This is a genomic window from Arthrobacter sp. AG1021 (genome assembly GCF_003633665.1).
Taxonomy (GTDB): domain Bacteria; phylum Actinomycetota; class Actinomycetes; order Actinomycetales; family Micrococcaceae; genus Glutamicibacter; species Glutamicibacter soli.
In genome coordinates this window covers 225,438-282,196 of record NZ_RBLB01000006.1, presented here as the reverse complement: position 1 = coordinate 282,196, position 56,759 = coordinate 225,438, and the positions used below count along the sequence as shown (strand labels likewise).

Here is a 56,759-nt window from a genome sequence, read left to right as displayed (position 1 = left end):
ATTTTGACCGGCGGCGCTGCGGCGCAGGGTGTTTCGGGCTGCTTGCCCGGATCGATCTGCCCGGCGGCCTGCGCCGGCAGCGTACTGAACAGCAGTCCCAGGCCCAGTGCCCCTGCTGCGATGGCTCGTGATGTCTTTCCCAACTTCTCACCGTCTTCGTCTTCGATTCGTGGCGGGTTGCGGGGTTACCCGAGCCCGCGCTCCAACTTCTGCACGATTTCATATTGTGGTGAGCACCAAGTGAAGCCCCGGTGAACAGGCCTTTGCCAAATTAAAAGCGCAAGCGCCCGCCGCACACTTGCGTGTGCGGCGGGCGCCCTACGAGCTGGCTAGCTGCCAGCCTCGGTGCTTGCCGGTTTAGCGGAAGTCCGAGCCGTGGTCGTAGTCGTCCATCGAGATGGCGCGGAATTCAGGCGACAGCCCGCCTTCCAGCGCATCGTCGTAGAGACCCGAGGAGAATGCCGAGGTACCGGTGAACAAAGTTGCCTTTGCCTCGTCGGTCGGCTCGACCTCGACCTGGGTGTAGCGATCCAGACCGGTACCGGCCGGGATCAGCTTACCGATGATCACGTTCTCCTTCAGACCGCGCAGCGGATCTTCCTTGCCCTCCATCGCGGCCTGGGTCAGGACGCGGGTGGTTTCCTGGAAGGAAGCCGCCGACAGCCACGAATCGGTGGCCAGCGATGCCTTGGTGATGCCCATCATCTCGTCACGGCCAGCGGCCGGACGCTTGCCCTCGGCGACTGCCTTGCGGTTCGCAGCGGTGAAGCGCGAACGGTCGGCCAGCTCACCCGGGAGCAACTCGGTCTCGCCGGACTCGATGACGGTGACGCGCCGCAGCATCTGGCGGACGATGACTTCCACGTGCTTATCGTGGATGCCCACACCCTGGGACTGGTACACGTCCTGGACCTCGCGGACCAGGAACTTCTGCGCCTCGCGTGGGCCCAGAACTCGCAGCACCTGCTTCGGGTCAAGGGTACCGCTGGTCAGCTGGGTACCGGCGACGATGGACTGGCCATCTTCCACCAGCAGACGGGCACGACGCAGAACCGGATAGGCCTGCTTCTCGTCGCCGTTGTCCGGTGTGACCACAACACGCAGCTGCTTCTCGTCGTCCTCGATCGACACGCGACCGGAGACCTCCGACATCGGAGCCACACCCTTCGGGGTACGGGCTTCGAAGAGCTCCTGGATACGAGGCAGACCCTGGGTGATGTCGTCGGCCGATGCCACACCACCGGTGTGGAAGGTACGCATGGTCAGCTGGGTACCGGGCTCGCCGATGGACTGCGCGGCGATGATGCCCACTGCCTCGCCGATGTCCACGGTCTTGCCGGTGGCCAGCGAACGGCCGTAGCACAGCGCACAGGTTCCAACGGCCGAGTCGCAGGTCAGCACGGAGCGGACGCGGATCTCATCCACGCCTGCAGCGTACAGCTCGTCGATCAGCACGTCGCCCACGTCGGAACCGGCGGTGGCCAGCACGTTGCCCTCAGCGTCCTTGACGTCGGCGGCCAGCGTACGGGTGTAGGCCGAGTTCTCCACGGTCTCGTGCTTGATGCGGATGCCCGAGCTGGAGTCGGCGATCGCGACGGTCAGGCCGCGCTTGGTGCCGCAGTCCTCTTCGCGAACGATGACATCCTGCGAGACGTCCACCAGACGACGGGTCAGGTAACCCGAGTTGGCGGTCTTCAGCGCGGTATCCGCCAGGCCCTTACGGGCGCCGTGGGTCGCGATGAAGTACTCCAGCACCGACAGGCCTTCACGGTAGGAAGACTTGATCGGACGCGGGATGATCTCGCCCTTGGGGTTGGACACCAGACCACGGATACCGGCGATCTGGCGCAGTTGCAGCCAGTTACCACGAGCCTTGGAGGTCACCATTCGGTTAATGGTGTTCAGCTCTTCCATGCCGTTCTTCATGGCCTCGGCAACCTCGTCGGTGGCCTTGGTCCAGATGTCGATCAGGTCCTGGCGGCGTTCGATGTCGGAGATCAGGCCCTTGTCGTACGAACCCTGGACCTTGCGGGCACGTTCCTCGTACGGCTCAAGGATTTCAGCCTTGTTCATGTTCGAGGTGATGTCCGAGATCGCCACGGTGATGCCCGAGCGGGTAGCCCAGTGGAAACCTGCGTCCTTCAGGTTGTCCAGCGTTGCCGCCGCGACGACCTTCGGGTAGCGCTCGGCAAGGTCGTTGACGATGTCCGAGAGCGCATCCTTGCCGGCCACGCGGGAAACCCATGGGTAGTCCGCCGGCAGGGTGTCGTTGAACAGCACCTGGCCCAGCGAGGTCTCCAGCAAGGCTTCGGTGCCCGGCTCCCAGCCCTCTGGGGCCGGCTGCTCGTCCGAAGGAACGAAGTTCTCGACACGCACCTTGATCGGGGCGTTCAGGTGCAGCTCGCCGCGGTCCTTGGCCATGATGGCCTCGGAAACCGAGGAGAACACGCGCCCGGCGCCGATCTCGTCCTCGCGCTTGGTGGTGAGGTGGTGCAGGCCGATGATCATATCCTGCGAAGGCAGAGCCACCGGACGGCCGTCCGAAGGCTTCAGGATGTTGTGCGAGGACAGCATCAGGATGCGTGCTTCAGCCTGAGCTTCCGGGCTCAGCGGCAGGTGGACTGCCATCTGGTCGCCGTCGAAGTCAGCGTTGAACGCGCCGCAAACCAGCGGGTGCAGCTGCAGGGCCTTGCCTTCGACCAGCTGTGGCTCGAAGGCCTGGATGCCCAGGCGGTGCAGGGTAGGCGCACGGTTCAGCAGCACCGGGTGCTCGGTAATGATCTCTTCGAGAACATCCCACACCTGCGGGCGGTAGCGCTCGACCATGCGCTTGGCGCTCTTGATGTTCTGCGCGTGGTTGAGGTCAACCAGGCGCTTCATCACGAACGGCTTGAAGAGCTCCAGGGCCATCTGCTTAGGCAGACCGCACTGGTGCAGCTTCAGCTGCGGGCCGACCACGATGACCGAACGGCCCGAGTAGTCAACGCGCTTGCCGAGCAGGTTCTGGCGGAAGCGGCCCTGCTTGCCCTTGAGCATGTCGGACAGCGACTTCAGCGGACGGTTGCCCGGTCCGGTGACCGGACGGCCGCGGCGGCCGTTGTCGAACAGCGAGTCGACGGCTTCCTGCAGCATGCGCTTTTCGTTGTTCACGATGATCTCTGGCGCACCGAGATCAAGCAGGCGCTTGAGGCGGTTATTGCGGTTGATCACGCGGCGGTACAGGTCGTTCAGGTCCGAGGTGGCGAAACGGCCACCGTCGAGCTGGACCATCGGGCGCAGCTCCGGCGGGATCACTGGAACGGCGTCGAGCACCATGCCCTTTGGCGAGTTGCCATTGGCCAGGAATGCGTTGACGACCTTCAGGCGCTTGAGAGCGCGGGCCTTCTTCTGGCCCTTGCCGTTGTCGATGATCTGCTTGAGATCTTCGGCTTCGGCTTCGAGGTCGAAGTTCTCCAGGCGCTTCTGGATCGCCTCGGCGCCCATGGAGCCTTCGAAGAACAGTCCGTACTTCTCGCGCATGGTGCGGTACAGGCCTTCGTCGCCTTCGAGGTCGGCGACCTTCAGGCCCTTGAAGCGTTCCCAGACCGCACGCAGGCGCTCGGACTCCGCCTTGGCGCGCTTGTCGATCTGCAGCACGGTCTTCTCGGCCAGGGTGCGGGCCTTGTTCAGCTCGGCGTTCTTGGCGCCGTCTGCCTCAAGACGCTCCAGCTCTGCTTCCAGGTCGGCGGCAACAGCCTTCTTGTCGGCCTCGGCATTGTTGGCCAGCTGGCGCAGTTCAAGGTCGTGCTGTGCCTGCAGGTTCGGCATCTCCGCGTGGCGGCGTTCCTCGTTCACCGAAGTGATCATGTAGGCGGCGAAGTAGATGACCTTTTCCAGGTCCTTGGGTGCCAGATCCAGCAGGTAGCCCAAGCGCGAAGGAACGCCCTTGAAGTACCAGATGTGGGTCACGGGAGCAGCAAGCTCGATGTGACCCATGCGTTCGCGGCGCACGTTCGCACGGGTCACCTCGACGCCGCAGCGTTCGCAGATGATGCCCTTGAAGCGCACGCGCTTGTACTTGCCGCAGTAGCATTCCCAGTCGCGGGAAGGACCGAAGATCTTTTCGCAGAAAAGACCGTCCTTCTCCGGCTTCAGGGTGCGGTAGTTGATGGTTTCAGGCTTCTTAACCTCGCCGTAGCTCCAAGCGCGGATCTCGTCCGCGGTGGCAAGGTTGATGCGCATGAGGCCGAATGAGGAATCGTTGGACATAGGGTCCTTTTCTCTCTTCTATGGTGTCTGAAGTCGATACGAATAAGTCGGTGTGCGGCGCGGCCGCCCGGGCTGTGCAGTCCGGGCGGCGCACCGGACTACACTTCCTCTACGGAGTTCGGCTCCGACCGGGACAGGTCGATGCCGAGCTCTTCTGCGGCACGGAATGATTCCTCGTCCGATTCGCGCATTTCGATTGTCTGGCCGTCGGTGCCGAGCACCTCGACGTTCAGGCACAGCGACTGCATTTCCTTGATCAGAACCTTGAACGATTCCGGAACACCGGGCTCCGGCACGTTCTCGCCCTTCACGATGGCTTCGTAGACCTTCACGCGGCCGTGGATATCATCCGACTTGATGGTCAGGATTTCCTGCAGCGTGTAAGCTGCGCCGTAGGCCTCCAGGGCCCACACTTCCATCTCACCGAAGCGCTGGCCACCGAACTGGGCCTTACCGCCCAGCGGCTGCTGGGTGATCATGGAGTACGGACCGGTGGAGCGGGCGTGGATCTTGTCGTCCACCAGGTGGTGCAGCTTCAAGATGTACATGTAGCCGACCGATACCGGATCCGGGAACGGCTCGCCGGAGCGGCCGTCGAACAGACGGGCCTTGCCGGAGTTGCCGATCAGGCGCACGCCGTCGCGGGTCTTGTTGGTCGAATCCAGGATTCCGCGGATTTCCTCTTCCGAGGCGCCGTCGAAGACCGGGGTTGCCACGGTGGTCGGACCCGACTGGCGAGGCAGGTTCGGCAGGTCCTTGACCCACTGAGGCTCGCCCTCGATGTTCCAACCCTGCTTGGCTGCCCAGCCCAGGTGGATTTCCATGACCTGGCCCACGTTCATGCGGCCTGGCACACCCAGCGGGTTCAGCACGACGTCCAGCGGAGTGCCGTCCTCCAGGAACGGCATGTCCTCCAGCGGCAGGATCTTGGAGATGACGCCCTTGTTGCCGTGGCGGCCTGCGAGCTTGTCACCGTTGGTGATCTTGCGCTTCTGGGCCACGTACACGCGCACCAGCTGGTTGACGCCCGGGCTCAGCTCGTCGTCGTTGTCGCGGTCGAAGATGCGAACGCCGATGACGGTGCCCGACTCGCCGTGCGGCACCTTCAGGGAGGTGTCGCGCACTTCGCGGGACTTCTCACCGAAGATGGCGCGCAACAGGCGCTCTTCAGGGGTCAGCTCGGTTTCGCCCTTCGGGGTCACGCGACCCACCAGCACGTCGCCGGCCTCGACCTCTGCACCGATGTACACGATGCCGCGGTCGTCGAGCTGGGAGAGGATGTCTTCCGAGACATTCGGGATGTCGCGGGTGATTTCCTCGGCGCCCAGCTTGGTGTCGCGGGCGTCGACCTCATGCTCCTCGATGTGGATCGAGGTCAGCACGTCGTCGAAGATCATGCGCTGGGAGAGGATGATCGCATCCTCGTAGTTGTAGCCTTCCCAGGACATGAATGCCACGAGCAGGTTCTTGCCCAAGGACAGCTCGCCCATGTCGGTGGACGGGCCGTCGGCGATGATCGACTGGTACTCCAGGCGGTCGCCTTCGGACACGCGCACGCGCTGGTTGTAGGCGTTGCCCTGGTTCGAGCGGGCGAACTTCATGATCGGGTACATCGACTCGGTGCCGTCGTCGTTCATGACAACCACCAGGTCGGCGGAGACCTCGGTCACCACGCCCGGCTTTCCGGCCACCACGGAGTCGCCGGCGTCAACCGCGGCGTACTTCTCCATGCCGGTGCCGACCAGCGGTCGGTCCGACTGCAGCAGCGGCACAGCCTGGCGCTGCATGTTGGCGCCCATCAGTGCGCGGTTGGCGTCGTCGTGCTCCAGGAATGGAATCAGAGCGGTAGCCACAGACACCATCTGGCGCGGGGAAACGTCCATGAAGGTCACTTCATCGGCGTCGACGATGACAGGCTCGCCGCCACCGCCCTTTTCGCGGACCAGCACGGCGTCTTCGATGAACGCGCCGTTCTCATCCAGCGGGGCGTTGGCCTGCGCGATGTAGTGCTGCAGCTCGTCGTCCGCGGTCAGGTACTCGACCTCGTTGGACACGACGCCGTTGGACACCTTGCGGTACGGGGTCTCGATGAAGCCGAAGGCGTTGATGCGGCCGTAGGTCGCCAACGAACCGATCAAGCCGATGTTCGGGCCTTCCGGGGTTTCAATCGGGCACATGCGGCCGTAGTGCGACGGGTGGACGTCTCGAACTTCCATGCCGGCGCGGTCGCGCGACAGGCCGCCCGGGCCCAGGGCCGACAGGCGGCGCTTGTGGGTCAGGCCGGCCAGCGGGTTGTTCTGGTCCATGAACTGCGAGAGCTGCGAGGTTCCGAAGAACTCCTTGATCGCTGCCACCACTGGGCGGATGTTGATCAGGGTCTGCGGGGTGATCGCCTCGACGTCCTGGGTGGTCATGCGCTCGCGCACAACACGCTCCATGCGGGACAGGCCGGTGCGGATCTGGTTCTCGATCAGTTCGCCCACCGCGCGGATGCGGCGGTTGCCGAAGTGGTCGATGTCGTCCACGTTCACCGGAATATCGACAATCTCGCCCTTGCGGGTGCCGGAGATGGTCTTCTCGCCTGCGTGCAACGCAACCAGGTAGCGGATCATGGCGACGAGGTCGTCGATCGAGAGCACCGAAGCGTTCTCAGCGTTGACCGGGGTCTCCACGCCGAGCTTGCGGTTGATCTTGTAGCGGCCGACCTTTGCCAGGTCGTAGCGCTTAGGCTCGAAGTACATGTTTTTCAGCAGAGCCTGGGCTGCCTCGACCGTAGGAGGCTCGCCTGGACGCAGCTTGCGGTAGATGTCCAGAAGCGCTTCGTTCTGGTCCTTGATGTTGTCCTTCTCAAGGGTGGCGCGTACCGAGTCGTACTGGCCGAATTCGGACAGAATCTGCTCTTCGCTCCAGCCCAAGGCCTTAAGCAGGACGGTGACCGACTGCTTGCGCTTGCGGTCCAGGCGCACGCCGATCTGGTCGCGCTTGTCGATTTCCAGTTCGAACCATGCACCGCGTGACGGGATGATGCGTGCTGAGTAGATGGTCTTGTCACTGGTCTTGTCCGGTGCGGACTCGAAGTATGCACCCGGGGAGCGGACCAGCTGGGACACCACGACACGCTCGGTGCCATTGATGATGAAGGTGCCCTTTTCAGTCATCAGCGGGAAATCGCCCATGAACACGGTCTGCTGCTTGATTTCGCCGGTTTCATTGTTCATGAATTCGGCCTTGACGTACAGCGGTGCCGAGTAGGTGGCGTCGCGGTCCTTGCACTCCGCAATGGTGTACTTCGGATCAGCGAACTCCGGCTCCGAGAAGCTCAGGGACATGGTGTCCTGGAAGTCCTCGATCGGGGAGATTTCCTCGAAGATTTCGGCCAGTCCCGAGGTGTTCGGCACGCTGGAGTCGCCAGCAGCTTCGGCCTTGGTCAGGCGCTCTACCCAGCGCTCATTGCCGACGAGGCGGTCAAAGCTCTCGGTCTGCAATGCCAGCAGGTTAGGCACTTCAAGTGGTTCGTGAATCTTTGCAAAAGAAAGTCGGCCAGCGTATGCAGCATCGCGAGCCGAACTAGCGGTTTGGTTGTTAGGGTTGCTCGAGGCGACCAAGATGGATCCTTCCAAAGACCGTCAGGTTTCCGAACGCTTACCGTGCTAAGGTGCCTGTCATAGGACAAGCCCTCTTTTTCGTCCACGAGACCCACCGCTATATGAAGGCCGCGCGCGCAAACAGTAAGGCGCAAATTTCAACCTTACCGGAGGAATTTGCACTTGTCGACACCTCCGGCCGAAATCCGTGCTATAGTTTTTGGTTCTGCTCTCGGAACCCCTCGCTCCAGGGTCCCGGGACCCCGGATTTCCCGCGCTGGCAGCGTCGCCCTGCTTCCCCGGGCAGGGACTTTTCCCAGATGATACCGGCATTTTTTCCCTGCGAATTACACCGCGAGGGCATGAGCTAGTTCACGCCTGATGGCCGAAAAATGCGAGTGCCGTACCTACGTGCGATTAGTCACAGGGGCTTCACGAGGCCGTCGATCTTGCGCTCCGGATTCCAAATGAGCGCAGTTTCTGCGATTGACGGAAATTGCTTCTGCCCGAAGGCGCCCGCTCAGCACCCGCACCGCTGCATTGCCTATCCCCCACCGTGGCCGTATCCCACGGGTACTCCCGCGATCCGGGAATCGGCGCGGCATCAAGTGTCGCGTTGGCAAACACCGCCTGCCAGGATCTTCTGCACTAAGCTCAGCTATAAGCATGCCGCGGTCGCAGCGCTGCCCACCTGCACTGCGACCGGGCCGGTCACGTGATGAGGGGTTTTCAATGTCGGATCTGAAGTCGTCGGAAGCAATGACCCGCGTTCTGCTGGATGCAGCACGCCGCGAAGTGCCGATCGACATCGTTCCCCGGGCAGCGGCGACGTCCCTTGAGGAAGCCGCCGAACTTCTGGGTGTGGTACCTGGGCATCTGCTCAAGACCTTGGTGCTCAAGCGATCGGACGATTCATTCGTCTTCGCCCTGATCCCGGGCGGCCGCAAACTGGATTGGGCGAAGATCCGCGCGGTGCTCCGGGTCAACAAGCTTTCGCTGCCCGATGCCGAGACCGCGTTGGCCGTCACTCATTTCGTGCGCGGCACCATTACGCCCTTCGGCTCCCACACGGCACTGCCGGTGATCATCGATGCGAGCGTCTTCGCCGATCCGGTTCCCGAGCGCGTGGCCATGGGCAGCGGGGATCCGCTGCACGGCCTGCTGGTGGATCCCCAGGATCTGGTCAGCGGCTTTGAGGCCACGATTGCTGATATTTCGACTCCGGAATAGCCACTGGAGGCTTCGCGAATATTTTCTGCGTGGCGGTCTTGGCCTTGGTCAGGCCGGCGATCGTTGCATTGCGCAGGCGCAGGCCCAGCGGCTTCTCGATGAATCGCACAACAGCATAGGACCACAGCATCAGCACCGCAACGGTGCCGGTCAGCAGGAAGTACTTGTTCACTTGGCCATGCAGCTGCTCGATGATCCACCATCCCCACAGTTGGTGGAACAGGTAGAGCGGGAAGGTCAGGGAACCGGCAACGGCAAGCCATTTGGCTCGGATATGTTTCAGCGGCGTTAGCGTGCACAGCGCCAGCAGGCCAACGCAGAGCACGATCAGCGCCTGGAAGTGCCACGCGGGAACGTGCATGTTCGACAGTTGCAGCGCGTCTTCGCTGCCCTTCAAGCCGGTGAAGTAGGCCGCGATCACGGTATTGAATGCCACGACGAACCAGCGCAGCAGGCTGTGGCCATCGCGGTAGATCAGGTAGAGCACCATGCCTGCGGCGAAGAGCGCGGCGTAGGGGCCGGCGATCCAGTCCTGGAGTTTCACGTAGCTGGTGAAGTGCAGATAGAGGCCCAGCGCAGGCCAGAGCACCGAGAGCAGCATGATCGACTTGTTCTTCACCAGGCCGCACAAGAGCATGATGCCAAGCAGGATGTAGAAGCGCAGTTCGACCCAGAGCGTCCAATACACGCCGTCCAGATGCCGCACCTCGAACGCCGTTTGCATCATGGTCAGGTTCGGCAAGATGTCCGCCGGAGTGCGTCCGTCGGCGATCGATGGCCAGAAGACGAAAGACAGCAGCGCTGCCGCGAGCACGGCAACCCAATAAGCGGGATAGAGCCTGCCCACGCGCGAACCGATGAATTGGATGACCGATTTGCCCTGCATCGACATCAGGATCACGAAGCCGGAGATCAGGAAAAACAGCTGTACGCCGATCTGGCCGTACCGGGTGACCGTCGAGAGCACCGGCCAAGTATCGGGGGCATATTGACCCCAGAAATTGTGGCCCCATGCGGTGTAGTGGTAGAGGACTACGACCACGGCTGCGGTGATACGTAGACCGTCCAGTAATCCCAAGCGCGGGGCCGGTTGACGCGGCTGAATGGTATCGCTGTTTGGCACGCCTCCAACTTTAAACACTGAACCTATAAAAACGCTGTTAATAGAAACGTTATAAATCTATTTCTAAGAAATCATTCAGTTAACGGCCAAGGGCCCACAGATCGAAATCTGTGGACCCTTGGTAATAAGTTGCGAGTGACCGCGTAACTTACTTAACGGTAACGGTTGCACCGGCAGCTTCGAGGGCTTCCTTAGCCTTCTCAGCAGCGTCCTTGGCAACACCCTCGAGCAGAGCCTTAGGAGCGCCGTCAACGAGCTCCTTAGCTTCCTTCAGACCCAGGGAGGTGATTGCGCGAACTTCCTTGATGACTGCGATCTTCTTGTCGCCAGCCGACTCCAGGACTACGTCGAATTCGGTCTGCTCTTCAGCAGCGGCTTCGCCACCGGCAGCCGGGCCTGCAACTGCAACAGCAGCAGCGGTAACGTCGAAGGTCTCTTCGAATTCCTTAACGAACTCGGAAAGCTCGATGATGGTCATTTCCTTGAATGCGGAAAGCAGCTCTTCGTTGGTGAGCTTCGCCATGGTCGGCGTCCTTTCGGTTTTGGCCTTGCGGCCTATGAATATGGGTTACGTTGCGAGAGAATCTCGAAAGCTTAGGCTTCTGCCGGGGCTTCCTCGGCGGCAGCGCCACCGTTCTCTTCGAGCTTTGCACGCAGGGCGTCGACGACGCGGGCAGCAGCGGAAGCTGGAGCCTGCAGCACGGCAGCAACACGTGCCAGCTGAGTCTCGCGCGATTCCAGCGCAGCCAAGGCTGCGATGCCGGCCGTATCAAGTGCCTTGCCTTCGAACCAACCGGTCTTGATAACCAGCTTGTCGTTGGCCTTGGCGAACTCCGTGAGGCTCTTTGCGGCAGCAACTGCATCGCCCTTAATGAAGGCGATAGCGGTCGGACCGGAAAGCTGGTCATCGAATGCTTCGATGCCGGCTTCCTTCGCTGCGATAGCGGTCAAGGTATTCTTCACAACGGCGTACTTGGTCTCCTGACCAAGCGAGCGGCGCAGATCCTTGAGCTGTGCAACGGTAAGCCCACGGTATTCGGTCAAGACAGCCGCAGACGAATCTTTGAAGTCAGCAGTGATCTCTTCAATCGCTGCAGTCTTGCTCGGGGTTGCCATAACACTCCTTCCGGGGATTTGTTCGGTACCGTTTCATAACCGGCGAGGCCATAAAAAAGGCCCCGCGCAGGAGCACAGGGCAGTTCAACTCATTCAAGTCAAATCAAATCTATGAAACCTGCGTTGGTCGTCCTTGCGGACCTTTAGGAGCATAAATGCTCAACCGACGGTCTTCGGTATTTCTATTGTAGGCACGCATCACGCCCTCTTCCAAATTCAGCGGTATCGTCGGGGCGTGATACCGCCCACTTGAACCGCTGCTTAAAAAGACAAGGCCTGCATCTAGCACTTGGGGGACGCTAGATACAGGCTACTTGTCGATGAGTAAGCTTTGGGGAAACTTACCCACCCAGCGTCTGCATAGTCTTGGGGGTCCCATGCAGACACCGCTGAATAAATCAGTGCTTCAATGGTAGCATTTCTTGCCCATGACACAGAACCGTAAGCTGGCAAATTCCAATGAATTTCCCATGTTTTCGGGGGTTGACACTCCAAGATCCGCGAAATTACGGGGTTAAACGCATGATGAAAAAAATTGAACGCATTTGCATGTTTATGCGAGCGTGGCCGATTTTAGCGCTTTGAGGAGGGTTTCCAGCGTCCGCGTTCCTCTCGATTCCCCGCGTATCGCACTGCCCGGGAGGCTCATCACGAAAGTCCACTTCTGGATGCACCCACTCGGAGATTCATCCCAGGTCCGTGCCCTGTTGCGGGCGCGTCTGGGTGAGGGTGCACTTGATTTGGCCGCCCATTTCCTGGCCGGCCCGACGCCTGGCTTCTCCCGCTCCCCTGGACCCACGGCGCCGGGGCAGCCCTGTGATCGACCTTGGGAGGTTGCTTGCACAACAGCGGATGCCCTCGGGGAATGCAAAAGCCCGCGGGCACCATCACGATCAGTGATGGAGCCCGCGGGCTTAAATAAGCTCTAAAGCTTAGGCCTCAACGCGGGTTACGTTCGAGTCAACAGGGATGCCTGGACCGAAGGTGGTAGCGATGGTGGCCTTCGAGATGTAGCGGCCCTTCGAAGCCGAAGGCTTCAGACGCAGAACCTCATCCAGTGCAGCTGCGTAGTTCTCGGTCAGCTGCTTGGCATCGAACGAAGCCTTGCCAATGATGAAGTGCAGGTTCGAGTGCTTGTCGACGCGGAAGTCGATCTTGCCGCCCTTGATGTCGGTAACAGCCTTGGCCACATCCATGGTCACGGTGCCGGTCTTAGGGTTTGGCATCAGGTTACGTGGGCCGAGGATCTTACCCAGGCGGCCAACCTTGCCCATCAGGTCCGGGGTAGCAACCGCTGCGTCGAAGTCGGTCCAGCCGCCCTGGATCTTCTCGATCAGGTCGTCCGAGCCAACGAAGTCGGCGCCGGCTTCGCGGGCTGCCTCAGCCTTGTCACCGTTGGCGAAAACAACCACGCGGGCGGTCTTGCCGGTGCCGTGTGGCAGGTTCACGGTACCGCGAACCATCTGGTCGGCCTTGCGTGGGTCGACACCCAGGCGGAATGCAACCTCAACGGTCGAGTGGGTCTTGTCGCCAGCGATCTCCTTGGCCAGGGCGATTGCCTCGGCTGGAGCGTAGAACTTGTCAGCCTCGATCTTAGCCGCGGCGGCTACATATGCTTTGCTGCGCTTTGCCATCTGCGTTATCTCCTTATGCAGTCGTGGTCATGTGGACCGCGCTGGGTCCTGCCACGGGCGAAAAGTCCGGGTGAACTTATCGCCATTTCTTGAATTCTTGAGTGTCCTTCACCCATGGGGCGAATGACCGAAGGCGTTATTAGCCTTCTACGGTCACGCCCATGGAGCGAGCGGTGCCGGCGATGATCTTGGCTGCTGCAGCCAGATCGTTTGCGTTGAGGTCAGCCATCTTGGAGGTGGCGATTTCCTCAACCTGTGCCTGGGTCAGGTTTGCAACCTTGTTGGTGTGCGGAACACCCGAGCCCTTGGCGATGCCGGCAGCCTTCTTGATCAGCTCAGCTGCAGGTGGGGTCTTAGTGATGAAAGTGAACGAACGGTCTTCGTACACGGTGATTTCAACTGGAATCACGTTACCGCGCTGCGACTCGGTGGCAGCGTTGTAAGCCTTGCAGAATTCCATGATGTTGACGCCGTGCTGGCCAAGTGCAGGACCGATTGGAGGAGCTGGGTTAGCAGCACCTGCCTGGATCTGCAGCTTGATGAGTCCGGTGACCTTTTTCTTTGGGGCCATGTCGGGTCCTTCTACTCTTGCAGTTCCCGCAGCACAGGAGCGTGGTGCGGGTTGTGGCTATCGTGGCGCGACAGCCGAACGCGCCCTCGCATCGAAAGCACTCGAAGCGGGGCACGAAGACTTAATACTACTGGATCTTGGTGACCTGGTTGAAGTTCAGAGTCACCGGGGTCTCGCGTTCGAAGATCGAAACGAGCACAACCAGCTGAGCGGCTTCCAGCTTGATCTCGGAGATCGTAGCCGGCATGGTCTCGAACGGACCATCGTTGACGATGACCGATTCGCCGACCTCGAAGTCCACGGTGACCTCGGTAATCGGGGCGCGGCCTGGCTTCGCGGCGTTTGGCTGCTCGGCCGGGTCGACCACGGTGTGCTCCAGCATAGAGAACACTTCATCGAGGTTCAGCGGGTTCGGATCGTGGGCGTTGCCCACGAAGCCGGTGACGCCTGGGGTGTGTCGAACAACACCCCACGAAGCGTCGGTCAGTTCCATGCGCACCAGGACGTAGCCCGGAATGCGCACACGGCGCACGATCTTGCGCTGGGTGTTCTTGACCTCGACGACCTCTTCCATCGGAACCTGGATTTCGTAGATGAAATCTTCCATGTCCTGGGTCTGGATACGGGTTTCGAGGTTGACCTTCACGCGGTTTTCGTAACCTGCGTAGGTGTGGATTACGAACCAGTCGCCCGGAAGACGGCGCAGCTTCGTGCGGAATTCTTCCTTGAGCTTGGCTACCTTGTCGGCAGCGTCCTCTTCTGCTGGAGCTTCTTCCTCGGCGTCTGCGTCATCGGCATCCACGTCCGCAACGAGGGCCTCGAAGGATTCGTCAACCGCTGCGGTTGCCTCTTCGGTTTCGTCGATTGCAGCTTCTTCAGCTGCCTCCACCTGATCGCCGGTGGCTTCAACGAACTCGTTTTCGACCTCGTCATTAATCTGCGGTTCGAGTTCCTTGTCGGACACTGCGGATCCTGCTTTCTTTGACTGGATGACACTAAAATTGCCTCGGAGCGATTATACCGCCGAGGCAATCAAATTACTGTTCTACTTGCCGGGTGAACAGGAGGATCGATCCCTGCCCGAAGACGAAGTCTAACGCTGTGACGATCGCGATGACCACCACGACGAAGCCAAGAACAACGAAGAAGTAGTTCACGAGTTCGCTGCGCGTTGGTGTGACGACTTTTTTCAGTTCGCCGATTACCTGGCGGAAGAACAGCATGATGCGGGCGAAGATGCCCTTTTTCTGCTTGCCTTTGCCCGAGTTCACTACAGCCTCTGTCACGTTGTTCCTCGTTTCAATTTTTTGGCCAGTTGAAACAATCACGGTGTGCCGCAGCCGTTCTGACCACAACACACCGTGACGTGAGATTCTCGCTGAGCGATAGATCGCTACTGCGCAGGGCAGACAGGACTCGAACCTGCAACCTGCGGTTTTGGAGACCGCTGCGCTACCAATTGCGCCACTACCCTTTAGAGCTGAATGCTCCGTTGCATAATCTTGTCGGATTCAGCGTTATGCCTTGTCCGTTGCGATGTCGTTGCAACGAGAAATAACTTTACGCAACGAAATCCAAAATGTCGAACTGGACAGATGCAGTGTGGCGCATAACGCATTTTCGTCACCACTGGACTGGTCGTGAGAGGTCATTTTTCCAGTTCGGCGCGGGAAGCGCGCCCGCGGGATCTAGACTAGAAGCATCACCAACCATCGTTGACTTCAGGACGAAATCTTCCATGTCTAGAATCTCTCGCCGCATCGGCGCAATTTCCGAATCCGCAACCCTCGCCGTTGACGCCAAGGCCAAGGCCCTGAAGGCCGCAGGACGCCCGGTCATCGGATTCGGCGCTGGTGAGCCTGACTTCCCAACCCCGGATTACATCGTCGAGGCAGCCGTGCAGGCAGCCCGCGATCCGAAGAACCACCGCTACTCTCCTGCCGGCGGACTTCCCGAGCTACGTGAAGCCGTAGCAGCGAAGACCCTGCGAGATTCTGGCTACGAGGTCGCCCCTTCCCAGGTCCTGATCACCAACGGCGGCAAGCAGGCCGTGTACAACACCTTCGCCGCGCTGCTGGATCCCGAAGACGAGGTCATCGTCCCGGCTCCGTACTGGACCACCTACCCTGAAGCCATCCAGCTGGCCGGCGGCAAGCCGGTGGAGATCTTTGCCGGCCCGGAGCAGGGCTACAAGGTCACCGTGGAGCAGCTGGAATCCGTGCGCACCGAGCGCACCAAGATCCTGCTCTTCGTTTCCCCGTCCAACCCGACCGGCGCCGTCTACACCCCGGAGCAGGTCCGGGAGATCGGCCTGTGGGCCGCGGAGCACGGCCTGTGGGTTGTCACCGATGAGATCTACGAGCACCTGACCTACGGCGATGCGCAGTTCAGCTCCATCGCCACCCTGGTGCCGGAGCTCGAAGACCGCGTGGTCGTGCTCAATGGCGTAGCCAAGACCTATGCGATGACCGGGTGGCGCGTGGGATGGATGATCGGCCCGAACGACGTCATCAAGGCCGCCACCAACCTGCAGTCGCACGCGACCTCGAATGTCGCCAACGTGTCGCAGCGCGCCGCGCTGGCCGCCGTGGCAGGTCCGCTGGATGCCGTGAACGAGATGAAGACCGCCTTTAACCGCCGCCGCTTGGCCATCGTCGAGGGCCTGAACACCATCGACGGCCTGCACTGCCCGACCCCGGACGGTGCCTTCTACGCCTACTCGGATGTCCGCGGCCTGCTGGGCCGCGAGATCCGCGGCGTCGTGAACAACACCAGCGCCGAGCTGGCCGCCTTCATCTTGGAGCAGGCCGAGGTCGCCGTGGTTCCGGGCGAGGCATTCGGCCCGTCGGGCTACATCCGGATGTCGTATGCACTGGGCGACGCTGATCTGGCCGAAGGTGTCGACCGCATGATCAAGCTGCTGGGCGAAGCCAAGTAGGTTTCCAACACCACACAAGCCGAGGCGCCAACCCGGAAAGGTTGGCGCCTCGGCTTGTCTGGTTTCCGGCATCTAGAGGATCTTGCGCTCCACGGCCCAGCGGGTCAGCTCGTGGCGGTTGGACAGCTGCAGCTTGCGCAGCACGTTGGAGACGTGCGATTCGACGGTCTTGATCGAAATGAACAGCTCCTTGGCCACTTCCTTATAGCTGTAGCCCCGGGCGATCAGCCGCATGACCTGCAGCTCGCGGTCCGTGAGCAGGTCCAGCTCCTCGTCGATCTGCCCCGGCGCCACCGAGGAGCCGAAGGCGTCGAGCACGAAGCCTGCAAGGCGCGGGGAGAACACCGCGTCTCCCCCGGCCACCCGGCGTACCGCATCCGAGATCTCCTGGCCCGAAACGCTTTTGGTGACGTACCCGCGCGCACCGGAGCGGATTACCAGCACCACGTCCTGCGCCGAGTCCGAAACGCTCAGCGCCAGGAACTTGGTCTGGGAGAAAAGGTGCGCGCAGGAGGCAAGCACCTCCGCGCCCCCGCCGCCGCGGCCGCCAGGCAGGTGGACATCCAGCAGCACCACGTCCGGGCGCTCGCGCTCGATCACCTCGATGGCCTGCTCCACGCTGCCGGCTTCGCCCACGATCTGCAGGTCCGCGGCAAGATCCGCGCGCAGCCCGGAACGGAAGATGGCGTGGTCGTCAACCAGCACCACCCGGTAGGTCTGTTCGGTGGTTTCACTCATGATGCCTTCTGTTCTTCCTGCTCAGTGCCACGCGGCATGCTCAACTGTACTTCGGTGCCGTCCTGGCCGCTGCGGATGCGCGCGGCCCCGCCGGCGCGTTCCATGCGCCCGAGGATGGATTCGCGCACCCCGTGCCGGTCCTTGGGGATCGAGCCGAGGTCGAACCCGGCGCCGCGGTCGCGGATGAACACCTCGACCTGCGCCGGCGAGCATTCGACATATACCGAGATCTTGCCCTCGGCGTGCTTCGCGGCGTTCATCATGGCTTCCCGGCTGGCGGCCACCAGCGCCTGCTGCCCGGCGAACCCCTGGCCGTTGCCCACGGCCACCACGTCGATGTCGCGCAGCATCAGCTGCTCGATGCTCTCCGCCTCGTTCTGGATCTCGACCACCACGTCTTCGGCGTCCAGGTGCTGTTCGCCGTAGAGCCACTGGCGTAGCTCGCGCTCTTGCACCCTGGCCAGGGTCCGCACCGCGGCCGGCTCCTCGCTGCGCTTCTGGATCACTGCGAGGGTCTGCAGCACCGAGTCGTGCAGGTGCGCGGCGAATTCCGCGCGCTGCGCGGTGGCCTGCCGGTTGCTGCGCTCGGCCAGGTAGTCGCGCCAAAGCTTCGCGCCCCAGGGCAGCAGCACCACCACGGCGCCGGCGATGATCGCCAGAGCCGCCCAGAACCCGCCCAGCAGGTCAGCCACCGCCACGGTGCCGCTGAGGATGGCCAGCAGCCCGCCGACCACCAGCACCAGGCCCAGGGCCAGCCGGATGACCAGGGTGGCGTTGATCTTGCGGTCCGGCTGCACCGCGCTGCGGTCGATCTGCATCCAGGCCAGCAGGATGCCGCCGAGGATGCCGATCACCGGCCAGATCAGGTCCCAGCGGAAGTTCCAGCCTGCCCATTGGCCCAGGGCGAGGACCGCCAGCGCGAGCAGGCCCGCACCGATCAGCGCGTCCCGCCAACGGCTCAGCGACACCGCGTTCTCCCGGCCGCTGAACAGGCCCTGTTGCACGCGGGCCATCTCCTCGGCCAGGGTGCGGTTCTTGGCGCCCCAGGAACGCAGCTCGTCGGCCTGGGTTTCGTCCGCGCTGGGGGTGAAGACCCAGAGCCACCCGTACAGCAGCAAGCCCACGCCGCCCAGGGCGCTGAGCGCCAGGAATGCCAGGCGCACATAGCTGACCGGGATGTTCAGGTGCTCGGCCAGTCCCCCGCAGACGCCGGCAATGAACCGGTTCTCGCTGCGCACGATGAATTTTCGCTGTTCAGGGCTTGCCATGCTTCTAAGTCAAGCATGGAATCGCCGGGTTCCGCCGCGTTCTGGGCACAACCGGGGGCACCCCTAGGGACAAATCAGGGTAGCCCCTCATAGCGGGTACGGCTCCCTCTGCACCAGAATTGAAGCATGAGGAACCAGAGCCCGGGCCATGAAGACAAATTCTTCGCCCAGATGCGCAAGCTGAAGATCGTCCGCCAGGAATCCAAATGGATCGGTGGCGTCGCCGCGGGCATCGCCGAGCGCTTCGGCATCGACGTGGTGCTGGTGCGCGGCGTGCTGGTGGCCCTGAGCATCCTCGGCGGCCTGGGACTGGTGCTCTACGGCATCGCCTGGGCGCTGTTGCCGGACACCGAGGACCGGATCCACCTGGAACGCGCCATCAACAAGGAATGGACCAGCGGCATGACCGGCGCGCTCATCACCGTGGTGCTCGGTATCTTCCCCGCTCCCTGGTTCCTGGACTCGCTGGCCCCGATCCTGTGGCCCATCGCCATCGTCGCGGCCATCGTCTTCCTGATCTTCAAGCGCCGCAACACCAAATACGACGGCTCGCGGCCCGGCGCTACCTACCGGCCGGCCCCGGAGGATTCATCACCTGCCGGGACCACGCAGCACACGGCCCAGGGCTCAGGGGAAACCCTGACCGGCACCGTGGTTGAAAAAACCTGGCGTTCGGAAAACACGTCTTTCAGCGCGCAGGCAAGTGTTCCGGGGCATGAACCTGCCGGCGCCGATCAATTCGACTTCACGCAGACATCCACTTCGGCTTCCGAGGAGCACACCATGGAATCTGAGAAACCGGGTCCCTCCGGACCGCAGGAGGGCTCGGCCTCCACCTCGCGGCCGGACGCGGACTACACCACCCCGTTCGAGCACCAGGCCTACCCGCCGCGGCCCAACCCGTCGAAGCAGGCCAAGGAAGCCCGCCGGGCGCGGCTGGCCCCTCCGGTACCGGGTTGGATCGCCACCACCATCGTGGGCCTGACTGTCCTGGTGATCGCCGCGGTGCTCAGCATCGACTACCTGAACATCGTGGAGCTGCCCGGCAACGGCTGGTCCGTCGCCCTGGCCTGCGGGCTGCTTCTGGTGGGTCTGAGCCTGATCCTCATCTCCGCCACCAAGCGCACCAGCGGGGGCCTGCTGGGGCTGGCCATTCCGCTGCTGGTGCTGACCGTCATCTTCGGCGGAAGCAACCTCGCGTCGGGCCACCAGTCGATGGTGCACACCGATGGTTCGGACCATTCGTACAGCGCCGTCTTCAGCAACTCAACCCTGGACCTGACCGACAAGCAGGACATCACCTCGGATACCACCGTTGACGTCTCCTCGGTCTTCTCCAAGCTGGAACTGAAACTCCCTGACAATGTTCCGGTCAAGATCAAGAGCGACGGGGTCTTCATCTCGGACCTCGAGGGCCAGCTGCCCCAGGACTTGCGCCAGCTGCCGGCCGACGCACCGACCCTCACCGTGGACATCGACGGAGTGTTCTCCAGCTTCGAGTCAACGGTATCCACCGGCCCCGGCAACGCCACCAATCCGCAGTTCTAAGGAATGGACACATGAATTCCAAACCAACCCGGGAGACCAAGTTCCCCACCGGAACCCTGGTCTTCGGACTCATTCTCGTTGTGGTCGCCGTGGTCTCGCTGAGCAACACGATCTTCGACTGGACGCTGGACACCCCGCTGTTCTTCATCTCGCTGATCGCCCTGGCAGGTATCGTGATGATCGTTTCCGGCATCGCTTCAGCCATGAAGCGCGGCAACCGCGATGACGAGCTTCCACCCCCTGCCAACCCCAACTACTAGTCTTCCAACCCGAAAACCAGGAGCCCGAACATGGACAAGTTCTTCAACTCGATCCGATCAATCCCGCTGCGCCGCGGCCCGGCCCGCATGGCCGGCGGCGTAGCCGGCGGACTGGCCGACAAGTTCGGCTGGGATGTCACCATCGTGCGCATCATCATGCTGGTCTCGTTCCTGCTGCCGGTGCTCGGCATCGGCGCCTACATCGTGGCCTGGCTGCTCATCCCGGCCCAGGACGACAGCATCATCCTGCAGAAATGGCTCAGGAAGTTCTAGCCGGCACCGCCTGAGGCGGCGCAGCAACCCGGGGCGGGTTTGCGGATCTCCCATGGTCCGCAAACTCGCCCTTGTGGGCTTAAGCACGTAGACTATTTTTCAAACTCGATGCTCAATGGCGCGCGGATATCGAATGACATCCAGATGGATTGCCTGCAGCGCTGCCCCACGGGGCAAGCGATTTTCCCGTCCCCCACGCACCGCCGCAGGTTCGGTCCCATCATGACCAAGTGAGGGTAAATGCGCATTGGAATCATGACCTCGGGCGGCGACTGCCCGGGCCTGAACGCAGTGATCCGCGGTGCTGTGCTCAACGGCATCAAGAGCTACGACCATGAATTCGTCGGCTTCCGCGACGGCTGGCGCGGAGTGAAGGAAGGCGACTTCTTCGAGCTGCCGCGCACCGCGGTGCGCGGCATCTCCAAGCAGGGCGGCACCATCCTGGGCACTTCCCGCACCAACGCCTTCGAAGGCGAAAACGGCGGACCGCAGAACATCGCCGCGGTGCTCAAGGACAACGGCGTGGACGCGCTGATCGCCATCGGCGGCGAGGGCACCCTCGCCGGCGCGCAGCGATTGTGCGAGGCCGGGCTGCCGATCGTGGGCGTGCCCAAGACCATCGACAATGACTTGGACGCCACCGACTACACCTTCGGCTTCGACACCGCGAACCAGATCGCCGTGGAGGCCATCGACCGGCTGCGCACCACCGGCGACTCGCATCACCGCTGCATGGTCGCCGAGGTGATGGGCCGGCACGTGGGCTGGATCGCGCTGCATGCGGGCATGGCCTCCGGCGCCCACGCCATCCTGATCCCCGAGGTCTCCACCACCATGGAGCAGATCTGCCAGTGGGTCAACGAGGCCCACGACCGCGGCCGCGCGCCGCTGATCGTCGTCGCCGAGGGCTTCGTGCCCGAAGGCATGGAAGAGGCCTTCTCCGTGCGCGGCCTTGACACCTTCGGCCGCGCCAGGCTAGGCGGCATCGGCGAGATGCTCGCCCCGCTGATCGAGGAGCGCACCGGCATCGAGACCCGCGCCACCGTGTTGGGCCACATCCAGCGCGGCGGGGTGCCCACCGCCTTCGACCGGGTGCTGGCCACCCGGCTGGGCATGGCCTCGGTGGATTCGGTCGTCGACGGGGCGTGGGGCACCATGGTGGCGCTGCACGGAACCAAGATCAACCGCGTGCCGATGCGCGCGGCCCTGAACAACCTCAAGCGGGTGCCGATGGAGCGCTACAACGAGGCGAAGATCCTCTTCGGCTGACCCGTCGCGCCTGCAACGTCTTAAACGACGCACGAGCCGTGGAGTCCCTGAAGACTTCACGGCTCGTGCTGCTTCGCCGGCCTCCTATTTGGCGGGCGGCGTGCGCAGGAATCCGGTGAATCGCCCGGCCACCTGTCCGGCGTCCGGGGTCACGATGACTTCTTGGCTGGCGGGGTAGACGCTGTCTCCATCCACCACGCTGAGCACTTCGCCGGGGTCCACGTTGCGCTTGATGACGCCCAGCGCAATCGGCCCTGCTTCGTAGTGCAGCGCCGCGGAGGTCACCTTGCCGACAACCCGGTCGCCGAGCTTGATCTCGGCCCCCGAAGCTGGCAGCGTGTGCATGGAGCCGTCCAGGTCCAGGAACACGATTCGGCGCGGCGGGTGCCCGATGTTGTGCACGCGGGCTACTGTTTCCTGGCCCTTGTAGCAGCCCTTGTTCAGGTGCACCGAGGTGCGCAGCCAGTCCAGCTCATGCGGGATCGTCTTGTCGTCGATCTCCGCCCCGAAGCGCGGCTCCCAGGCGGCGATGCGCAGGGCCTCCACCGACATCATGCCGGCCAGCTGCTCCTCGCCCACCGCCTCGCCGAGCTTCTCCAGCTCGATGACATGCAGCAGCCACGGGCGCTCGGCGCCCGGGTGCTCGTCCCGCGAGTAGGCCCAGCCGCCCTCGGCGACTCCAGGCCACGGATCGGTCCAGACCAGCTCGCCTGCGGTGGGAATGCGGCGGGTGGCCGCAAGCACCCCGTGGGTGGCGGACAGGTCGTTGACCTCGACGCGGAGCATGAAGCGCATGGAATTCAAGAACTCCGCCAGCGCCGGTCCACTGCCGGGCTCGACGATCAGCAGCAGGCGCTCCTGGTCGACCAGCACCTTCATCTCATGCTCGATGCGCCCCTGGATGGAGAGCAGCAGCGCCTGGCTGCTGTCTCCCGGCTTGAGCGCGGTGGTCTGCTGGGTGCTCAGGGTGTTCAGCCAGCTCTGACGATCGACTCCGGTAATTTCCAGGACGTCGAAATGCGACAGGTCGGCGATGGCTTCGCCCTCGAACAATCGTCGGGCTTCGCGGGTCGGCGCGCCGTAGTGCGCGGCAACCCCTGCGTCCACTCCCCCGGCTTCCACGGCGCCATCGCGCTGCAGCAGCTGGGAACGATAAGTTTCAGTCATGGCTACTTCGTTGATTCGTCCGCGGCAACACGCTTCAGCGCGGCTGACGCATGGGCTTTGAGTTCCAGATTCCCCATGGACACGTCCCAGCGCCAGAACAGTTCACCGTTGACCAACCCGTAGATGCGGGTTGAGGAGGCGTACTGCTTGGCGTTCTTGCTGCGCAGCAGCCCTTCGGTGGCCAGCTGGACACGTGGACCATCGATCAGGCCGTAGTACAGTTCCGAGATGCCGCCGGGCTGCACGATATGCGCCTGGATCTTGAATCCGTCCTTGGTGTGCAGCTGCTGCACGTCATCCGCCGAACGCAGCACCGGGAACACGTCGCCCGGAATCATGCCGGGACCGGCATCGGCTTCGAGCTGCTCACGATCCAGGGACCAGAAACCGGTCTCCACGGTAAGCAGACGCAATTTGTTGCCCTCGGCGTCGGTGAGCCAGGATTCGCTGCGGTATTCGAGGTAGGGGCCGCCGACGTCGCTGAAGGTGGCCTGCTGCCAGAAATATTCGTCCTCAGCTTCGCCTTCTCCAAGGCGCCCCATGCCTTCCCAGGTTCCAATGAGCCAGGCGAAAGGCACCAGTTCCGGGGTGAGGTCAGTCGGTAGCGCAAATGCCATGGACCACTCGCTCCTTAGTCGTTGGTGAAACAAAAACAGCGCACACGCTATTGTGTGCGCTGTTTGCTACTTCTGGCCCTGGAAAAGACGCTTGACGACCAGTCCGGCGAAGCCCGCCATTCCCAGTCCGGCGATGACCACGAGAGCCTGGAAGAAAATTTCGAGTGCAAGGAAGTTATCATTCATGGCTTCATCTTAGCGCGAGCTTTGCATGAACCGCGACCTGCGTGACGCAGCCCGGGCTTCGGTGCTGCAAGCGGTGCGATCCGCTAGCTGAAAACCATCAAATCCAGGGCGTACCAGCTGGCGGCACCGCTGAGCAGGACGATCCCGCTGGACAGGCCCAGCACGCCGGTCAGGTTCCGCACGCTGCGCGTGGACAGCGCCAGGGCGCGCAGGGCGCTGACCAGGATTCCCACCAGCAGGCCCAGCACCACGCCTTCAACAATGTGCATCCCCAGCGGCAGCGCGGTGGCGATGGCGCCGAGCACCAGCGATACCAGCGGCGCCAGGAACATGGTGATGCGGTTGGGCAACCGCGTCATCGCTACGAGGCCGGCCCCGGCCAGCCCGATGACGGTGACCAGGGTCAGCGCGAACCCGAAGTTCACGGTTCCGGCGGCGGCCCAGGCCGAACCGAGAACCGCCATGACCACGCCGGTGATGCCGCTGACCGTGCCGGCCATGCGGCCCTCGGCTTCGGCCCCGCGCAGCACCTGGCTGATGAACACCAGCAGCACGCCCACCGCAATGACTTCGACGCCATGGGACATCGGCGACACGCCCGGCATGAACAGCACCGCCGCGGTCGAGGCGAGCGAGCACACGGCAAGGATGACCGTCAGCGGCCATGGCGCTTCAGCGCGGATTAGCCGGGGCCAGGTGTAAGCGAACGCGAGCTGCAATATGACCGCGACAGCGCCCATCGCCCATTCGACGGAGTGAAGGCTGGCCGCTCCCAGGAGCAGGGCCGAAGCCAGCAGACCGCTTATTAGTACCTTGATCCTCAAACCAGAATTCCTGACGGTAATTTATGCGCACTTGTGACTTCACATGCGAGCTTGGACTCTTCCATTCTCTATACTTTGACACGTAAAAACGATTTTCTCGCATCTATCTGGCAGGAGGAAGACCGCTGTGGCGAACCTGCTGCTCCTGACGAACAACGGACAGTCCGAAGCTGAAGTGCTTCCGGCGCTCGAACTACTACTGCATCAGATCCAGTGCCTCCCGGCGCAAACGCAGTCCCTGAGCCAGGTTTCCGAATGCGACGCGGTCATCCTCGATGCCCGCACCGAACTGGTGGCGGCCCGCTCGCTGGCGCAGGTCATCCATGCAACGCTGAAGCTTCCGCTGCTGCTGGTGGCCAGCGAGGGCGCGCTGAGCATCCTGAACTCCGAATGGCATGCCGCGGACTTCATCCTGCCCACGGCGGTCCCCGCCGAGCTGGAGGCCCGCATCCGGTTGCTCCTCTCCGCTGTGCCGGAGCCCGCCGCCCCGGCGGAAGCGCCGCAGAACCGCTCCGGGTTGCGCATCGACGAGCTGAGCTACACCGCGAAGATCGACCAGCGGATCCTGGACCTCACCTATAAGGAATTCGAGCTGCTCAAGTACCTCTCGCAGTTCCCGGGCCGGGTATTCACCCGCGAGCAGCTGCTGCACGAGGTATGGGGATACGACTACTACGGGGGCACCCGCACCGTGGACGTGCACGTGCGGCGTCTGCGCGCGAAACTGGGCACCGACCACGAACAATTGATCGGCACCGTGCGAAATGTCGGCTACCGGTTCCACAACGAGGCCTAACATGACAGGGCCTCTGGCGGGTCAGGTCATCCAGCGGATAACCTGAGAGCATGAACGAGCTGCCCCAGAAAACTGTGTCCATTCAGAAGGTCCTCGGCGAGCTGGAACAGAGTTCGCTGGCCGAGGTCCGAGACCTGGCCGCCGCCGCGCTGCAGGAGGACGGCAATCCGCCCTTGAGCGACCAGACGCTGGTCGCACTGGGCTCGGAAACCTCCGGCGAGAACGTCATCACGCTGCTGGCCTCCTCGGGCGAGGGAACCGAAGCCCAGCTCAGCGGCGTCATCGTCGCGATCGACGACCCGATATCCCGGCGCTGGATCGTCGAACTGGTGGTCCACCCCCAGTTCCGCAACCACGGCATCGGCCGCCAGCTGCTGCAGAGGCTGGGCGAACAGCTGGATCTGAGCCAGATCCTGACCTGGGCGCACGGCGACCACGCAGCGGCCCGCAAGCTGGCCGATTCGATCGGCCTGTCGCGCAACCGCGAGCTGTACCGGATGCGCCGCGAAGGCACCGACTCTCTGGAAGAGACGCCGCTGCAGCGCGGGCTGACGCTGCGCAGCTTCCGCGTCGGCGAGGACGAGTCGGCCTGGCTTGAAGCCAATGCCAAGTCCTTCGCGCACCATCCGGAACAGGGTTCGCTGACCCTGTCCGATCTCGATGCGCGCATGAACGAGAACTGGTTCGACCCGCAGGGCTTCTTCTTGGCCTTCGACCCGGAAGACCAGCTCATCGCCTACCACTGGACCAAGATCCATCCGGCGGGCGCCGACGACAACCGCCCGATGGGCGAGGTCTACGTGGTCGGCGTGGTTCCCGAGGCGCAGGGCCTGGGCTTGGGCCGCGCGCTGACTACTGTGGGCATCAACTACCTTCTCGAGCAGGGGGTCGGGTCGGTGCTGCTGTACGTGGACGCCGAGAACGAGGCGGCAGTCAAGCTCTACCGGTCGCTCGGCTTCACGCTATGGTCCGCAGACATCATGTACGGCCCCGAACAGATAGACTGATAGAGCATGGCAGTCCGGGTTTTTCCCGGACCGCCAGCCGACGGTGAAGATGGCCTCCACCTGCAGGAAGAAGTGAGTTCAGCAGATGACAACCACCCCCAAGCAGCCCCCGGCACAACTGAGGGATGTCCCTTCATCCAAGGTCAATGAAGACCGGATCGAACCGGCAGGACTCCTGCCCGACCTCCATCCGGACGGGGGTTTCGAGAACGAGCGGTTCCTCGACCGGGAACTGAGCTGGCTGCATTTCAACGCGCGGGTGCTGGAACTGGCCGAGGACGTCGACCTGCCGCTGCTTGAACGCGTCAATTTCCTCTCGATCTTCGCCTCCAACCTGGACGAGTTCTTCATGGTGCGCGTCGCCGGCCTGAAGCGCCGCATCGTGACCGGCCTGGCCGTCCCGGCGGCCAACGGGATGAACCCGGTGGACCAGCTCGAATTGCTGCTGAACTCGGCGCACGAGCTGCAGACCCGCCATGCAAGGGTCTACTCGGAGTCGGTCTCCCCCGACCTCGCCACGCACGGCATCCGCATCACCGGCTGGGACGAGCTCTCGGCCTCCGAGCAGAGCTTGCTCTCCGAGTGGTTCATGGCCCAGGTCTTCCCGATCCTCACCCCGCTGGCGGTGGATCCGGCCCACCCCTTCCCTTATATCTCCGGCCTGTCGCTGAACCTGGCCGTGGTGGTGCGCAACCCGCTGACCGGCAAGGAGCTGTTCGCCCGCCTGAAGGTGCCTGACACCATCGACCGCCTGGTCAGCATAGACGGCCCGCGCGCCGCCCACTCCTCGCACCGCGCCGCACGCTTCATCGCGCTGGAGGACCTGATCGCCGTGCACCTGGAGCAGCTGTTCCCGGGCATGGAAATCGTGGAGCACCACTTCTTCCGCGTCACCCGCAACGAGGACCTGGAAGTCGAGGAAGACGACGCCGAGAACCTGCTGCAGGCCCTGGAAAAGGAGCTGCTGCGCCGCCGCTTCGGCCCTCCGGTGCGCCTGGAGGTGGTTGACGACATCAACCCGCAGATCATGGACCTGCTCTCCCGGGAGCTGGGTATCGACGAGGACGAGGTATTCAAGCTGCCCGCCCCGCTGGACCTGCGCGGCCTGGGCGTCATCGCCTCGCTGGACCGCACCGAGCTGCACTACCCCAAGCACATGGGGCACACCTCACGGTTCCTGAACGAGTCGGAAACCGCCAAGGCAGCCAACGTGTTCGGCGCCGTACGCCGCCGCGACATCCTGCTGCACCACCCCTACGATTCCTTCTCCACCTCGGTCCAGGCCTTCCTGGAGCAGGCCGCGGCGGATCCGAAGGTTATGGCCATCAAGCAGACCCTGTACCGCACCTCCGGCGACTCCCCGATCGTCGATGCGCTGATCGACGCGGCCGAGGCAGGCAAGCAGGTGCTGGCGCTGGTGGAGATCAAGGCCCGCTTCGACGAGCAGGCGAACATCTCCTGGGCGCGCAAGCTGGAACAGGCGGGCGTGCACGTGGTGTACGGCATCGTGGGCCTGAAGACCCACTCCAAGCTCTCCCTGGTGGTGCGCCGCGAAGGCGACAAGCTGCGCCGCTACTGCCACATCGGTACCGGAAACTACCACCCGCGCACCGCGCGCTACTACGAGGACTTCGGGCTGCTGACCTGCGACGAGGAGGTCGGCGAGGACGTCTCGAAGCTGTTCAACCAGCTCTCGGGCTACGCCCCGCGCTCCACCTACAAGCGTCTGCTGGTCGCCCCGCGTTCGGTGCGCACCGGGCTGCTGGCGCACATCGAGCAGGAAGTGCGCAACGCCCAGGCCGGGGTCGACGCCAAGGTGGTCATCAAGGTCAATTCGATTGTCGACGAGGCGATCATCGACGCGCTGTACCGCGCCAGCCAGGCCGGGGTGAAGGTCGACGTGATCGTGCGCGGCATCTGCGCCCTGCGCCCGGGCGTCCCGGGGCTGAGCGAGAACATCCGGGTCCGCTCGATCCTCGGCCGCTTCCTGGAGCACAGCCGCGTGTTCACCTTCGCCAACGCAGGGAACCCGATCGTGTACATCGGCTCGGCCGACATGATGCACCGCAACCTCGACCGCCGCGTGGAAGCCCTGGTCTCCCTGGGGCAGCCGGAGGACATCGAGGAAATGATCAGCCTGCTGGAACGCTACATGGACGACGGGACCTCCTCCTGGCATCTGCACTCGGACGGCAAGTGGGACCGGCACTACAAGGACGAGGACGGCAACCCGCTCTCCGATGTCCAGTTCTGGCTCATCCAGGACCACGCCCAGCGGCGAAATAGCGGGCGAAACAGCTAGTGGCCGATTCGAATGTCCAACGCGCCCTTGACCGGGTGCTGGAACTGCATCGTTCATCCGATGCCGAGGAAATCCGCCTGGGCCACTTCGACATCATCGCTGCGGGGGCCATCCCGTGGCGGCTGGAGCACGGCAAGCTGCGGGTGCTGGTCATCCACCGGCCCAAGTACGACGACTGGTCCTGGCCCAAGGGCAAGCTGGACGACGGCGAAGCCATCGCCGAATGCGCGGTGCGCGAAGTCCACGAGGAGATCGGGCTGCAGATCACGCTCGGCCTGCCGCTGGCGGCCACCGCGTACTCGGTGAAGCAGCGCGCCAAGGTCGTCTACTACTGGGCGGCCGCCACGCACCACGAAGCCGAGGTCATCCCGGACGGCTCCGAATGCGACGAGGTCCGCTGGGTCTCCCCCAAGCAGGCCATCGGCATGCTGACCAACCCCTCGGACGCCGCGCCGCTGCAGGACCTGCTCGCCGCCCACAAGGCCGGCCATCTGGAGGCCAAGCCGTTCATCCTGGTCCGCCACGCAAAGGCCAAGCCGCGCAGCAAGTGGACCCGTGCCGAAGGCGACCGCCCGCTGGCGGCCACCGGGCGCCGCCAGGCCCAGGCAGTCTCGCGACTGCTGGAAGCCTGGGCCCCGGGGCATGTCGCGTCTTCGCCGTGGATGCGCTGCGTGCAGACCGTCGCGCCCTACGTCACGGCGAACCAGCTGAAGCTCAGCTCCGTGCGGGCGGTCACCGAGCATGCGGCCACGCGGCACCCGAAGCGGGCTGCGAAGGCGGTGCAGAAACTCCTGGACAAGAACCGCTCCCAGGTGCTGTGCACGCACCGGCCGGTGCTTCCCACGGTACTGAAGGTCCTCAAGGGCAGCACCTCGGCGACCATCGCCGAGGTGCTCCCCGCCAAGGATCCTTTCCTCGATCCCGGAGGGGTGATCGTGGCGCACCAGATACCCGGCGCGAATCCGCGGATCATCTCCCTGGAAGTCCATACCCCGTATCACGACTGACACCACCGCCGGCGCCGCTGCACCGCACCCGGCGGACGGGCATCCCCGGCTCCTCACGCCGCGAGGATGCCCGTCGTTGCATCTGCGCACAAATGCGACTATGACTGTTTAATAAGAATCCCCAGTGGCTCTTGTCACCCAGAGAAAGGCCAAGCCATGAGTGCAAATCAGCCCCAGCAACCGGTTGAGAAGATCGTGCACCAGGGTCTGCGCCTGGACCATGATGAAGACCGCGGGCGTTTCTCGCTGTGGCACGGATCCACCTATGTCGGCTTCATCGGCTACCACCGCGAAGACGACGTGGTCACCATCCAGCACACCATCGTCAACGAGGAATTCGGTCGCCGCGGCTACGCCCGGGCGCTGGTGACGCTGGTACTGGACCGGCTGGCCAACGAGGGCGTCAAGATCGTTCCCGAGTGCAGCTACGTGCAGGACTACCTGCGCCGCTACCCGGAGTACCAGGGCATGGTCGTCAAGGGCTGAAGCTTCGTTATCCGGGGCTTCGTGGGATACGCCACGGGACCTCCGGCGCCGTTCGCCGGTGGACTAAACTGGTGGGGTGAGCATTCCTACCCCATACGAAGACCTGCTTCGCGACGTTCTGGAGAACGGCGCCGCCAAGGAAGACCGCACCGGAACCGGCACGCTGTCGGTCTTCGGCCGCCAGATCCGCTTCGACCTGGCCGATTCCTTCCCGCTGATCACCACCAAGCGCGTGCATTTCCGCTCGGTCGCTGCAGAACTGCTGTGGTTCCTGCGCGGGGAGTCCAACGTGAAGTGGCTCCAGGACCAGGGCGTGCGCATCTGGAACGAATGGGCTGATGAGGACGGCGAACTGGGGCCGGTCTACGGCGTCCAGTGGCGCTCATGGCCCACCCCCGAAGGCGGCCAGATCGACCAGATCTCCCAGCTGGTCGACTCGCTGCGCAGCAACCCCGATTCCCGCCGCCACATCGTCTCGGCCTGGAATGTCGCCGAAATCGAGAACATGGCATTGCCGCCCTGCCATGTCTTCTTCCAGTTCTATGTGGCCGACGGCAAGCTGTCCTGCCAGCTCTACCAGCGCAGCGCCGACATGTTCCTCGGCGTGCCGTTCAACATCGCTTCCTACGCGCTGCTGACCCGCATGCTCGCCCATCAGCTGGACCTGGAGCCGGGTGAGTTCATCTGGACCGGCGGCGACGTGCACATCTATACCAACCACTTGGAGCAGGTGCGCGAACAGCTCTCCCGCGAGCCGTACCCGTACCCGACGCTCGACTTCGCGTCCAAGCCGGAGTCAGTCTTCGACTACACTCTGGAAGACTTCGTGGTCAACGACTACAAGCACCACCCGACCATCAAGGGGACCGTCGCCGTATGACGCCTGAACCGCGCCACACCGCCGACCTCACGCCGCTGGTCGGCGCCATCTGGGCCCAGGCGGGCAACGGAATCATCGGCGACCAGGGAACCATGCCCTGGCATGTCCCGGAAGACCTAGCCCATTTCAAGAGGATCACCGCCGGCCATCCGGTCATCATGGGCCGCGCCACCTGGGAGTCGTTCCCGCCAAAGTTCCGGCCGCTGCCAGGACGGAGCAACATCGTGCTGACCACCCGCGCCGAGTCGCACCAGGCGCTGCGCGATGCCGGTGCGCTGCCGGTCGCGGACCTCGGCGAAGCCCTGGCCCTGGCCAAGACCTGCGAGGGCAGCCGGGAAATCTGGATCATCGGCGGAGGCAAGGTCTACGCCCAATCGCTTCAGCTGCTAGACCTGGCAGTGATCACCAAGCTCGATCTGGAGGTCCAGGGAGACACCAGCGCGCCGCAGCTCCCCGAGGACTTTGCCCTGGGGCTCAGCGACCCGGGACTGGATGGACCGGAGAACCAATGGCACAAGTCCGGTACCGGCACCCGCTACCGTTTTGAAACCTGGATCCGCGAAAAGGACTAGTTAACATCCCATGAAAAAATACCTCGCTGATCTCAAACAGCACTCAGATGCCCTGTTCATCCTCGGCTACATGCTTTTCCCGCTGCTCGCGCTGGTTGTCGCGGTGCTCGGGTTTTTCATGGTGCTCGGCGGCCACAAGATCTTCGGCGTGATCCTGCTGTTCGTCCCGACCCAGGTGTTCCTCTACGCAGCGTTCTGGGCCATCAAGAACCGCAAGCTGTTGCTTGAGGAAAAGTAGAACTTTTGCTGCTGCAGAATCACACCCGGCCCTTCTGGGGCTTGGGTGTGTTTCTGCTTTAAGCGCTGTAACGAACCGGGATAATAACGTAATTCAGCCCTACCATTGAGGTATGACTTCATCTGTTGGTTTTGTAGGTTACCGTGGCATGGTCGGTTCCGTGCTCATGCAGCGCATGCTCGACGAGGGCGACTTTGCGCAGATCGACCCGGTCTTCTTCTCGACGTCGAATGCCGGCGGCCAGGCCCCCTCATTCGCCGAGGGCGCCGGCCCGCTACAGGATGCTTTCGACATCCAGACGCTGGCCAAGCTGCCGATAATCGTGACCGCCCAGGGCGGCGACTACACTACCAAGGTCCACGCCGAGCTGCGCAAGGCCGGCTGGGACGGACTGTGGATCGATGCCGCATCGAGCCTGCGCATGAACGACGACTCGGTGATCGTGCTGGACCCGATCAACCGCAACGTCATCGACCAGTCGCTGGTTGCCGGCGTCAAGGACTTCGTGGGCGGCAACTGCACCGTTTCCTGCATGCTCATGGGCCTGGGCGGGCTGTTCAAGAACAACCTGGTCGAGTGGGGCACTTCCATGACCTACCAGGCGGCCTCCGGCGGCGGCGCCCGCCACATGCGCGAGCTGCTGACCCAGTTCGGCGACATCAACGCCTCGGTCGCGGACGAGCTTGCAGACCCGGCCAGCGCCATCCTGGAGATCGACCGCAAGGTGCTTGAAACCCAGCGCGGCGGCCTGGACGCCGCACAGTTCGGCGTGCCGCTGGGCGGTTCGCTGATCCCGTGGATCGATTCGGATCTGGGCAACGGCCAGTCCCGCGAGGAGTGGAAGGCCGGCGCGGAGACCAACAAGATCCTGCAGACCTCCGGTAGCCGCCACATCGCCATGGACGGACTGTGCGTGCGCATCGGCGCCATGCGCTCGCACTCGCAGGCGCTGACCCTGAAGCTGAAGGAAGACCTGCCGGTCTCCGAGATCGAGTCGCTGTTGGCCGAGGACAACGAGTGGGCCAAGGTCGTGCCGAACGAGAAGGAAGCGACCATGGAGCAGCTGACCCCGGTGGCCGCCTCGGGCACCCTGGACATCCCGGTCGGCCGCATCCGCAAGCTGGAGATGGGCCCGGAGTACATCTCCGCCTTCACCGTGGGCGACCAGCTGCTCTGGGGCGCCGCGGAGCCGCTGCGCCGCATGCTGGCCATCGCACAGGGCCGCCTATAGGGACTACTTCCCCGCCGACAAATGCCCGGGGCGCACAGTTCACTGAACGGTGCGCCCCGGGCATTTTCACATATGCGGACGGATACTAGAGCTCCACTCCGATCAGCAGCGGCTCATTGACCAGCGTGATGCCGAACCGCTCGGCAACCCCGGCGCGCACTGCGCGGGCGATGGCCAGGATGTCAGCCGCGCTGGCGGTGCCCCGGTTCGTAATGGCCAAGGTGTGCTTGGTGGACAGTGAAGCCCGTCCCCCGGCGATCTGGAACCCGTCGGTCCCCTCCAGTCCGTAGCCCTTGCCGAAACCTGCCTGGTCGATCAGCCAGGCGGCCGACAACTTGACCATTTCGGCCTGCTCGGCCGGATAGTTCGGAGCGTTGTGCGGCAGCTGCTCCAGCACCGACGCGTCGACAATCGGGTTGGTGAAGAAGGAGCCGGTTGAATGCGAGTCCGGGTCCTGCGGGTCATAGACCATGCCCTTGGACCGACGCAGTTCCAGAACCGTCTGCCGAACCAGCGCTGCATCCGCGCCCTGGCCGGCTTCGACGCCCAAGCGGCGGGCCAACTCGGCATAGCGGATCGGCGCCGACTCGTTGCCGCGCTTGAGCAGGAACGCGGCTTCCAGCACCACGTACCGGGGCGAACCGTGGGTGCTGGTGCGCTTGATCAGCGAATCACGGTAGGCGAACGCCAGGTCCTCGTTCGACAGCTGCAGGATCTCCTGCGCGGTGCGGTCCCAGACGCGGGCCCAGGCCAAGGTCTGGGAAACGTCCGCTCCGTAGGCGCCGACGTTCTGCACCGGGGTGGCCCCGGCACAGCCGGGGATCCCGGAGAGGGCTTCGAGTCCGCTCAGGCCTTCGGCCAACGAGTACTCGACCGCGGCGTCCCAGTTCTCGCCGGCCGCGGCGCGCAGCAGCGCCAGCCCGCCGTCCTGTTCCTCGACAACCAGGCCGCGCGTGGCGATGCGGATGACGGTGCCCGAGAAGCCCTCGTCCGAGATAACCAGGTTCGAGCCGCCGCCGATGAACAGGATGTCCTCGCCGGCGTTGTCCGCGGCGGTGATCGCCGCAATCAGCTCGGCTTCGGTGGACGCGGTCACGGTGCGCGCAGCGTCGCCGCCAACAGCCGTGGTGGTCATGTTCTTCAGCATTGAACTACTATCTTTCGATTTGTCTCTGGAAATACGTTGATTCGGGCGGATCTAGCTGGCGGACTCGGGCTGGCGCGGATAGCCTGCGGCGTTCTTCGACAGCAGGAACGCCACGACAACCAGGATCGAGATGCAGCCGAGTGCAGGCAGCAGGCCGATAGCCCCGGCCAGCAGGCCCAGCAGCGGCGGACCTCCCAGGAATGCCGCGTAGCCGATGGTAGAAACCACTGCCACGCGGGCTGCCGCGTGTTCCGGGTCATCCGATGCGGCGCTCATGGCCAGCGGGAAGGTCAGGGCAACACCCATGCCCCACACGGCCAGCGCCACGAAAGCCAATGGCAGGTTGTCTCCGAACGCGAAGATCAGCAGGCCCACTAGCGCGGCGATGGCGCTGACCCGGATCATCCAAACCCGCCCCATACGCAGGATCAAGTCCCCGGCCAGCAATCGGGTCAGCGTCATGGCAGTCACGAAGGCCGCGTAGCCCAGCGCGCCGGTGGCTTCGGTGGTCCCGTAGCCATCGGCCAGGGCCAAGGCCACCCAGTCCCCGGCCGCGCCTTCGGCGAGCGCCATGCCCAGCACCAGCACGCCCAGCAGGACCGTTTGCGGCTCCTTCCAGGTACGCAGCAGCGAATGCCCCTTGAACTTCGAATCCTTCGAGGCCCGGCTCCGGTCTTCCCCGTAGAAACGGGACGAATACAGCACCGTGGCGATGATCAAGATGCCCATGACCCCGTAGTGCAGTTGCAGCGGCAGCGCGACCGCTGCGGCGCCGGCGCCGATTCCGGCGCCGAGAACTGTACCCACGGAGAAGAACCCGTGCAGGGCAGGCATGACGCTGCGTCCCAGTGCCCGTTCCATGGCCGCGCCCTGGATGTTCGAGGCGACGTTCCACGAGGCGGCTCCAAGCCCCTGGCAGAAGAGCACCGTCGCGGTCAGCATGCTTGAGTGCAGCAGTCCCGAGGTGGAGCCGACGCCCATGAGCGCGAGACCTGCAATCAGTGCGCCGTAGCGCATGACGTTGGTGGCGCCGAAACGCATCACCAGATGACCAGCCAGGGATACGGAGAGGAAGGAGCCTGCGCTCATTCCGAGCAGCAGCAGGCCGACCTGCGAGTGGTCCAGCCCCAGCTCGTCGCGCAGTGCCGGAAGCCTGGAGACCAGGGTTGCCAGCAGCAGGCCGCTGGCCATGTAGGCGGCCATCAACGAGTTGCGCCAGTGCTTTACCGCGACCGGCACGTCGGCTGCGGGTTGCTGGTTCAGAGCTGCACCACGGCCTGGCACTTGAGCAATACCTTGGTTCCGTTGGCGGAGACGGTCAGGTCCACGCGGGCGGTGCGGGTCTGGGCATCCAGGGCACCGATCTTGCCCTCGACCTCGATGGTGGTTCCTTCGAAGTCCGAGGGGTTGGTACCCTCGGGGTCCTCGACGACGACCGGCTTGGTGAAGCGGGTCTGGTAGTCGATGACTGCGCCGGGATTGCCCACCCAGGTGGAGACCAGGTCAATGACCGCGCCCATGGTGAACATGCCGTGGGCGATGACCGAGGGAAGCTCGACTTCCTTGGCGAAGCGCTCGTTCCAGTGGATGGGGTTGAAGTCCCCCGAAGCGCCGGCATAGCGCACTAGGTCGGCGCGGTTGACCTTGACATTGTGGGTGCCGAGAACCTGTCCCTTTTCAAGGGTGTCGAAAGCGATCATGATTAGTCCTCAGCTCGAACCAGTAGCGATGAAACGGTGGTGGCGATCTTTTCCCCACCGACGGTGGTGATTTCGGCGCGGGTGGTGATCATGGCCCCGGCGCCCATTTCGCGGATCTGGTCCACGTACAGCTCGGCGAGCAGTTCATCGCCGGCCACGATGGGGCGGTGGTGGGTAAAGCGCTGGTCTGCATGCACCACGCGGGAGAAGTCGATGCCCGAGGCAGGGTCGGCGATCAGCTGGGCGTCGGCGCGCTGGGCCACGATGATGGCGAAGGTCGGCGGGGCGACCACGTCGTTGAAGCCGAGCTTGCGCGCGGATTCGACATCGTAGTGGGCCGGAGAGGTGGCCTTGGTGGCTGCTGCGAATTCTCGGATCTTCTCTCGTCCTACCTGGTAGGACTCGCCGGCAGGGTAGATGCGCCCCACCAGATCAGGGTTGATGCCCATTAGTTCTCCTGAACTTTGTGACTGTGTGTTGATTGCTGTCCACGCAGGGCTCAGCCGCTCGGGGCTCCCAGCTCTGCGGAACACGAAACCTTCGGGGTGCGGCTAGTTACCGCCGTTGCCCTTGTTCTTCTTGGCTTTAGGGGTTGCCAGGCCGTTGGCGATCCGCCAGTTGCGGGCGTCCCGGGCGCGAATGACAAGTCCTGCAACGTGGCAGAGCATGCCGATGACCAGCAGTCCGATGGCTACGTAGAGCACCGGTCGAATGTGGTTGACTGAACCGATGATCGTCAGGATGATCCCTAGCCCGATGGTGCCCATCGCGGTAAAGACGATCTTCTTGTAGTGCTGGGAGGCCGCCTCCCAAGGCGTATTGGTCATACCCACCAGTCTAGTTCAGGGCAGGGAGCGACCGCGGACGTACAAGGGTATTTCTGCTGACATCCCGCAACCGCCAGTTCATGGAAGGACATCTGGCCTGACTCATCGGCAGGACGCATCGGCAAGGCGAGCCCGCCCAGACGACTAGGCGAAGATGTACGGCAGCGCTCGCAGGGTGCTGAAGACCCCGAACAGCGCCACCGCGTAGCCGAGCGCCAAGGCGAGGATGGCGGCTTTCGCGCCTTGCTCATTTCTCGTCTTGATCTGGTTCAGTGCCACGTGGCCTGCACCTACCGCGAAAACCGCCGGGCCAGTGCCGCCCAGGAAGATCAGGGCCGGGATTTCGGCAATGGCCAGGCAGAGGGCGATGATCGACAATCGGTTGACCCGCAAGCTTGCGGAGGCTTGGGTGCCGTTGCGCTTATCCATGTCTCCTCCATCAATTCTGGAATCTGTGCAGGTGCCATCTGAGGTCTTGACCTCAGCCGGAGTGGGGATGTGCAGCATCTGGGGTCGGCATTCCGCGGACGACGTGGCATTCCCCCGTCACCCATTCACGGAGTCTAGGCGACGTCGGCGCCATGGGCGTCTATGCCATCGTCATCGGATCGCGGCCTCGCCCTGCAGTACTGCGTCCGTTGCATTGATCTACCGACCCGCGCTAGGCTCCGGGTATGACAGCGCCTACGCAGGGCATGCCCTACTCACCGGCACCGGTAGAAGTGGTCGCATTCATCGGCCGCATCCTCGGCCACGAATGGCCCCACAGCGAGGCTGAGCGCGTTCGCGTATTCGAAGCGTTGGGCATGCACAGCCCGCAGCGACCCACGGAAGATGCAGAGGAGAACATCGGAGGCATCTGGGTGCTGAAAGTTCCGTTGGGGGCCGATGTGGATGCTCGTTGGAGTTCGTTCCGGGGTTCTCTCGTGCTGATCACCTTATTCCTGTACCCGCAGCCATCGGAACAGCATCCGCAGGTTCTGGAAAAATTCGCCGAGCTCCGGACGGAACTGTCAACGTACTTTTCTCCTCCGACGGAAACCTGGGGAACCGAAGCCATGCCCGCGGCAAGGTGGACGATCGGGACTTGCGGGGTTGAACTCTATTGCTTCAACAAACCCAACAGCGTGCTCATGCTCTGTATCGAAGATCTGCAGCTGGCGCGCCTAGCCGAAGCCGCAGCCGTGGCGGATTCGGCCCCCTAGCCTCGATTACCTAGAACAGCGCAGACTGTTCTTCATGGAAGTCGCCATGTTCATCGGCAACTCCCAATTCGTGGGTTTTGAGTTCCGCCGCGTCGATGAGCCTCAGGGTTGTCGACGGGCCGCTGTCGACCATGATGGTTTGCCCCAGAACTCCGCGCACCCTGACGTTGAACTGGTTGTCTGCGATCTTCTGATCCCACGGATGCAGCGCATGCGCGTCCCAGGCGTCGACCACAAGTTGCGCATACTCCGGGTGCTCCCACAGCTCATCGCGAAGTTCGATGCCATAGGTCTCCAGCCCGCGTTGTGCAGACAGGAAGTCCCGGGCCTTGTCGGCCGCTGCACGGTTGATGTCATCGAGGCTGGCCAAAGTCAGTTCCCAGCTTGTCAGCCCCTTCACCTTGGATTTCTGCCGCACTTGCTGGCCCAGTCCCACGTGTTCGGTGATGAGATCTTCAAGCACGCGGATGGCCGCGCCGTCCCCCGCGCCAGCGATGTAGCGGGCGACGACCGCACCCTGCTGTGCTAGGCGGCTCCATTTGCTCTGGGTTGAGGTCGTGCCGACCTTCGTGGCTCCATGGGCGAAGCTTGCCACGTAGAGGAAATGCGGCTGTTCCAAATATTTTCGCATCCCCGCCGGCGCTTCGCCGGTCGTATGGAAGTGGTGCATGAATTTGGAGTGGTCAAGTCTCCGACACTGGTCGCACTGATTGCCTGTCCGTACAGCTTTGTTTTTCGGGCAGGGGAAATTGTTGCGACCGCCGTCAGGGTTCATGGTGATATAGCCCAGGCAGAACTTCAGGTCGCTGACTTGCAAGCGAAGGGCTCGATTCTTGGACAAGGACTCATGGATCCACTGTGAACCGCGACGGAGGCTCAGGCTTGGCGCCGGCTCGTAGTGGGAAAAGCTGATCCCGTGGCAGAGCTGTCGTGATTCACTGGGGAATTCCATGGAGGCCTTTCAAGAAAAGAGTCGCATTCAAGCCTAAGCCAGTACCACCTGATTCATGGAACTCCGCTCACCGCTTCGTAGGCGCTCACATTGCAGAGCTCGTTGGGCAGTGTTCCAGTTGTGCCGGAACCGCGTCGACTCTGGTAGGCATCGGATGGTTTTCGGTCGGTATACCCGGGGTTCTGTCCATTTTCTTAGGACTGCGTTCTACTCTGGAGGTACATACAGACGCGTGCCCCGACTTCGCGACATTGAATATTCAGAGGTGATAGAGATTTCAACTCAAAGCTCAGACAGGCCGTCCCCTCCCCCTGTGGCACTGCGTACCGCAGCGATGAACAACCCTGAACTCCAGAACATGGCTCGAACTTTCCATCACCAGTTCCAGCGCTTCATGATGGAACACCAGTTTGCGGTCGATGAAATCCTGACCAAGGTGTCGATTCTGCGCGAGGAATTCTTGTACCTGCACAAGTACAACCCCATCGAGCATGTCACCTCCCGGGTCAAGTCGCCGGAAAGCATCATGCGGAAAGTCGCCCAGCGGCGCATCACTCCAACGTTTGAGGCAATCCGCGAAAATATCAGCGACATCGCCGGCGTTCGCATCACCTGCAGTTTTGTGAAAGACATCTACAAGGTGCTCAATACGCTGACATCGCAAAGCGATCTGGAAGTCATCCAGATCAAGGACTACATCAAGAATCCCAAGCCCAACGGGTACAAAAGCCTGCATGCCATCGTGAAGATCCCGGTTTTCCTCTCCGAGGGGCCGGTTGATATCACCGTGGAAATCCAGATCAGGACCATTGCGCAGGACTTCTGGGCGACGCTCGAACACAAGATCTTCTACAAGTACGAAGGCGCCGTGCCCGAGCATCTTGTCGAAGAGCTGGCCGAGGCGGCACGGGTCGCAGAAAGCCTGGACATGAAAATGCAAAGGCTGCACACGGAAGTCCACGGCCACGATGTCAACAGCACGGAGTCCGAGGATGATCGAGGTTTCGATGATTCCGTTTTGCAGGAATTATTGATGATCGCCCAGCAAGGTATTCCTGAGGAACCAACCGAGTCGCCAAGGAAACAAAACTAGGATGGATAGGCGCGGATCGGCACTGAGCCGATCCGCGTTTTCTCATTCATCGGGTGGCTTCACGGGAACTGCGTTTGGCTCCATTGAACCCACGGATCACTTTCGGAGGCATTATCTGAGTACCCGGGCTTGTGAACGGCCCGATCGGGAACACAAAAACCCCGGAAACCGTTGGGTTTCCGGGGTTTCACTGCTGTAGCGGCGCCGGGACTCGATCCCGGGACCTCACGATTATGAGTCGTGCGCTCTAACCAGCTGAGCTACGCCGCCACAAGTGAGAAGCTTTCCAGTAGAAGCCAAGATCGCTTCTCACTCAGAGCCCCCTGCCGGAATCGATCCGGCGACCTCGTTCTTACCAAGAACGCGCTCTACCACTGAGCTAAGGGGGCAACGAGTAAATACTCTACACGGGTTTTCGTGGAAACAAAAATCGCCAACCACCCCCGGGATCACCACCCGGAATCATGAATAAACCCAAGTCAGGTAGAGAATACCGATCACCGCAAGGCGGCGCGGGACGAAGAATGGGACAAAAACACCGTAAGTGACGATGCTCACGGCCGTTTCGGGGTCGATAAATTGGCAAATAATTGCCACCCGATAATAAAATCTCCAGCTCCTGCCCGCGGCGAACGGGCGACCCAATAAAGGTCACGGGCCGCACCCAATCATCGCTGGTCGCGATTCTTTCCAGCACCCCACCCACAGGGACCCACTCCTGGCAATCCGGCTCCACCGCCTGAATGCCGGCGGAGCGACGTGGCACATCGCCATAATTTCCGCCACCTCACATCTCTTCGGTGCTAGCGTCGCTAATACCATCCTGAGTAGGAATGATGTGACCTCAACGACATATCCGCTCAGGATTTTGCAATCAACCGAAAGCTGTGTAAAGTTATTACTCGTTGCCCCCTTAGCTCAGTGGTAGAGCGCGTTCTTGGTAAGAACGAGGTCGCCGGATCGATTCCGGCAGGGGGCTCGAAATAAGAGAGACAATCTGAATTCAGATTGTCTCTCTTTTCGTTTCCCTGCGTTTTTCTTGTGATATTCATTGCCGTTTTAACGGGCTTCGCGTCCTGGCATTCACAGCGCTTTAGTCGGAGTCCAAATCACTGAACTACGCATGGCTCTGCAATCCTTCAAGACCTTTCCGGCCGCTTGCAAGGTTCTCGCGCTGTTGCCAGTCATCACCCCTCGGATCAAGCACTGCATCCCCGGTTGTACTGATCAGGCTTTGGCCAGCGAACCCACGCTCGGGCGTTGCTTACCCTGAGCCTTTTGGATTTGAGCGTAGGATGGCTGCGTTTGCCACTCATTCCCCGCCGCCGATGAATCACCTCTTCGCACGCCAGAGCGGATTTGACGGCCTTTCAGGAATTCGTGCGGCTCCGTGGGGCCACGTTCGGCATTCTGGTGTCCCTGAGGCCCCTCAAGACGCCGGAGACCAGGCATTCCCACATCATGGCGAGTTCTTGGCTACGGCGGCGCCAAGCAAGCCCCGGGATGCGAAGAACCCCTGGGTATGACCTTGCGGTCTTTCCCAGGGGTTCTCAGTTCACGCTGGCTAAGCCACTGGCGGCTTAGTAGTCGCGGCGACGAGCCGAATCGCTGAAGCGATCCTTGCCTCGTCCGCCGAAGCGCTTGTCGCCGCCGCCACGGCGGTCATCGCCGCGGAAGCCGCCCGAGCGCTTGCGGTCGTTGAAGCTGCCGCCACGTCCGCCGCGGTAACCGCCGCGATCCGAGTCGTCATCGCGGCGCGGCTTGCGGCCGGAGTCCAGCTCCAGGTTGATCGGCTCGCCGCCGATGCGGGTGTTGGACAGTGCACGCCACTGGTCCTTGCTCAGCTCGGCTGGCAGCTCGACCAAGGTGTGGTCCGAACGGATCTCGATGCCGCCGATTTCCGAGGAGTTGAAGCCGCCCTCGTTGGCCAGTGCGCCAACAATGGAACCCGGCTGCACGCGGTTGCGGCGGCCAACTGCCAGACGGTACATGGCGTTGCCCTCGGCGGCCGTCTTGCCACGGCGTGGGCCGCGCTCTCCGCGATCGCCACGGTCTGCGCGGTCGCGCTCCAGGCGGGCCTTCTTGGCTGGTGGCATGACCGGCTCGGTCATCAGCAGCGGGCGGCCGCCCTGGGCCATGAGGGCCAGGGCCGCAGCGATTTCAAGGTGGTCCAGGTCCTCGTGCTGGGCGGCGAACTGCTCCACGATTTCGCGGAAGGTGCCCAGGTCCTGGCCGGTGATGGTTGCATCGATGCGGTCGGTGAACTTCTGGATGCGGCGGTTGTTCACCGAATCCAGGGAAGGCAGCTGCATCTGGGTCACCGACTGGCGGGTAGCCTTCTCGATGGCGCGCAGCAGGTACTTCTCACGCGGGGTCATGAAGAGGATCGCGTCGCCCTTGCGGCCTGCGCGGCCGGTACGGCCGATGCGGTGCACGTAGGACTCGGTGTCGTGCGGGATATCGAAGTTCACGACGTGCGAGATGCGCTCGACGTCCAGGCCGCGGGCGGCAACGTCGGTGGCGACCAGGATGTCGATCTTGCCCGAACGCAGGTTTTCGACCGTGCGCTCGCGCTGCTGCTGCGGGATGTCGCCGTTGATGGCTGCAGCGGTGAAGCCGCGGGCCTTCAGCTTGTCGGCGAGGTCCTCGGTGGCCATCTTGGTGCGCACGAAGGCGATGACGCCGTCGAATTCCTCGGACTCGAGGATGCGGGTCATGGCGTCCAGCTTGTGGGCGCCCATGACCTGCAGGTAACGCTGGGTGATGTTGGCGCCGGTGGTCTGCTTGGACTTGACGGCGACTTCCTGCGGGTTGCGCAGGTACTCTGAAGCAATGCGGCGGATGGTGCGTGGCATGGTGGCCGAGAACAGGGCAACCTGCTTCTCTTCCGGGGTGGCTTCCAGGATCTTGTCGACCTCTTCGGCGAAGCCCATGCGCAACATTTCGTCGGCCTCGTCCAGCACCATGTACTGCAGGTTGGACAGGTCAAGGGAACCCTTGTTGATGTGGTCGATCACGCGGCCCGGGGTGCCAACGACAACCTGTGCGCCGCGGCGCAGGCCGGCCAGCTGCGGGCCGTATGGCGAACCGCCGTAGACAGGCAACACGGTGAAGTCAGGAAGGTACTTGGCGTAGGAGGTGAAAGCCTCGGCAACCTGCAACGCGAGCTCGCGGGTCGGTGCCAGAACCAGGATCTGCGGGGTGGTGGCCGGACCGTTCAGGTCGGCCAGCTCTGCCATGCGGGAGAGCGCAGGCAATGCGAAAGCGGCGGTCTTGCCGGTACCGGTCTGGGCCAGACCGACAACGTCGCGGCCGTCGAGCAACAGCGGAATGGTGGCGGCCTGGATCGGCGACGGCTTTTCGTAGCCCAGGTCGGCCAGTGCAGCAAGCACGCGGGCATCAAGACCAAGTTCGCTGAAGGTAACCGTTGGTTCCTCGGTGGTCTGGGTGTCGGCAGTGTTTACGGGCATGTCAGAAGACACGAAGAATTACCTCATTCGTTAGGGGAATAGGCCTAGCCGTCCCCAAAGAAACGACGCAAGGCTACACAGTCAGAAAACAAGTCACGCTCATCAAGCGCTCCCCTATGACATAAAGACCCGCACACACTTTGCGGAGATACAACACGAGAAGGCTCTAACCTCAAAAATTGGGCCAGATGCAAGGGATACCCTGATGTTCGCGAACACTTAATGCTAACGAACCCTGCCCCTGTTTGTCAGCGCCAGGGGTGTGTGAGATCGGGCACCGCTACTCACCCAGTAGGCTTGAAACCGTGAATATTCGTGATTTTCCAAGGCGTCCGGACGAGCCGGTCCCCGGCGGGCTGCTCATCTCGCAGCTGCTCTGGGTACTGGCCGGAGTGCTCTTTCTCGGCTTCGGGGCATTCCTGGTTTACGAGCAGACCCAGCGCGGTTCGTTGGACCTTGCGGCCATGTCGCTGGTTGCGCTGCTGCTGGCGGCCGGCGTCGCTTTCGGCGTTCTGGCCTACCGCTTGTTTCTCGGCCAGCGCTCGGCGCGGGCCCAGCTGACCTGGGTCGGGCTGATCGCGGCGCTGCCCATGGTGCTGCGCATGGGACGCTATTCGATCCTGGCGGCCATTGTGCTGTTCAGTGTCGCGCTGATGTGGGTGCCGGCCAGCAACCGCTACTTCAAGGTGGTCTCCCCCAAGCCACGCAAACGCGGCCCGGTGCCTCCGCGCTGACGGGCACTCCGCCTCGCAGCACCCGGGCCTCCGGGCACCAGAGAAAAGACCGAAAATGCGCGCTGAACCCGGAGACGGGCTCAGCGCGCATTTTCAGTTCTCGGCCGGATGGTTTTCCTCCGGCGCGGGGCTCCTGCCTCGGCTATAGCGCGGAGAAGGCCCGCTCCAAGTCGTCAATCAGGTCCGCGGCGTCCTCGATGCCCACCGAGAGGCGCAGCAGGTTCACCGGAACTGCCAGTTCGGTGCCCTTGACCGAGGCGTGGGTCATTTCCGAGGGGTAGTTCATCAGCGATTCGATGCCGCCCAGCGATTCGGCCAGGGTGAACAGGCGAGTGCTTTCCGCGACCTTGCGGGCCGCGGCCTCGCCGCCGGCGAACTGCACGGAAACCATGCCGCCGAAGCCGCTCATCTGCGCTTTGGCGATGTCGTGGCCCGGATGGTTTTCCAGGCCCGGGTACAGCACGCGCTCGACTTCCTTGCGCTCCCCCAGCCAGGCTGCCACCTGCGCGGCGTTTTCCGAGTGGGTGCGCATACGCACGCCCAGGGTCTTCAGTCCGCGGGTGGTCAGGAATGCGTCCATCGGACCCGAGACCGCGCCGACGGCGAACTGGATGAAGCCGATCTTCTCGGCCAGCTCGGAGTCCTTGACGATCACCGCGCCGCCGACCACGTCGGAGTGGCCGCCGATGTACTTGGTGGTCGAGTGCACCACGATGTCCGCGCCCAGGGTCAGCGGCTGCTGCAGGAACGGGCTGGCGAAGGTGTTGTCCACGACCAGCAGCGCGCCGGCCGCGTGGGCGATCTGCGCGGCCTTGGCGATGTCGGTGATCTTCATCATCGGGTTGGACGGGGTCTCGACCCACACCAGCTTCGCCTTGTTCTTCTCGATGGCCGCGGCCAGCGCCGCATCGTCGCCCATGTCCACCGGGGTGTTGCCGATGCCCCAGGCACCCAGCACGCGGTCGATCAGGCGGAAGGTTCCTCCATAGGCGTCGTTGCCCAGCACGATGTGGTCACCGGGGCGCAGGATGGCGCGGATCAGCGAATCCTCGGCGGCCAGTCCAGAACCGAAGGAGAAGGCGTGCGTGCCGTGCTCGGCGGCGGCCAGCTGGGCCTGCAGCGCGTCGCGGGTCGGGTTGCCACCGCGGCCGTACTCGTAGCCACCGCGCAGGTTGCCGATGCCGTCCTGGGCGTAGGTCGAGGAAAAGTGCAGCGGCGGCACCACGGCGCCGGTGACCGGTTCGAAGGCCTGGCCGGCGTGGACGAAACGGGTGTTGGATCCCTGGGGATTTTCAGTCATTGAAAGTGTGTCCTTTGCGAAATCTCTAGCGGGTGACATAGGCCAGCAGGTCGGATGAAGTCAGTGCGGCGACAACCTCGCCGTCTTCGGTCAGCAGCGCGGCGGGGCAATGCTCCAGCAACTGGCGTGCGCGGTCCAGGCTCTCCCCCACTCCCAGCAGTGGGACCGGCAGCGATTCCAGGTCCGCCAAGGTGCTGTCCGGAGCGGCCCCGGCAAGCAGCGCCTCGGTGAGCTGGCCAGCGCCGACGACCCCGCGGACCTCGCCGATGCGGGCCGGAAGCTGCGCCGTGGCGACGACCAGCGCGTCGGCTCCGGATTCGCGCAGCAACGCGGCAGCCCGGGCCAGCGTGGCGTCCGGGCCAATTGTCATGACCGGTTCGGTCGCCAACGCCGTGGCCACGCGACGCAGCTCTGAGTTCTGCTCGCCGGTGAAGCCCTGGGTCAGCATCCATGATTCGTTGTAGATCTTGGCCAAATAGCCGCGGCCGCCGTCCGGGGCGATGACTACCACAACGTCGTTTTCGTCGAGGTCCTTGGCGATACGCAGGGCCGCAGCCACGGCCATGCCGGAGGAGCCGCCCAGCAGCAAGCCTTCTTCCTTAGCCAGCCGGCGCGTCATGGCGAAGGCTTCGGCATCGGTGACCGCCTGGACCTCGTCGGGCACGGCCGAGTCGTAGTTGCCGGGCCACATGTCCTCGCCGACGCCTTCGACGAAGTACGGGCGGCCGGTGCCGCCGGAATAGACCGAGCCATCCGGATCCGCGGCGATGACCCTGACCGGGCCGGAGGCGCGATCGGCGGAAATCTGCTTGAGGTAGCGCCCGGTGCCGGTGATGGTCCCGCCGGTGCCGGCGCTGATCACCACGTGGGTCAGCTTGCCGTCGGTGTCGGTCCAGATTTCAGGTCCGGTGGTTTCGAAGTGGCTGTCCGGGGCTCCGGGGTTGGAGAACTGGTCCGGCTTGTAGGCGCCGTCGATTTCGGTGACCAAGCGGTCGGAGACCCCGTAGTAGGATTCAGGAGAATCCGGAGCTACCGCCGTGGGGGTCACCACGACGTCGGCACCGTAGGCGCGAAGCACGTCGCGTTTTTCCTCCCCGACCTTGTCCGGGGTGACGAAGACGGTGTTGTAGCCCTTAAGCTGCCCCACCATGGCCAGGCCGACCCCGGTGTTGCCGCTGGTGGGCTCCACGATGGTGCCTCCGGGCTTCAGTTCGCCGCTTTGCTCGGCGCGCTCGATCATCTTCAGCGCGATGCGGTCCTTGATGGAGCCGCCCGGGTTCAGGTATTCGAGCTTCACGAGTACCGTGGCCTTGACGCCTTCGGTCACGCGGTTGAGCTTGACGAGCGGTGTGTTGCCGATCAGGTCCAAAACAGTAGGCGCATACTTCATGTCAAGAACTTTACCGGCGGGTGTCACACTTGTCGTTGCCGTTCGTAGCTTAACGTCACGCAGTCCCCGCACGCCCATCCACGGTGTTAACACGGGCCGCACGGCGGCGGGCCGGCATAAGGAAAGGAAGCAGCCGAGCATGCAATTGGACCAGGACGCAGTCACCGGAACCTACGCCCCGCAGGGACCGGTCTCTTTGGGCAGGTCGCTAGGTGTTCTGCGCCGCGGTCTGGGCGATCCGACCATCCGGCTGTCCGCTTCCGAGGCCTGGTTGGCGTTCACGACGCCGGCGGGCGACGCCTCCCTGCGAATTCTCAAGCCCACGCTTAACGCGCCTGCAACATTCCAGGGGTGGGGTCCCGGCGCCCACTGGGCCGTGGATTGCGCCCCGGATCTACTGGGCGCCAGCGATGACTGGAGCGGTTTCGACGCTCCGGAGTTCAGCGCCACGTTGCCGGAGATCGTGCAGCATACCCGCACCCTGCACCGGGACGTCGTCCTGCCGCGGACCAACCGGATCTTCGAGCATCTGCTGGGCGCAGTGCTGGAGCAGCGAGTCACGGGGATCGAGGCGAACTACGCATGGCGCTGGCTGATCCGCCATAAGGGTCGGCCGGCGCCCGGACCGGTGCCCGATGGGCTGCGGATCGCCCCAGGTGCGGCCCAGATCGCTACGATGAATCGTTGGGATTGGCAGGCCGCGCGCGTGGACCAGAAGCGGGCAACTGCCCTGCGCCAGGTAGCGGCGGCGGCTGGAAGCCTCCAGTGGTGGGCCGGTCAGCCGATTGACGCGGCGAAGCCGGCGGCGAGAAAACCCGGGACTCTGGAGGTTGCGTTGCTCTCGCTGCCGGGTATTGGTCCGTGGACCGTGGCCGAGACGCTGCAGCGTTCGCACGGTTCGGCGGATTTCGTTTCGGTGGGAGATTTCCATCTGGCCGCGTTCGTGGGCCAGGTGCTCACCGGAAGGCGTGTGGATGACGCCGGAATGATGGAACTTCTTGCTCCGTTCGCTCCGCATCGGCAGCGAGTGGTTCGCCTGCTGCAGCTTTCGGGCGAACGGAAGCAAAGCTTCGGGCCCCGCTATGCGCCGCTGGATCACCGGGAGCGCTAGAACCCGAAGCGTAGGTGCTTAGGATTCCGCCTGGGCGGCTTCCTGGGCGATCTGCGCGTGGACCTCGCCCATGTCGATGCCCTTGACCGCGGTGACCAGGTCTTCGAGCTGGCTCGCGTTCAGTGCGCCTGCCTGCGAGAACACGAGGACCTTTTCACGGAAGGCCATGATGGTCGGGATGGAGGTGACGTTGGCGGCGCGGGCCAGGCCCTGCTCTGCTTCGGTGTCGACCTTCGCGAAGACGACATCGGTGAACTTCTCCGAGGTCTGCTCGTACACTGGGGCGAACTGGCGGCAGGGGCCGCACCACGCAGCCCAGAAATCCACGAGGACAATGTCGTTCTCTTCGATCAGCTGCGCGAAATCGTTTTCGCTCACATTTTTAGTTGCCATGCTTACACGGTAGCGGACGAGCGCGGTGAATACCCAGAAATGGGAGATTTAACAAACCTTTGCCATTTCGGGAATAGCTTCCGGTTAATCAAAAAACTCCCAGATCTTTCGATCTGGGAGTTATTTGTGGCAGATACTGGATTCGAACCAGTGAAGGCGTTGCCAGCTGATTTACAGTCAGCCCCCTTTGGCCACTCGGGTAATCTGCCGAGTCGCTCCGTTTGGGAACATTTGTTCTTGTCGGAACGAGAAATAACTCTACAGGAGATTTTCAGTGATGTGAAATCGAGAGGGGTCTTTTTGCTGTAACCCTGATCACAGCCGGTTTTCGGGGCCCAAACCCGGTAGTCTTGGACTCGAATCTGAACCGTTACATCTAGGAGTATTCACATGGCTAGCGATTCCAGTTTTGACGTTGTCAGCAAGGTGGACAGCCAGGAAGTAGCCAACGCGCTGCACCAGGCCCAAAAAGAGATCCAGCAGCGCTACGACTTCAAGGGCGTCGGGGCAGAGATCGATTTCAGCGGCGAGAAGATCCTCATGAAGGCCGCCTCGGAAGAGCGCGTCAAGGCAGTCCTCGACGTCTTCCAGTCCAAGCTGGTCAAGCGCAACATCTCTCTGAAGTCCCTGGACGCCGGCGAGCCGTTCGCCTCGGGCAAGGAATACCGCATCGAAGCCGCCATCAAGGAGGGCATCGCCCAGGATGTCGCCAAGAAGATCAACAAGCTGATCCGCGACGAGGGCCCGAAGGGTGTCAAGTCCATCATCCAGGGCGACGAGCTGCGCGTCTCTTCTAAGTCCCGCGACGACCTGCAGAGCATCATCGCGTTGCTGAAGGACTTCGAAGAAGCCGACCTCCAGTTCATCAACTACCGCTAAGCGTCCACCGCTGCGGTACGACCTAGGCGAGGAGCCCCAGCCGGGGCTCCTCGCCTATTTCCATCTAACCGGTGCGATACCGGAGTTTAGTACTGCTGGCCGCCGGCCATGGACTCCAGGCGCGCAATACGCTGGTCCATTGGCGGGTGGGTGGAGAACATCTGCTTCAGCTTCGAACCGAACGGGTTGGCGATCATCAGGTGCGAGCTGTTGACCAGCTTCTGATCCTGGGCGGGCAACGGGGCCGCGCTGATGCCGCTTTCAAGCCGGCGCAGCGCGCTGGCCAGGGCCAGCGGGTCGTTGGTCAGCTTGGCGCCGTCCTCGTCCGCGTCGAACTCGCGGGTGCGGCTCACGGCCATCTGGATGATCGACGCGGCAATCGGAGCCAGCAGGGACAGCGCGATCAGCGCGATCGGGTTGACGTTGCGGTTCTCGTTGTTGTTTCCGCCGCCGAAGAACAGCAGGAACTGCGCCAGCGAGGTGATCACGCCGGCGATGGCCGCCGCCACCGAGGAGGTGAGGATGTCGCGGTTGTAGACATGCATCAGCTCGTGGCCCAGCACCCCGCGCAGCTCGCGCTCGTTGAGCAGCTGCATGATGCCCTCGGTGCAGCACACCGCGGCGTTCTCCGGGTTGCGTCCGGTCGCGAACGCGTTCGGCGAGGCGGTCGGCGAAACGTACAGGCGCGGCATCGGCTGCTGGGCATTCATCGACAGCTCGCGCACGATCCGGTACATTTCCGGCTGCTGCTCCTCGGTCACCGGGTAGGCATGCATCGAGCGCAGCGCGATCTTGTCGCTGTTCCAGTAGCCGTACGCGGTGGTGGCCACGCCGATCAGGGCGAAGATCCAGATGAAGCTGGCGTTGCCGGTGCCGTTGGCAATCAGGGAGCCAATTGCCAGGAGCAACGCAAACATGCCGCCAAGCAAAAGGGCCGTCTTGAATCCGTTGTTGTGTCCATGCACGATGGCGTACTCCCCTAGTCATGAATTCGTACTTAGTCTTCCTAGTCTAGTCAACGTACGGAAACGCCGCACCGTTCCGCTGCGGGGAGAAAACCTGCGCCGCGGCAGGGTGATCTTGGCAACGCCGGCGGTTAATGAAGCGAAACGGGGAACGCCGCGCACGGCTCGATGTTATAGCGTGTGATTTGTATCCACTTCTTGATAAGAAGTTTCCGGGCTCACCGCAGTCCTCCCTGTTCGAAAGCCGATCCGCCGCATGACACCACGCACCGTGAACCCCATCCGCTCGCAGCACAGCTACGGCTTGATCCAGGGAAGCACCGCCTACCTCATCTGGGGCCTGCTCCCGGTCTATTTCCTCATGCTCCCGCAGATCTCGGCCTTCGAGTTCGTTGCGGTCCGAGTGGTGTTCTCCTTGGTTTTCTGCGTCCTGCTGCTGCTTGCGACCAAGCAGATGCGCCAGTTCGCGGCCATGTTCAAGGAAGGCAAGACCATGCGGCAGCTGGCGCTGGCCAGCTTCCTGATCGCGGCGAACTGGGTGCTCTACGCGGTGGCGGTGCTGACCGGACACGTGCTGGAGGCGTCGCTGGGCTACTTCATCAATCCGATCGTGGCGATCCTACTGGGCGTGCTGGTGCTGAAGGAACGGTTGCGGACCCTGCAATGGGTGGCAGTGGGCTTCGCCTGCCTCGCGGTGATCGTGCTGACCATCGGCTTGGGCCGGGTTCCTTGGATCTCCCTGGGCTTGGCTTTCTCCTTCGGCTTCTACGGCCTGGTGAAGAACCAGGTGGGCCAGAGCGGCACTGCGCTGGGCACACTGACCATGGAGACCCTGTGGCTCGCTCCCCTGGCCGCCGTGTTCATCGGCTGGCTAGCCATGGAGGACTCCTCGGCCCTGTTTGCGGCCGACCCGGCCACGGTGCTCCTGTTGGCCGCCAGCGGCATCATTACCGCTGTGCCGCTACTGCTCTTCGGCGGGGCTGCCCGGCGCTTGCCGCTGAGCACCGTCGGCTCCCTGCAGTTCCTGGCTCCGCTGATCCAGTTCATCCTCGGACTGCTGGTCTTCGGCGAGCAGATGCCGGTGGAACGCTGGATCGGATTCGGGCTGGTCTGGGTCGCCGTCATCATCGTCCTGGTCGACATGCTGCGCGCGCCCAAGGCCGGCACCATGCCCGAGCCCAAGCAGCTCGTCTAAGGCTCCCTCCGCGCACAGCGAGGCCCGCAGCTTCTCCCAGTCCTTTGGGAAAGCAGCTGCGGGCCTTGTTCATTAGCTGAACCGTCTGCCCCGCTTCTTGAGGCCTTCTGGTCGCTCCAGCGCACCCGTCCCGTGCTGCTTCACTTCGCGGCCGGCAGGTCCCCTGCAGCGCCCTGCCGGGTGCCTGCCCGCGCGGGTGCGACGCGGAAGGCCGGGAAGCCCCCGGTTAATGCACGGCATCCCGCACAGCGCGAGCTGTGCGGGATGCCGTTTGGGGTGGGTTTATCCGTTCGCTGCCAATTAGGCGGCGTGCTTGCGGATTGCTGCTTCCAGAACGTCGAACGCGTCGGTGAGCAGCTCGTCGCCGATGACCAGTGGTGGCAACAGGCGGACAACGTTGCCGTAGGTGCCGCAGGTCAGGATGAGGACACCCTGGGCCAGGCACTCGTCGGCGATGGCCTTGGTTACGGCTGCGTCAGGCTGCTTGCCGCCGGCCTTGACGAATTCCAGCGCGATCATCGCACCGCGGCCACGGACGTCGCCCACTGCCGGGACGTCCTTCTGCAGCGCGGTGAAGCGGGTGAAGAACTGCTCCTGGATCTCGCGGGCGCGGCCCGAGAGGTCCTGCTCCTCCATGAACTTGATGGACTCCAGCGCAGCTGCCACGGCAACAGGGTTGCCGCCGTAGGTGCCGCCCAGGCCACCGCCGTGCACGGCGTCGATCAGTTCGGCGCGGCCCACGATGCCCGACAGCGGCATGCCACCGGCGATGCCCTTGGCCACGGTGATGATGTCCGGCTCGATTTCCTCGATGTCCGAGGCGAACCAGGAGCCCGAGCGGGCGAAGCCGGCCTGGACTTCGTCGGCGACGAAGACGATGCCGTTTTCCTTGGCCCATTCGGCAATGCGAGGCAGGAAGCCGGTGGCCGGGACGATGAAGCCGCCCTCGCCCTGGATCGGCTCGATGATGATCGCGGCGATCTGGTCGCCGCCGATCTGCTTCTCCATGGCCAGGATGGCGCGCTCAGCGGCTTCCTTGCCCGAGATGTTCGGGTTCTCTTCGCGGTATGGGTAGCTCATCGGCATGCGGTAGATCTCCGGCGCCAGCGGGCCGAAACCGCGCTTGTACGGAGCTGCCTTGGCGGTCAGGCCCATGGTCAGGTTGGTGCGGCCGTGGTAGGCGTGGTCGAAGGCAACCACTGCCTGGCGGCCGGTGGCCACGCGGGCCACCTTGATGGCGTTCTCCACTGCCTCGGAGCCCGAGTTGAAGAATGCGGCGCGCTTTTCGAAGCTGCCCGGGGTGATGGAGGCAAGCTTCTCTGCCAGCTCGATGTAGCCCTCGTACGGGGCGACCATGAAGCAGGTGTGGGTGAAGCGCTGGGCCTGCTCGGCGACGGCCTTGGCCACTGCCTGGTTCGAGGCGCCAACGGTGGTCACGGCGATGCCGGAGCCGAGGTCGATCAGCTGGTTGCCGTCCACGTCGACGATGATGCCGCCGTCAACGTCTGCAGCGTACACCGGGAGGGTCGAGGCGACGCCAGCTGCCACCGCGTTGGCGCGGCGAGCGGTCAGCTCCTGAGACTTGGGGCCTGGGAATGGGCCTTCGAGCTTGCGCTTCTGTTCAATGCGGTAGGTAACGTCCACCAGCTTTTCCTCTCACTATGGCTCTTGCATCCGCCGAGGAATGCAAAGTTCTAGTAGCAGAATATGTTGGCGCGAAACGTTGCACTACCGGATTCAGCACAAGGAGCTGCCGGCTTGGTAGTGCAAGTGCACAGACGAAGCGCGGCCCCCGTTCCGCGAAGGAACGGGAGCCGCGCTGGTGCTGCCGTGAATCGAGGCTACAGCGAGTGTGCCGGCTCGATCACGTCGTCATCGGTCTTCTCCGGGTGACGCGACAGGTGGATGAGGGATAGGGCCAGGCCGCCCCAGATGGTGAGCATCGAAATGATCATGAAGACAATCGCCAGTGCGCTCATTGTCAGTATTCCTTTCCTGCGGGTTCCGGAATTTCCTCGGCTTCGACGTTCTTCTTGTGCTGGTGGAATTCCGGGTCATCAAGCTTGGACTTCTTGCTCCACGGAACCATGGACAAGATGATTGCGCCCACGATCAGCGCACCGGCCATGCCCCAGCCGAAGACACCGTTGAACCATGCCGGATAGCCGGAATACTGCTCGGCCATCTTGGTCTGGACTTCGTTGATGAGCATGTAGCCCAGCGCTGCCGGGCCGACGCCGCCAACCAGAACTTTCCAGCCGGTGCCCACCTTGATGGAGCTGTGGCGGTTAAGGTGCTTGGCCAGCTTCGGGAGCATGCCCAGGCCGGCGCCGAGGACGATCACGATGACCAGTGCGCAGGCAAGGATGCCGAACTGGTTCACGAACGCGTCCATGGTGTCCAGCAGGTACAGGCCCGTGGTGGTCGGGAACAGCGCCAGGGAAATCAGCGCGACCGGGATGGTCACGATCAGGGTCGCCGGTGCACGGCGCCAGCCCAGCTTGTCCTGAAACGCCGCCACGATCACTTCGAGGATCGAGATCAGCGAGGTCAAGCCGGCGAAGACCAGCGAACCGAAGAACAGCACGCCGATGACCGAACCCAGCGGCGCCTGCGACACGATGGTCGGGAAGGCGATGAATGCCAGGCCGATGCCGCTGACCGCGACCTCGTCCACGCTGGAGTTCGCGTTGTAGGCCATGAAGCCAAGGGCGGCGAACACGCCGATGCCTGCCAGCAGCTCGAAGCTCGAGTTGGCGAAGGCCACCACGTAGCCGGAACCGGTCAGGTCGCTCTTGCGTTTCATGTAGGAGGAGTAAGTCACCATGATGCCGAAGGCCACGGAGAGCGAGAAGAAGATATGTCCGAACGCAGCAGCCCAGACGCTCGGGTTCTTCAGCGCTTCGAAGTTCGGGGTGAAGAAGGTGTTCAGGCCGTCGATAGCGCCGGGCAGGAAGACCGACTGGACCACGAGGACCAGGAACATGATGATCAGCAGCGGCATGAAGATGGCGTTGGCGCGGGAAATGCCCTTGTTCACGCCGGCCACCATGATCACGATGGCGATCAGCCAGACGGCGAACATCGGGATCAGCACCGGGCCGACGAAGTCGAAGCCAACGGTGACTTCTTCCTGGACCTTCAGGAAGTCGTTCATGAAGAATCCACCAGCGCCGTCAGGGTTCTTGTCCCAGGCCTTGGTGATGGAGAACCAGCAGTACATGGCGGCCCACGCAATGATGGCCGCGTAGTAGATGGCGATGATGAAGCAGATCAGGACCTGCCACCAGCCGAGCACTTCGGCCTTGCGATTCGCGCGGCGGTAGGACAGCGGGGCCGACCCGCGGTAGCGGTGGCCGACTGCGTAGTCCAGGAACAGCAGCGGAATACCGGCGCACAGGATGGCAACCAGGTAAGGGATGAGGAATGCGCCGCCGCCGTTTTCGTAGGCGACGTAGGGGAAACGCCAAATATTTCCCAGACCAACGGCCGAACCGATCGCGGAGAGAATGAAGAGTTTGCGTGACGAGAAAGTCTCACGCTTGTCTGATGCGAGCGGAGCGCCCTGAGTAGATGATTGAGAGCTCATGTCACTAAGCTAGCGCAAAAATTTCGCAATGTGGTCACTTTTCGGCATCTTTCGCGCAAGTTTTTGAGCATTTTGCGCAAATCGTTGCAGCACGAGACGCACCATAGAATGAACCTATGGCAATTAGTTTACGCGGACTGCTGGATCATGACGAGCTTGGTTTAAAGGCTTTGACTGATCCTACACACTCCTTGGAGACCGCGATCACATGGGGCGCGGTGACTGAGCTTCTGGACCCTTCCAAATTCCTCACCGGCCGCGAGATCGTGCTGACCACCGGAGTCCGCCAGAAGTCGGCCGCGGCGCAGATCGATTTCGTTCGCACGCTCGCGGCAAACGATGTGGTGGCGCTGGGGTTCGGTATCGGCTTGGAGCACGAAAGCGTACCGGGTCCGGTACTTGAAACCGCCCGGGAAGTAGGCCTGCCGGTCATCGAGGTGCCCTATAAAACTCCTTTCGCGGCGATTTCGCGCCTAATTGCCGAAGCGCTGAACGCCGACCACGTCAAGCGTGTTGAGAACCTGCTGCGCGCCCACCAGAAGCTGGCCCAATCCCTGCTGTCTTCGGATCTGGACCGCATGCTCACCGAGCTGTCCAAGATGCTGAGCACCGAAGTCGCCTTGAGCCTGCACGGCGAAGTGATCAGCGGCGACTTCGATCCGGGGCGAGCCTGGCACGAGCTGCCGGTGGCCACCGGGCTGCGCGACCGCTGCACCTTGCACATTGCCGAGCCCTACACCCGGGACCCCATCGTGGAATACGCCCAATCGCTGATCGGACTGGAGCTGACCAACAAGTCCCGGCTGCGCGCCTCGCGGCGCTTGGCCAACGGGCAGGTACTGGCCGACCTTGCCTCCGGAGCGCTGTCCGGATCGGACGCGGCGGTCCGCCTGGGCGCGCTGGGCCTGGAATCCCAGCGCGAGCACTCGGTGGTGCTGGTGCAGGCCAGCGGCCAAGCCGACAGGCTGCAGACGCTCCCCCTGCCCGCCGACCTCGCCTCGCAGGTCACCGCCATCGTCGAGGACCGGCTAGTGGTCATCGTGGCGTACAAGCAGGTGCAGCTGTCCATCGACCGGCTCGACACCTACCTGGCCACCGCAGGCATCCCCGCCAAGGTCGGCTACGGCGGACGCTACTCGAACACCACCGGCATCCGTTGGAGCTATTTCGAGGCCCTGGAATCGCTGCGCCACGGCGAACGCGTCAATGTCCCCACCAAGCTCTCGCTGACCTCCCTGCTGCTGGCCGCCCGCGACGTGCCCTTGCAGGACCTGGCCGCCGAGGCGCTGGGCCCCATCCAGGATTTCGATTCCTCCCACGACTCGGGGCTGATGCGCACCCTGCGCGAGTACCTGAACCGCGACGGCTCCGTGGGAGCGGTGGCCGAATCGATGGGGCTGCACCGCAACACCGTGCGCTACCGCATGCAGCAAATTGCCGAGCTCTCCGGCTACGACCCGAACGTCACCAGTGACCGGGTCCAACTATGGATTGCGCTCAGTGCACTTGAGCTGCGCTAGTTCTGGATAGGATTAACGCATGGCTGACATGTTTCTAGAGAAGTTCCGTTCACTCGTGCCGAAATACCTTGAGGACCAGTGGAACGAAGCCGATGGCCTGAGCGCCGGGGAATTGGCAGACGGCCTGGCCGAGGCCAAGGTCCAGATCCCCTTTGTCCTGGAGGAGTTCTACCTCG

53 protein-coding genes and 5 tRNA genes (2 of these 58 cut by a window edge) are annotated in these 56,759 nt (G+C 63.1%); 24 read left to right on the top strand and 34 right to left on the bottom strand.

What is annotated here, in order from left to right; genetic code table 11:
- From DFO58_RS01510 to DFO58_RS01500, 3 genes are all read right to left on the bottom strand, one after another.
- On the bottom strand, positions 1–143 hold the 5' portion of the coding sequence (locus tag DFO58_RS01510; RefSeq protein WP_120989129.1) for a phospholipase D-like domain-containing protein. It extends 1,093 nt beyond the left edge of the window; 143 of the gene's 1,236 nt are visible here — the first part of the coding sequence; it begins with the start codon at positions 141–143; the stop codon falls past the left edge of the window.
- Positions 144–357: 214 nt separating this feature from the next.
- Entirely contained in the window at positions 358–4,248 is a 3,891-nt protein-coding gene (locus DFO58_RS01505) for a DNA-directed RNA polymerase subunit beta' (RefSeq protein WP_047119686.1), read from the bottom strand.
- 98 nt (positions 4,249–4,346) lie between these two features.
- On the bottom strand, positions 4,347–7,853 hold the full coding sequence (locus DFO58_RS01500; protein WP_053799447.1) for a DNA-directed RNA polymerase subunit beta: 3,507 nt from the start codon (positions 7,851–7,853) through the stop codon (positions 4,347–4,349).
- Positions 7,854–8,564: 711 nt separating this feature from the next.
- On the opposite strand from DFO58_RS01500, the gene DFO58_RS01495 reads away from it, so the two are divergent.
- Positions 8,565–9,062, top strand: a complete 498-nt coding sequence (locus tag DFO58_RS01495; protein ID WP_082123944.1) for a YbaK/EbsC family protein — start codon at positions 8,565–8,567, stop codon at positions 9,060–9,062.
- Here the strand turns inward: DFO58_RS01495 and DFO58_RS01490 are convergent.
- The 8 genes from DFO58_RS01490 to DFO58_RS01455 form a co-directional block, all read right to left on the bottom strand.
- The gene (locus tag DFO58_RS01490) at positions 9,016–10,185 is read right to left on the bottom strand and encodes an acyltransferase (RefSeq protein ID WP_053798533.1); all 1,170 of its coding nucleotides are present in this window, start codon (positions 10,183–10,185) and stop codon (positions 9,016–9,018) included. The two genes, DFO58_RS01495 and DFO58_RS01490, sit on opposite strands and share 47 nt — an antisense overlap.
- 148 nt (positions 10,186–10,333) lie before the next feature.
- Positions 10,334–10,708, bottom strand: coding sequence for a 50S ribosomal protein L7/L12 (gene rplL, locus DFO58_RS01485; protein WP_047119688.1), 375 nt, complete (start codon positions 10,706–10,708; stop codon positions 10,334–10,336).
- Positions 10,709–10,779: 71 nt separating this feature from the next.
- Positions 10,780–11,301, bottom strand: a complete 522-nt coding sequence (rplJ, locus tag DFO58_RS01480; protein ID WP_047119689.1) for a 50S ribosomal protein L10 — start codon at positions 11,299–11,301, stop codon at positions 10,780–10,782.
- 932 nt (positions 11,302–12,233) lie between these two features.
- Complete coding sequence (rplA, locus tag DFO58_RS01475; RefSeq protein WP_047119690.1) at positions 12,234–12,935, bottom strand: 50S ribosomal protein L1; 702 nt, start codon at positions 12,933–12,935, stop codon at positions 12,234–12,236.
- 139 nt (positions 12,936–13,074) lie between these two features.
- Positions 13,075–13,506, bottom strand: a complete 432-nt coding sequence (gene rplK / locus DFO58_RS01470) for a 50S ribosomal protein L11 (RefSeq protein WP_047119691.1) — start codon at positions 13,504–13,506, stop codon at positions 13,075–13,077.
- 127 nt (positions 13,507–13,633) lie between these two features.
- Positions 13,634–14,470, bottom strand: a complete 837-nt coding sequence (gene nusG / locus DFO58_RS01465; protein WP_053798534.1) for a transcription termination/antitermination protein NusG — start codon at positions 14,468–14,470, stop codon at positions 13,634–13,636.
- A 73-nt stretch (positions 14,471–14,543) separates the two neighbouring features.
- A complete protein-coding gene (gene secE / locus DFO58_RS01460; protein WP_047119693.1) occupies positions 14,544–14,792 on the bottom strand; it encodes a preprotein translocase subunit SecE in 249 nt (82 codons plus the stop codon).
- Positions 14,793–14,907: 115 nt separating this feature from the next.
- Positions 14,908–14,980: transfer RNA gene (locus DFO58_RS01455), tRNA-Trp, on the bottom strand.
- A 264-nt stretch (positions 14,981–15,244) separates the two neighbouring features.
- Between DFO58_RS01455 and DFO58_RS01450 the strand changes: the two genes are divergently transcribed.
- Positions 15,245–16,444 carry a pyridoxal phosphate-dependent aminotransferase gene (locus DFO58_RS01450; protein WP_047119694.1) on the top strand — a complete coding sequence of 400 codons (1,200 nt, stop codon included), beginning with the start codon at positions 15,245–15,247 and terminating at the stop codon, positions 16,442–16,444.
- A gap of 72 nt (positions 16,445–16,516) precedes the next feature.
- Here DFO58_RS01450 and DFO58_RS01445 read toward each other — a convergent pair whose 3' ends face one another.
- Both DFO58_RS01445 and DFO58_RS01440 read right to left on the bottom strand, forming a co-directional pair.
- Positions 16,517–17,182 carry a response regulator transcription factor gene (locus DFO58_RS01445; protein WP_047119695.1) on the bottom strand — a complete coding sequence of 222 codons (666 nt, stop codon included), beginning with the start codon at positions 17,180–17,182 and terminating at the stop codon, positions 16,517–16,519.
- Entirely contained in the window at positions 17,179–18,450 is a 1,272-nt protein-coding gene (locus DFO58_RS01440) for an ATP-binding protein (RefSeq protein ID WP_120989128.1), read from the bottom strand. Before DFO58_RS01440 ends, DFO58_RS01445 begins: the two co-directional genes overlap by 4 nt.
- 126 nt (positions 18,451–18,576) lie before the next feature.
- On the opposite strand from DFO58_RS01440, the gene DFO58_RS01435 reads away from it, so the two are divergent.
- The 4 genes from DFO58_RS01435 (at position 18,577) to DFO58_RS01420 (ending at position 21,800) form a co-directional block, all read left to right on the top strand.
- A complete protein-coding gene (locus DFO58_RS01435; RefSeq protein ID WP_120989127.1) occupies positions 18,577–19,998 on the top strand; it encodes a PspC domain-containing protein in 1,422 nt (473 codons plus the stop codon).
- Between the two features lie 11 nt (positions 19,999–20,009).
- Complete coding sequence (locus tag DFO58_RS01430) at positions 20,010–20,258, top strand: hypothetical protein (protein ID WP_047119698.1); 249 nt, start codon at positions 20,010–20,012, stop codon at positions 20,256–20,258.
- Between the two features lie 30 nt (positions 20,259–20,288).
- The gene (locus tag DFO58_RS01425; protein WP_047119699.1) at positions 20,289–20,531 is read left to right on the top strand and encodes a PspC domain-containing protein; all 243 of its coding nucleotides are present in this window, start codon (positions 20,289–20,291) and stop codon (positions 20,529–20,531) included.
- A 240-nt stretch (positions 20,532–20,771) separates the two neighbouring features.
- Positions 20,772–21,800: a 6-phosphofructokinase gene (locus DFO58_RS01420; RefSeq protein ID WP_053798537.1), complete on the top strand. Its 1,029-nt coding sequence runs from the start codon at positions 20,772–20,774 to the stop codon at positions 21,798–21,800.
- 84 nt (positions 21,801–21,884) lie between these two features.
- On the opposite strand, the gene DFO58_RS01415 is transcribed toward DFO58_RS01420, so the two are convergent.
- The 3 genes from DFO58_RS01415 to DFO58_RS01405 all read right to left on the bottom strand — a co-directional run bounded on the left by DFO58_RS01415 (position 21,885) and on the right by DFO58_RS01405 (position 24,594).
- Complete coding sequence (locus DFO58_RS01415) at positions 21,885–22,967, bottom strand: folate-binding protein YgfZ (RefSeq protein WP_183043079.1); 1,083 nt, start codon at positions 22,965–22,967, stop codon at positions 21,885–21,887.
- 2 nt (positions 22,968–22,969) lie between these two features.
- Positions 22,970–23,584, bottom strand: coding sequence for an FABP family protein (locus DFO58_RS01410; RefSeq protein WP_047119701.1), 615 nt, complete (start codon positions 23,582–23,584; stop codon positions 22,970–22,972).
- A 269-nt stretch (positions 23,585–23,853) separates the two neighbouring features.
- Positions 23,854–24,594 (bottom strand): hypothetical protein, encoded by a 741-nt coding sequence (locus DFO58_RS01405; protein ID WP_147407166.1) that lies wholly within the window; start codon positions 24,592–24,594, stop codon positions 23,854–23,856.
- Between the two features lie 127 nt (positions 24,595–24,721).
- Here DFO58_RS01405 and DFO58_RS01400 point away from each other — a divergent pair, with 127 nt between their 5' ends.
- From DFO58_RS01400 to asd, 9 genes are all read left to right on the top strand, one after another.
- A complete protein-coding gene (locus DFO58_RS01400; RefSeq protein WP_053798539.1) occupies positions 24,722–25,390 on the top strand; it encodes a response regulator transcription factor in 669 nt (222 codons plus the stop codon).
- A 50-nt stretch (positions 25,391–25,440) separates the two neighbouring features.
- Complete coding sequence (gene mshD, locus DFO58_RS01395; RefSeq protein WP_053798540.1) at positions 25,441–26,397, top strand: mycothiol synthase; 957 nt, start codon at positions 25,441–25,443, stop codon at positions 26,395–26,397.
- A gap of 85 nt (positions 26,398–26,482) precedes the next feature.
- Positions 26,483–28,699: an RNA degradosome polyphosphate kinase gene (locus tag DFO58_RS01390; RefSeq protein WP_047119705.1), complete on the top strand. Its 2,217-nt coding sequence runs from the start codon at positions 26,483–26,485 to the stop codon at positions 28,697–28,699.
- Entirely contained in the window at positions 28,699–29,706 is a 1,008-nt protein-coding gene (locus tag DFO58_RS01385; RefSeq protein WP_286163405.1) for an NUDIX hydrolase, read from the top strand. Before DFO58_RS01390 ends, DFO58_RS01385 begins: the two co-directional genes overlap by 1 nt.
- A gap of 156 nt (positions 29,707–29,862) precedes the next feature.
- Positions 29,863–30,192 carry a GNAT family N-acetyltransferase gene (locus DFO58_RS01380; protein WP_047119706.1) on the top strand — a complete coding sequence of 110 codons (330 nt, stop codon included), beginning with the start codon at positions 29,863–29,865 and terminating at the stop codon, positions 30,190–30,192.
- 76 nt (positions 30,193–30,268) lie between these two features.
- A complete protein-coding gene (locus tag DFO58_RS01375; RefSeq protein WP_053798542.1) occupies positions 30,269–31,072 on the top strand; it encodes a thymidylate synthase in 804 nt (267 codons plus the stop codon).
- The gene (locus tag DFO58_RS01370) at positions 31,069–31,644 is read left to right on the top strand and encodes a dihydrofolate reductase (RefSeq protein WP_120989126.1); all 576 of its coding nucleotides are present in this window, start codon (positions 31,069–31,071) and stop codon (positions 31,642–31,644) included. The genes DFO58_RS01375 and DFO58_RS01370 overlap by 4 nt, the downstream gene beginning before the upstream one ends.
- Positions 31,645–31,654: 10 nt before the next feature.
- The gene (locus DFO58_RS01365; RefSeq protein ID WP_120989125.1) at positions 31,655–31,882 is read left to right on the top strand and encodes an NF038396 family protein; all 228 of its coding nucleotides are present in this window, start codon (positions 31,655–31,657) and stop codon (positions 31,880–31,882) included.
- 112 nt (positions 31,883–31,994) lie between these two features.
- Positions 31,995–33,113, top strand: a complete 1,119-nt coding sequence (gene asd / locus DFO58_RS01360; protein ID WP_120989124.1) for an aspartate-semialdehyde dehydrogenase — start codon at positions 31,995–31,997, stop codon at positions 33,111–33,113.
- A gap of 85 nt (positions 33,114–33,198) precedes the next feature.
- Here asd and DFO58_RS01355 read toward each other — a convergent pair whose 3' ends face one another.
- From DFO58_RS01355 to DFO58_RS01330, 6 genes are all read right to left on the bottom strand, one after another.
- Entirely contained in the window at positions 33,199–34,293 is a 1,095-nt protein-coding gene (locus DFO58_RS01355; RefSeq protein WP_286163490.1) for a UDP-N-acetylmuramate dehydrogenase, read from the bottom strand.
- Positions 34,294–34,311: 18 nt separating this feature from the next.
- The gene (locus DFO58_RS01350) at positions 34,312–35,544 is read right to left on the bottom strand and encodes an MFS transporter (protein ID WP_286163403.1); all 1,233 of its coding nucleotides are present in this window, start codon (positions 35,542–35,544) and stop codon (positions 34,312–34,314) included.
- Entirely contained in the window at positions 35,520–35,960 is a 441-nt protein-coding gene (locus DFO58_RS01345) for a MaoC family dehydratase (RefSeq protein ID WP_120989122.1), read from the bottom strand. The genes DFO58_RS01350 and DFO58_RS01345 overlap by 25 nt, the downstream gene beginning before the upstream one ends.
- A 2-nt stretch (positions 35,961–35,962) precedes the next feature.
- Positions 35,963–36,409: a MaoC family dehydratase N-terminal domain-containing protein gene (locus DFO58_RS01340; RefSeq protein ID WP_047119713.1), complete on the bottom strand. Its 447-nt coding sequence runs from the start codon at positions 36,407–36,409 to the stop codon at positions 35,963–35,965.
- A gap of 102 nt (positions 36,410–36,511) precedes the next feature.
- Positions 36,512–36,787 carry a hypothetical protein gene (locus tag DFO58_RS01335; RefSeq protein WP_047119714.1) on the bottom strand — a complete coding sequence of 92 codons (276 nt, stop codon included), beginning with the start codon at positions 36,785–36,787 and terminating at the stop codon, positions 36,512–36,514.
- A 144-nt stretch (positions 36,788–36,931) separates the two neighbouring features.
- Positions 36,932–37,216: a DUF4190 domain-containing protein gene (locus tag DFO58_RS01330; protein ID WP_047119715.1), complete on the bottom strand. Its 285-nt coding sequence runs from the start codon at positions 37,214–37,216 to the stop codon at positions 36,932–36,934.
- Between the two features lie 245 nt (positions 37,217–37,461).
- Between DFO58_RS01330 and DFO58_RS01325 the strand changes: the two genes are divergently transcribed.
- A complete protein-coding gene (locus tag DFO58_RS01325) occupies positions 37,462–37,992 on the top strand; it encodes a hypothetical protein (protein WP_120989120.1) in 531 nt (176 codons plus the stop codon).
- A gap of 10 nt (positions 37,993–38,002) precedes the next feature.
- Here the strand turns inward: DFO58_RS01325 and DFO58_RS01320 are convergent, their stop codons facing one another.
- Complete coding sequence (locus DFO58_RS01320) at positions 38,003–38,833, bottom strand: DUF2797 domain-containing protein (protein ID WP_220668518.1); 831 nt, start codon at positions 38,831–38,833, stop codon at positions 38,003–38,005.
- A gap of 424 nt (positions 38,834–39,257) precedes the next feature.
- Here DFO58_RS01320 and DFO58_RS01315 point away from each other — a divergent pair, with 424 nt between their 5' ends.
- Positions 39,258–40,037, top strand: a complete 780-nt coding sequence (locus DFO58_RS01315) for a GTP pyrophosphokinase family protein (protein WP_342352853.1) — start codon at positions 39,258–39,260, stop codon at positions 40,035–40,037.
- Between the two features lie 196 nt (positions 40,038–40,233).
- Here the strand turns inward: DFO58_RS01315 and DFO58_RS01310 are convergent.
- Positions 40,234–40,307 (bottom strand) — tRNA-Met (locus DFO58_RS01310).
- Between the two features lie 47 nt (positions 40,308–40,354).
- Positions 40,355–40,426: transfer RNA gene (locus tag DFO58_RS01305), tRNA-Thr, on the bottom strand.
- Positions 40,427–40,944: 518 nt separating this feature from the next.
- On the opposite strand from DFO58_RS01305, the gene DFO58_RS01300 reads away from it, so the two are divergent.
- Positions 40,945–41,016, top strand: a tRNA-Thr gene (locus DFO58_RS01300).
- A 601-nt stretch (positions 41,017–41,617) separates the two neighbouring features.
- On the opposite strand, the gene DFO58_RS01295 is transcribed toward DFO58_RS01300, so the two are convergent.
- Positions 41,618–43,507, bottom strand: a complete 1,890-nt coding sequence (locus DFO58_RS01295; RefSeq protein ID WP_053798551.1) for a DEAD/DEAH box helicase — start codon at positions 43,505–43,507, stop codon at positions 41,618–41,620.
- 305 nt (positions 43,508–43,812) lie between these two features.
- On the opposite strand from DFO58_RS01295, the gene DFO58_RS01290 reads away from it, so the two are divergent.
- On the top strand, positions 43,813–44,241 hold the full coding sequence (locus DFO58_RS01290) for a hypothetical protein (RefSeq protein WP_047119762.1): 429 nt from the start codon (positions 43,813–43,815) through the stop codon (positions 44,239–44,241).
- A gap of 142 nt (positions 44,242–44,383) precedes the next feature.
- On the opposite strand, the gene DFO58_RS01285 is transcribed toward DFO58_RS01290, so the two are convergent.
- Positions 44,384–45,541: a cystathionine gamma-synthase gene (locus tag DFO58_RS01285; protein WP_053798553.1), complete on the bottom strand. Its 1,158-nt coding sequence runs from the start codon at positions 45,539–45,541 to the stop codon at positions 44,384–44,386.
- Between the two features lie 25 nt (positions 45,542–45,566).
- Positions 45,567–46,931 carry a cystathionine beta-synthase gene (locus DFO58_RS01280; RefSeq protein WP_113607453.1) on the bottom strand — a complete coding sequence of 455 codons (1,365 nt, stop codon included), beginning with the start codon at positions 46,929–46,931 and terminating at the stop codon, positions 45,567–45,569.
- Positions 46,932–47,070: 139 nt separating this feature from the next.
- Between DFO58_RS01280 and DFO58_RS01275 the strand changes: the two genes are divergently transcribed.
- Complete coding sequence (locus DFO58_RS01275) at positions 47,071–48,042, top strand: hypothetical protein (protein ID WP_053798555.1); 972 nt, start codon at positions 47,071–47,073, stop codon at positions 48,040–48,042.
- Positions 48,043–48,060: 18 nt separating this feature from the next.
- Here DFO58_RS01275 and trxA read toward each other — a convergent pair whose 3' ends face one another.
- On the bottom strand, positions 48,061–48,435 hold the full coding sequence (gene trxA / locus DFO58_RS01270) for a thioredoxin (protein WP_047119766.1): 375 nt from the start codon (positions 48,433–48,435) through the stop codon (positions 48,061–48,063).
- Between the two features lie 127 nt (positions 48,436–48,562).
- A tRNA-Tyr gene (locus tag DFO58_RS01265) sits at positions 48,563–48,644 on the bottom strand.
- 181 nt (positions 48,645–48,825) lie between these two features.
- Between DFO58_RS01265 and DFO58_RS01260 the strand changes: the two genes are divergently transcribed.
- On the top strand, positions 48,826–49,314 hold the full coding sequence (locus DFO58_RS01260) for a YajQ family cyclic di-GMP-binding protein (protein WP_047119767.1): 489 nt from the start codon (positions 48,826–48,828) through the stop codon (positions 49,312–49,314).
- An 86-nt stretch (positions 49,315–49,400) separates the two neighbouring features.
- On the opposite strand, the gene htpX is transcribed toward DFO58_RS01260, so the two are convergent.
- Positions 49,401–50,279: a zinc metalloprotease HtpX gene (gene htpX / locus DFO58_RS01255; RefSeq protein ID WP_047119768.1), complete on the bottom strand. Its 879-nt coding sequence runs from the start codon at positions 50,277–50,279 to the stop codon at positions 49,401–49,403.
- A 256-nt stretch (positions 50,280–50,535) separates the two neighbouring features.
- Here htpX and rarD point away from each other — a divergent pair, with 256 nt between their 5' ends.
- Positions 50,536–51,474, top strand: coding sequence for an EamA family transporter RarD (rarD, locus tag DFO58_RS01250; protein WP_053798556.1), 939 nt, complete (start codon positions 50,536–50,538; stop codon positions 51,472–51,474).
- 300 nt (positions 51,475–51,774) lie between these two features.
- Here the strand turns inward: rarD and gabT are convergent, their stop codons facing one another.
- From gabT to DFO58_RS01235, 3 genes are all read right to left on the bottom strand, one after another.
- Positions 51,775–53,118, bottom strand: coding sequence for a 4-aminobutyrate--2-oxoglutarate transaminase (gene gabT / locus DFO58_RS01245; RefSeq protein ID WP_053798557.1), 1,344 nt, complete (start codon positions 53,116–53,118; stop codon positions 51,775–51,777).
- Between the two features lie 197 nt (positions 53,119–53,315).
- A complete protein-coding gene (locus tag DFO58_RS01240; RefSeq protein WP_082123952.1) occupies positions 53,316–53,453 on the bottom strand; it encodes a methionine/alanine import family NSS transporter small subunit in 138 nt (45 codons plus the stop codon).
- Between the two features lie 2 nt (positions 53,454–53,455).
- On the bottom strand, positions 53,456–55,063 hold the full coding sequence (locus DFO58_RS01235) for a sodium-dependent transporter (RefSeq protein ID WP_047119771.1): 1,608 nt from the start codon (positions 55,061–55,063) through the stop codon (positions 53,456–53,458).
- A 116-nt stretch (positions 55,064–55,179) separates the two neighbouring features.
- Between DFO58_RS01235 and DFO58_RS01230 the strand changes: the two genes are divergently transcribed.
- Positions 55,180–56,583 (top strand): PucR family transcriptional regulator, encoded by a 1,404-nt coding sequence (locus DFO58_RS01230; RefSeq protein WP_047119772.1) that lies wholly within the window; start codon positions 55,180–55,182, stop codon positions 56,581–56,583.
- A gap of 19 nt (positions 56,584–56,602) precedes the next feature.
- Positions 56,603–56,759, top strand: partial view of a hypothetical protein gene (locus tag DFO58_RS01225; RefSeq protein WP_053798558.1) — the 5' portion only. The gene runs 278 nt beyond the window's last position; the window shows 157 of its 435 coding nt (coding positions 1–157); the start codon lies at positions 56,603–56,605; its stop codon lies off the right edge, out of view.

Bases quoted from the DNA above. Each gene is read 5' to 3' on its own strand.
- DFO58_RS01505 (WP_047119686.1), bottom strand. From the start codon at position 4,248: ATGTCCAACGATTCCTCATTCGGCCTCATGCGCATCAACCTTGCCACC.
- DFO58_RS01495 (WP_082123944.1), top strand. From the start codon at position 8,565: ATGTCGGATCTGAAGTCGTCGGAAGCAATGACCCGCGTTCTGCTGGAT.
- rplL (WP_047119688.1), bottom strand. From the start codon at position 10,708: ATGGCGAAGCTCACCAACGAAGAGCTGCTTTCCGCATTCAAGGAAATG.
- rplJ (WP_047119689.1), bottom strand. From the start codon at position 11,301: ATGGCAACCCCGAGCAAGACTGCAGCGATTGAAGAGATCACTGCTGAC.
- rplA (WP_047119690.1), bottom strand. From the start codon at position 12,935: ATGGCAAAGCGCAGCAAAGCATATGTAGCCGCCGCGGCTAAGATCGAG.
- rplK (WP_047119691.1), bottom strand. From the start codon at position 13,506: ATGGCCCCAAAGAAAAAGGTCACCGGACTCATCAAGCTGCAGATCCAG.
- DFO58_RS01450 (WP_047119694.1), top strand. From the start codon at position 15,245: ATGTCTAGAATCTCTCGCCGCATCGGCGCAATTTCCGAATCCGCAACC.
- DFO58_RS01445 (WP_047119695.1), bottom strand. From the start codon at position 17,182: ATGAGTGAAACCACCGAACAGACCTACCGGGTGGTGCTGGTTGACGAC.
- DFO58_RS01440 (WP_120989128.1), bottom strand. From the start codon at position 18,450: ATGGCAAGCCCTGAACAGCGAAAATTCATCGTGCGCAGCGAGAACCGG.
- DFO58_RS01435 (WP_120989127.1), top strand. From the start codon at position 18,577: ATGAGGAACCAGAGCCCGGGCCATGAAGACAAATTCTTCGCCCAGATG.
- DFO58_RS01430 (WP_047119698.1), top strand. From the start codon at position 20,010: ATGAATTCCAAACCAACCCGGGAGACCAAGTTCCCCACCGGAACCCTG.
- DFO58_RS01425 (WP_047119699.1), top strand. From the start codon at position 20,289: ATGGACAAGTTCTTCAACTCGATCCGATCAATCCCGCTGCGCCGCGGC.
- DFO58_RS01420 (WP_053798537.1), top strand. From the start codon at position 20,772: ATGCGCATTGGAATCATGACCTCGGGCGGCGACTGCCCGGGCCTGAAC.
- DFO58_RS01415 (WP_183043079.1), bottom strand. From the start codon at position 22,967: ATGACTGAAACTTATCGTTCCCAGCTGCTGCAGCGCGATGGCGCCGTG.
- DFO58_RS01410 (WP_047119701.1), bottom strand. From the start codon at position 23,584: ATGGCATTTGCGCTACCGACTGACCTCACCCCGGAACTGGTGCCTTTC.
- mshD (WP_053798540.1), top strand. From the start codon at position 25,441: ATGAACGAGCTGCCCCAGAAAACTGTGTCCATTCAGAAGGTCCTCGGC.
- DFO58_RS01390 (WP_047119705.1), top strand. From the start codon at position 26,483: ATGACAACCACCCCCAAGCAGCCCCCGGCACAACTGAGGGATGTCCCT.
- DFO58_RS01380 (WP_047119706.1), top strand. From the start codon at position 29,863: ATGAGTGCAAATCAGCCCCAGCAACCGGTTGAGAAGATCGTGCACCAG.
- DFO58_RS01370 (WP_120989126.1), top strand. From the start codon at position 31,069: ATGACGCCTGAACCGCGCCACACCGCCGACCTCACGCCGCTGGTCGGC.
- DFO58_RS01365 (WP_120989125.1), top strand. From the start codon at position 31,655: ATGAAAAAATACCTCGCTGATCTCAAACAGCACTCAGATGCCCTGTTC.
- asd (WP_120989124.1), top strand. From the start codon at position 31,995: ATGACTTCATCTGTTGGTTTTGTAGGTTACCGTGGCATGGTCGGTTCC.
- DFO58_RS01345 (WP_120989122.1), bottom strand. From the start codon at position 35,960: ATGATCGCTTTCGACACCCTTGAAAAGGGACAGGTTCTCGGCACCCAC.
- DFO58_RS01340 (WP_047119713.1), bottom strand. From the start codon at position 36,409: ATGGGCATCAACCCTGATCTGGTGGGGCGCATCTACCCTGCCGGCGAG.
- DFO58_RS01335 (WP_047119714.1), bottom strand. From the start codon at position 36,787: ATGACCAATACGCCTTGGGAGGCGGCCTCCCAGCACTACAAGAAGATC.
- DFO58_RS01330 (WP_047119715.1), bottom strand. From the start codon at position 37,216: ATGGATAAGCGCAACGGCACCCAAGCCTCCGCAAGCTTGCGGGTCAAC.
- DFO58_RS01325 (WP_120989120.1), top strand. From the start codon at position 37,462: ATGACAGCGCCTACGCAGGGCATGCCCTACTCACCGGCACCGGTAGAA.
- DFO58_RS01295 (WP_053798551.1), bottom strand. From the start codon at position 43,507: ATGCCCGTAAACACTGCCGACACCCAGACCACCGAGGAACCAACGGTT.
- DFO58_RS01285 (WP_053798553.1), bottom strand. From the start codon at position 45,541: ATGACTGAAAATCCCCAGGGATCCAACACCCGTTTCGTCCACGCCGGC.
- DFO58_RS01280 (WP_113607453.1), bottom strand. From the start codon at position 46,931: ATGAAGTATGCGCCTACTGTTTTGGACCTGATCGGCAACACACCGCTC.
- DFO58_RS01275 (WP_053798555.1), top strand. From the start codon at position 47,071: ATGCAATTGGACCAGGACGCAGTCACCGGAACCTACGCCCCGCAGGGA.
- trxA (WP_047119766.1), bottom strand. From the start codon at position 48,435: ATGGCAACTAAAAATGTGAGCGAAAACGATTTCGCGCAGCTGATCGAA.
- DFO58_RS01260 (WP_047119767.1), top strand. From the start codon at position 48,826: ATGGCTAGCGATTCCAGTTTTGACGTTGTCAGCAAGGTGGACAGCCAG.
- rarD (WP_053798556.1), top strand. From the start codon at position 50,536: ATGACACCACGCACCGTGAACCCCATCCGCTCGCAGCACAGCTACGGC.
- DFO58_RS01240 (WP_082123952.1), bottom strand. From the start codon at position 53,453: ATGAGCGCACTGGCGATTGTCTTCATGATCATTTCGATGCTCACCATC.
- DFO58_RS01235 (WP_047119771.1), bottom strand. From the start codon at position 55,063: ATGAGCTCTCAATCATCTACTCAGGGCGCTCCGCTCGCATCAGACAAG.
- DFO58_RS01230 (WP_047119772.1), top strand. From the start codon at position 55,180: ATGGCAATTAGTTTACGCGGACTGCTGGATCATGACGAGCTTGGTTTA.